51 protein-coding genes and 1 pseudogene are annotated in these 49,365 nt (G+C 65.1%); 33 read left to right on the top strand and 19 right to left on the bottom strand.

The window, feature by feature from the left end:
• Positions 1 to 572 (top strand): SDR family NAD(P)-dependent oxidoreductase (locus VFW69_RS24340; RefSeq protein ID WP_526505471.1); only part of this gene is annotated, 572 nt, incomplete at its 5' end.
• On the opposite strand, the gene VFW69_RS24335 is transcribed toward VFW69_RS24340, so the two are convergent.
• On the bottom strand, positions 562 to 1,236 hold the full coding sequence (locus tag VFW69_RS24335; RefSeq protein ID WP_526505469.1) for a hypothetical protein: 675 nt from the start codon (positions 1,234 to 1,236) through the stop codon (positions 562 to 564). The two genes, VFW69_RS24340 and VFW69_RS24335, sit on opposite strands and share 11 nt — an antisense overlap.
• Before the next feature lie 79 nt (positions 1,237 to 1,315).
• Here VFW69_RS24335 and VFW69_RS24330 point away from each other — a divergent pair, with 79 nt between their 5' ends.
• The 5 genes from VFW69_RS24330 to VFW69_RS24310 all read left to right on the top strand — a co-directional run bounded on the left by VFW69_RS24330 (position 1,316) and on the right by VFW69_RS24310 (position 6,424).
• A complete protein-coding gene (locus tag VFW69_RS24330) occupies positions 1,316 to 2,833 on the top strand; it encodes a carboxylesterase/lipase family protein (RefSeq protein WP_526505467.1) in 1,518 nt (505 codons plus the stop codon).
• 18 nt (positions 2,834 to 2,851) lie between these two features.
• On the top strand, positions 2,852 to 4,864 hold the full coding sequence (locus tag VFW69_RS24325; RefSeq protein WP_526505465.1) for a DUF7064 domain-containing protein: 2,013 nt from the start codon (positions 2,852 to 2,854) through the stop codon (positions 4,862 to 4,864).
• On the top strand, positions 4,865 to 5,359 hold the full coding sequence (locus VFW69_RS24320; RefSeq protein ID WP_526505463.1) for a gluconokinase: 495 nt from the start codon (positions 4,865 to 4,867) through the stop codon (positions 5,357 to 5,359).
• A 67-nt stretch (positions 5,360 to 5,426) separates the two neighbouring features.
• Positions 5,427 to 5,816 carry a TA system antitoxin ParD family protein gene (locus VFW69_RS24315; RefSeq protein WP_526505461.1) on the top strand — a complete coding sequence of 130 codons (390 nt, stop codon included), beginning with the start codon at positions 5,427 to 5,429 and terminating at the stop codon, positions 5,814 to 5,816.
• A 29-nt stretch (positions 5,817 to 5,845) separates the two neighbouring features.
• A complete protein-coding gene (locus VFW69_RS24310; RefSeq protein ID WP_526505459.1) occupies positions 5,846 to 6,424 on the top strand; it encodes an ATPase in 579 nt (192 codons plus the stop codon).
• 10 nt (positions 6,425 to 6,434) lie between these two features.
• On the opposite strand, the gene VFW69_RS24305 is transcribed toward VFW69_RS24310, so the two are convergent.
• Positions 6,435 to 7,502, bottom strand: coding sequence for a DoxX family protein (locus VFW69_RS24305; protein WP_526505457.1), 1,068 nt, complete (start codon positions 7,500 to 7,502; stop codon positions 6,435 to 6,437).
• Between the two features lie 101 nt (positions 7,503 to 7,603).
• Between VFW69_RS24305 and pncA the strand changes: the two genes are divergently transcribed.
• Complete coding sequence (gene pncA, locus VFW69_RS24300; protein ID WP_526505455.1) at positions 7,604 to 8,164, top strand: pyrazinamidase PncA; 561 nt, start codon at positions 7,604 to 7,606, stop codon at positions 8,162 to 8,164.
• The gene (locus tag VFW69_RS24295; protein ID WP_526505453.1) at positions 8,164 to 8,964 is read left to right on the top strand and encodes a ketosteroid isomerase family protein; all 801 of its coding nucleotides are present in this window, start codon (positions 8,164 to 8,166) and stop codon (positions 8,962 to 8,964) included. Before pncA ends, VFW69_RS24295 begins: the two co-directional genes overlap by 1 nt.
• Before the next feature lie 21 nt (positions 8,965 to 8,985).
• Here VFW69_RS24295 and VFW69_RS24290 read toward each other — a convergent pair whose 3' ends face one another.
• Complete coding sequence (locus tag VFW69_RS24290) at positions 8,986 to 9,336, bottom strand: DoxX family protein (protein WP_526505451.1); 351 nt, start codon at positions 9,334 to 9,336, stop codon at positions 8,986 to 8,988.
• A gap of 168 nt (positions 9,337 to 9,504) precedes the next feature.
• On the opposite strand from VFW69_RS24290, the gene VFW69_RS24285 reads away from it, so the two are divergent.
• The 6 genes and pseudogenes from VFW69_RS24285 (at position 9,505) to VFW69_RS24260 (ending at position 15,728) form a co-directional block, all read left to right on the top strand.
• Complete coding sequence (locus VFW69_RS24285) at positions 9,505 to 10,500, top strand: sigma-70 family RNA polymerase sigma factor (protein WP_526505449.1); 996 nt, start codon at positions 9,505 to 9,507, stop codon at positions 10,498 to 10,500.
• Complete coding sequence (locus tag VFW69_RS24280; protein ID WP_526505446.1) at positions 10,490 to 11,815, top strand: ABC transporter substrate-binding protein; 1,326 nt, start codon at positions 10,490 to 10,492, stop codon at positions 11,813 to 11,815. The genes VFW69_RS24285 and VFW69_RS24280 overlap by 11 nt, the downstream gene beginning before the upstream one ends.
• Before the next feature lie 15 nt (positions 11,816 to 11,830).
• A pseudogene (locus VFW69_RS24275) lies at positions 11,831 to 12,777 on the top strand (carbohydrate ABC transporter permease).
• A gap of 7 nt (positions 12,778 to 12,784) precedes the next feature.
• Positions 12,785 to 13,606, top strand: a complete 822-nt coding sequence (locus VFW69_RS24270; protein ID WP_526505479.1) for a carbohydrate ABC transporter permease — start codon at positions 12,785 to 12,787, stop codon at positions 13,604 to 13,606.
• A gap of 2 nt (positions 13,607 to 13,608) precedes the next feature.
• On the top strand, positions 13,609 to 14,679 hold the full coding sequence (locus tag VFW69_RS24265) for an ABC transporter ATP-binding protein (RefSeq protein WP_526505444.1): 1,071 nt from the start codon (positions 13,609 to 13,611) through the stop codon (positions 14,677 to 14,679).
• Between the two features lie 83 nt (positions 14,680 to 14,762).
• Positions 14,763 to 15,728, top strand: coding sequence for a patatin-like phospholipase family protein (locus VFW69_RS24260; RefSeq protein ID WP_526505442.1), 966 nt, complete (start codon positions 14,763 to 14,765; stop codon positions 15,726 to 15,728).
• Positions 15,729 to 15,751: 23 nt separating this feature from the next.
• Here VFW69_RS24260 and VFW69_RS24255 read toward each other — a convergent pair whose 3' ends face one another.
• The gene (locus VFW69_RS24255; protein ID WP_526505440.1) at positions 15,752 to 16,039 is read right to left on the bottom strand and encodes a DUF3349 domain-containing protein; all 288 of its coding nucleotides are present in this window, start codon (positions 16,037 to 16,039) and stop codon (positions 15,752 to 15,754) included.
• Between the two features lie 220 nt (positions 16,040 to 16,259).
• Here VFW69_RS24255 and VFW69_RS24250 point away from each other — a divergent pair, with 220 nt between their 5' ends.
• From VFW69_RS24250 to efeB, 4 genes are all read left to right on the top strand, one after another.
• Positions 16,260 to 17,093 (top strand): DUF3097 family protein, encoded by an 834-nt coding sequence (locus tag VFW69_RS24250; protein WP_526505438.1) that lies wholly within the window; start codon positions 16,260 to 16,262, stop codon positions 17,091 to 17,093.
• A gap of 90 nt (positions 17,094 to 17,183) precedes the next feature.
• A complete protein-coding gene (gene efeU, locus VFW69_RS24245; RefSeq protein ID WP_526505436.1) occupies positions 17,184 to 18,794 on the top strand; it encodes an iron uptake transporter permease EfeU in 1,611 nt (536 codons plus the stop codon).
• 37 nt (positions 18,795 to 18,831) lie between these two features.
• Positions 18,832 to 20,007, top strand: coding sequence for an iron uptake system protein EfeO (gene efeO, locus VFW69_RS24240; protein ID WP_526505477.1), 1,176 nt, complete (start codon positions 18,832 to 18,834; stop codon positions 20,005 to 20,007).
• Between the two features lie 2 nt (positions 20,008 to 20,009).
• Positions 20,010 to 21,326, top strand: coding sequence for an iron uptake transporter deferrochelatase/peroxidase subunit (gene efeB / locus VFW69_RS24235; RefSeq protein ID WP_526505434.1), 1,317 nt, complete (start codon positions 20,010 to 20,012; stop codon positions 21,324 to 21,326).
• A 201-nt stretch (positions 21,327 to 21,527) separates the two neighbouring features.
• Here efeB and VFW69_RS24230 read toward each other — a convergent pair whose 3' ends face one another.
• The gene (locus VFW69_RS24230; protein ID WP_526505432.1) at positions 21,528 to 22,835 is read right to left on the bottom strand and encodes an acyltransferase family protein; all 1,308 of its coding nucleotides are present in this window, start codon (positions 22,833 to 22,835) and stop codon (positions 21,528 to 21,530) included.
• Positions 22,836 to 22,931: 96 nt separating this feature from the next.
• On the opposite strand from VFW69_RS24230, the gene VFW69_RS24225 reads away from it, so the two are divergent.
• On the top strand, positions 22,932 to 23,903 hold the full coding sequence (locus tag VFW69_RS24225; RefSeq protein ID WP_526505430.1) for an aldo/keto reductase: 972 nt from the start codon (positions 22,932 to 22,934) through the stop codon (positions 23,901 to 23,903).
• A 9-nt stretch (positions 23,904 to 23,912) separates the two neighbouring features.
• Here the strand turns inward: VFW69_RS24225 and VFW69_RS24220 are convergent, their stop codons facing one another.
• The 3 genes from VFW69_RS24220 to VFW69_RS24210 all read right to left on the bottom strand — a co-directional run bounded on the left by VFW69_RS24220 (position 23,913) and on the right by VFW69_RS24210 (position 26,408).
• Entirely contained in the window at positions 23,913 to 25,013 is a 1,101-nt protein-coding gene (locus VFW69_RS24220) for an NAD-dependent epimerase/dehydratase family protein (protein WP_526505428.1), read from the bottom strand.
• Positions 25,014 to 25,020: 7 nt separating this feature from the next.
• Complete coding sequence (locus tag VFW69_RS24215; protein ID WP_526505426.1) at positions 25,021 to 25,539, bottom strand: nuclear transport factor 2 family protein; 519 nt, start codon at positions 25,537 to 25,539, stop codon at positions 25,021 to 25,023.
• Positions 25,540 to 25,601: 62 nt separating this feature from the next.
• Positions 25,602 to 26,408: an acyl-CoA thioesterase gene (locus VFW69_RS24210; RefSeq protein ID WP_526505424.1), complete on the bottom strand. Its 807-nt coding sequence runs from the start codon at positions 26,406 to 26,408 to the stop codon at positions 25,602 to 25,604.
• A gap of 195 nt (positions 26,409 to 26,603) precedes the next feature.
• Between VFW69_RS24210 and VFW69_RS24205 the strand changes: the two genes are divergently transcribed.
• From VFW69_RS24205 to VFW69_RS24185, 5 genes are all read left to right on the top strand, one after another.
• The gene (locus tag VFW69_RS24205; RefSeq protein WP_526505422.1) at positions 26,604 to 26,993 is read left to right on the top strand and encodes a DUF1801 domain-containing protein; all 390 of its coding nucleotides are present in this window, start codon (positions 26,604 to 26,606) and stop codon (positions 26,991 to 26,993) included.
• 78 nt (positions 26,994 to 27,071) lie between these two features.
• Positions 27,072 to 28,301 carry an acyl-CoA dehydrogenase family protein gene (locus VFW69_RS24200; RefSeq protein ID WP_526505420.1) on the top strand — a complete coding sequence of 410 codons (1,230 nt, stop codon included), beginning with the start codon at positions 27,072 to 27,074 and terminating at the stop codon, positions 28,299 to 28,301.
• 14 nt (positions 28,302 to 28,315) lie between these two features.
• Positions 28,316 to 29,182, top strand: a complete 867-nt coding sequence (locus VFW69_RS24195) for a hypothetical protein (protein WP_526505418.1) — start codon at positions 28,316 to 28,318, stop codon at positions 29,180 to 29,182.
• 100 nt (positions 29,183 to 29,282) lie between these two features.
• Positions 29,283 to 30,206: a TIGR03564 family F420-dependent LLM class oxidoreductase gene (locus tag VFW69_RS24190; protein WP_526505416.1), complete on the top strand. Its 924-nt coding sequence runs from the start codon at positions 29,283 to 29,285 to the stop codon at positions 30,204 to 30,206.
• A 112-nt stretch (positions 30,207 to 30,318) separates the two neighbouring features.
• Positions 30,319 to 31,101, top strand: coding sequence for an SDR family oxidoreductase (locus VFW69_RS24185; RefSeq protein ID WP_526505414.1), 783 nt, complete (start codon positions 30,319 to 30,321; stop codon positions 31,099 to 31,101).
• Here VFW69_RS24185 and VFW69_RS24180 read toward each other — a convergent pair.
• The 6 genes from VFW69_RS24180 to VFW69_RS24155 form a co-directional block, all read right to left on the bottom strand.
• A complete protein-coding gene (locus VFW69_RS24180) occupies positions 31,094 to 33,994 on the bottom strand; it encodes an MMPL/RND family transporter (protein ID WP_526505412.1) in 2,901 nt (966 codons plus the stop codon). The genes VFW69_RS24185 and VFW69_RS24180 overlap by 8 nt on opposite strands.
• Positions 33,991 to 34,425 carry an MmpS family transport accessory protein gene (locus VFW69_RS24175; RefSeq protein ID WP_526505410.1) on the bottom strand — a complete coding sequence of 145 codons (435 nt, stop codon included), beginning with the start codon at positions 34,423 to 34,425 and terminating at the stop codon, positions 33,991 to 33,993. The genes VFW69_RS24180 and VFW69_RS24175 overlap by 4 nt, the downstream gene beginning before the upstream one ends.
• Before the next feature lie 301 nt (positions 34,426 to 34,726).
• Positions 34,727 to 35,335 carry a TetR family transcriptional regulator gene (locus VFW69_RS24170; RefSeq protein WP_526505408.1) on the bottom strand — a complete coding sequence of 203 codons (609 nt, stop codon included), beginning with the start codon at positions 35,333 to 35,335 and terminating at the stop codon, positions 34,727 to 34,729.
• A 211-nt stretch (positions 35,336 to 35,546) separates the two neighbouring features.
• The gene (locus VFW69_RS24165) at positions 35,547 to 36,473 is read right to left on the bottom strand and encodes an alpha/beta hydrolase (protein ID WP_526505406.1); all 927 of its coding nucleotides are present in this window, start codon (positions 36,471 to 36,473) and stop codon (positions 35,547 to 35,549) included.
• 73 nt (positions 36,474 to 36,546) lie between these two features.
• A complete protein-coding gene (locus VFW69_RS24160; RefSeq protein ID WP_526505404.1) occupies positions 36,547 to 37,218 on the bottom strand; it encodes an enoyl-CoA hydratase-related protein in 672 nt (223 codons plus the stop codon).
• A gap of 40 nt (positions 37,219 to 37,258) precedes the next feature.
• Positions 37,259 to 37,888, bottom strand: coding sequence for a TetR/AcrR family transcriptional regulator (locus VFW69_RS24155; RefSeq protein WP_526505402.1), 630 nt, complete (start codon positions 37,886 to 37,888; stop codon positions 37,259 to 37,261).
• Between the two features lie 153 nt (positions 37,889 to 38,041).
• Between VFW69_RS24155 and VFW69_RS24150 the strand changes: the two genes are divergently transcribed.
• From VFW69_RS24150 to VFW69_RS24130, 5 genes are all read left to right on the top strand, one after another.
• Positions 38,042 to 39,049 (top strand): CobW family GTP-binding protein, encoded by a 1,008-nt coding sequence (locus VFW69_RS24150; RefSeq protein WP_526505475.1) that lies wholly within the window; start codon positions 38,042 to 38,044, stop codon positions 39,047 to 39,049.
• Positions 39,050 to 39,076: 27 nt separating this feature from the next.
• Positions 39,077 to 39,904: an acyl-CoA thioesterase gene (locus VFW69_RS24145; RefSeq protein WP_526505473.1), complete on the top strand. Its 828-nt coding sequence runs from the start codon at positions 39,077 to 39,079 to the stop codon at positions 39,902 to 39,904.
• 306 nt (positions 39,905 to 40,210) lie between these two features.
• Positions 40,211 to 40,441 carry a DUF6400 family protein gene (locus VFW69_RS24140; RefSeq protein ID WP_526505400.1) on the top strand — a complete coding sequence of 77 codons (231 nt, stop codon included), beginning with the start codon at positions 40,211 to 40,213 and terminating at the stop codon, positions 40,439 to 40,441.
• A 756-nt stretch (positions 40,442 to 41,197) separates the two neighbouring features.
• The gene (locus tag VFW69_RS24135) at positions 41,198 to 41,419 is read left to right on the top strand and encodes an antitoxin (protein WP_526505398.1); all 222 of its coding nucleotides are present in this window, start codon (positions 41,198 to 41,200) and stop codon (positions 41,417 to 41,419) included.
• A 9-nt stretch (positions 41,420 to 41,428) separates the two neighbouring features.
• The gene (locus tag VFW69_RS24130; RefSeq protein WP_526505396.1) at positions 41,429 to 41,845 is read left to right on the top strand and encodes a type II toxin-antitoxin system VapC family toxin; all 417 of its coding nucleotides are present in this window, start codon (positions 41,429 to 41,431) and stop codon (positions 41,843 to 41,845) included.
• A 462-nt stretch (positions 41,846 to 42,307) separates the two neighbouring features.
• On the opposite strand, the gene VFW69_RS24125 is transcribed toward VFW69_RS24130, so the two are convergent.
• Complete coding sequence (locus tag VFW69_RS24125) at positions 42,308 to 42,619, bottom strand: type II toxin-antitoxin system PemK/MazF family toxin (RefSeq protein WP_526505394.1); 312 nt, start codon at positions 42,617 to 42,619, stop codon at positions 42,308 to 42,310.
• A gap of 489 nt (positions 42,620 to 43,108) precedes the next feature.
• Positions 43,109 to 43,657 (bottom strand): MarR family winged helix-turn-helix transcriptional regulator, encoded by a 549-nt coding sequence (locus tag VFW69_RS24120; protein ID WP_526505392.1) that lies wholly within the window; start codon positions 43,655 to 43,657, stop codon positions 43,109 to 43,111.
• 160 nt (positions 43,658 to 43,817) lie between these two features.
• Between VFW69_RS24120 and VFW69_RS24115 the strand changes: the two genes are divergently transcribed.
• From VFW69_RS24115 to VFW69_RS24100, 4 genes are all read left to right on the top strand, one after another.
• Entirely contained in the window at positions 43,818 to 44,510 is a 693-nt protein-coding gene (locus VFW69_RS24115) for a dienelactone hydrolase family protein (protein WP_526505390.1), read from the top strand.
• 134 nt (positions 44,511 to 44,644) lie between these two features.
• Complete coding sequence (locus tag VFW69_RS24110; RefSeq protein WP_526505388.1) at positions 44,645 to 45,442, top strand: aldo/keto reductase; 798 nt, start codon at positions 44,645 to 44,647, stop codon at positions 45,440 to 45,442.
• On the top strand, positions 45,439 to 45,585 hold the full coding sequence (locus VFW69_RS24105; protein WP_526505386.1) for a hypothetical protein: 147 nt from the start codon (positions 45,439 to 45,441) through the stop codon (positions 45,583 to 45,585). Before VFW69_RS24110 ends, VFW69_RS24105 begins: the two co-directional genes overlap by 4 nt.
• Positions 45,582 to 46,781, top strand: coding sequence for a PucR family transcriptional regulator (locus VFW69_RS24100; RefSeq protein WP_526505384.1), 1,200 nt, complete (start codon positions 45,582 to 45,584; stop codon positions 46,779 to 46,781). Before VFW69_RS24105 ends, VFW69_RS24100 begins: the two co-directional genes overlap by 4 nt.
• Positions 46,782 to 46,795: 14 nt before the next feature.
• Here the strand turns inward: VFW69_RS24100 and VFW69_RS24095 are convergent, their stop codons facing one another.
• The 3 genes from VFW69_RS24095 to VFW69_RS24085 form a co-directional block, all read right to left on the bottom strand.
• A complete protein-coding gene (locus VFW69_RS24095; protein ID WP_526505382.1) occupies positions 46,796 to 47,200 on the bottom strand; it encodes a tautomerase family protein in 405 nt (134 codons plus the stop codon).
• A gap of 28 nt (positions 47,201 to 47,228) precedes the next feature.
• Complete coding sequence (mdlC, locus tag VFW69_RS24090; protein ID WP_526505380.1) at positions 47,229 to 48,851, bottom strand: benzoylformate decarboxylase; 1,623 nt, start codon at positions 48,849 to 48,851, stop codon at positions 47,229 to 47,231.
• Positions 48,852 to 48,978: 127 nt separating this feature from the next.
• The coding region (locus VFW69_RS24085) for a zinc-binding dehydrogenase (protein ID WP_526505378.1) at positions 48,979 to 49,365 on the bottom strand (387 nt) is incomplete at its 5' end.

The raw sequence follows: 49,365 nt of genomic DNA, 5'->3' as shown, positions 1-49,365 counted from the left end.
TGACGAGGCCGGCATGGAAAGCGATGTGCGAGCAAGGGTATGGCCGCATTCTCAACACCTGTTCGGCAGCCGGAATATTGGGCGCTGCCGGTATGAGTAACTACGGCTCGGCCAAGACCGGATTGATCGGCCTGACTCGCGTTCTCGCCGCCGAAGCCGCCGGTCGCGACATCAAGGTCAACGCCATCGCCCCGATCGCTTATACGCGGATGCTGGCGCACTCCGTAGACGGCGCCGCGCAGCCCGATGATCCCGCTGCGCAAGCGGTGCTGGATGACCTGGTCAGTCAGTACCTGCAGCGACTGGATCCCGCGTTGGTGGCTCCCGTGGCGGCTTACCTGACCCACCGGGATTGCCCGGTGTCGGGGGAGATCTATACCGTTGGGGCAGGCCATGTTTCGCGGTTCTTCATCGGCAGGACAAGGGGCTTCTACCGTCCCGGATTGTCCATCGAGGACGTGCGTGACCATCTGGACGAGATCCGCGATGAAGCCGGCTACACCGTGCCGGGCGGAACTGCCGACGAGATGAGCGAGCTTTTCACGACCATCATGGCCGGCTTCAGCAGCTGAACGCCGTGCCGACACCATCCGGTGGTGGCGTCGACTTCAGGCAGCCGAACGGCTCGATGCCGGCGGGGCTGAATTTGGCCGCCGACTGGTGCGCGTAGTCAACGCAATACAGGCCGGTTTGGTCGGCGCGGCACCGGTAGTCACCGAACGACAGCGAATCCCCGTCCGCGAGTTCCGGTCCGTTGCCGTTGATGAACGGACCGGGATCGGCCCGGGCGGATCCGACCTGCAGGTTCATCCCGTCGAAGCTGATCCAACCGCCTTGCCATTGGCCGTAGGCCGTCGCGGGCGCCGGCGGCGGGCTGGTCAGACTCACCAGGCAGGCCAGCGCACCACCCGTGTGTTTCGCATCGGTCATGCAGGAGACCTTGCCCGCCGTCGCCGTCAGTGCGATGTCGTCGCCGAGTGGCGTGGCCGCCCCGTCGCGGGTGGCCGTGTGAAAGCGGCTTGGATCGGCGCGGTGACCGGCCTCGATCCACGCGATGACGTCGGAGATTGCCGCACCCGCGGCCGGCGCGCCGGATGGTCCCGGTGATTTGTTTCCCGGCGCCCCGGCGGCGCTGGACGTCTGGGTGGTGCTTCCGGTGGGCTCCGAATGGCCGCCAGTGGCGTGTGAGCATCCGGCGACCAGTAATGACGCGGCGATCATCGCAGCTATCCGCATTCAGTCAGGCTAACCGCCGCGCCGGGCAATTAAGGCGCTGTGCGCGCGTTACGACCGTCATGTCGGTTACCGTCGGGTTATGCATGACCGCACTGTCCGCGCACGCACGGCCATCGGCACCGTCGAAGGCTTCACCCGCGACGGGGTCACTCGATGGCGGTCGATCCCGTATGCCCGTCCACCGGTGGGAAGCCTGCGCTTCCGGGCGCCGCAGCCGGCGCGCCCGTGGTCGGGTGTCCGGCACTGCCATGGCTTCGGCAACTGCGCACCTCAACAGCGCCGCTACACCCTGCTCGGCATGTCGGGTTCGGGAGGCCGCTACCAGCCGATGGGCGAGGACTGCCTCACCCTCAACGTTGTGGCGCCCGAGGGCGCGGCCGAGGGACCGCTACCCGTCATGGTGTTCATCCACGGCGGCGGCTATTTCCTGGGCAGCTCGGCGACACCGTTGTACGACGGTGCGGCCTTGGCGCGCCGGGGATGTGTGTACGTATCCGTGAACTATCGGCTGGGCGCGCTGGGGTGCGTGGACTTTTCGTCACTGTCGACACCGGAGATCACGATCGACAGCAACCTGTATCTGCGCGACCTGGTACTGGCGCTGCAGTGGATTCACGACAACATCGCGGGATTCGGCGGTGACCCGGACAACGTCACCATCTTCGGCGAGAGCGCAGGCGCGTGTATCACCGCCTCACTGCTGGCGGTGCCCGCCGCCGAAGGCTTGTTCGCGCGGGCGATCTCGGAAAGCCCAGCGTCGGGTCTCGTGCGGTCGCAAGAGGTTGCGGCAGAATTCGCGAGCCGGTTCGCCAACCTGCTCGGGGTGCGCAGGCAGGACACCGCCAACGCACTGATGCAGGCGTCCGCGGCCCAACTGGTGGAAACCCAACACCGATTGATTGACGAGGGCATGCAGAACAGGCTGGGCGCCTTCCCGATCGGCCCGGTCTTCGGTGACGACATCCTGCCGATGGATCCGGTAGAGGCGATGCGGCGCGGCGAGGCCCACCAGGTCCCTTTGATCGTGGGCACGAATGCCGAAGAGGGCCGGTTGTTCACCCGGTTTCTGACGATGCTGCCGACCAACGAATCGATGGTCGAAGAGCTGCTGGCCGAGGCGGAACCCGCTATCCGCGAACGCATTACCGCCGCATATCCCGACTATCCCGACCGGGAGGCCTGCATCCAACTCGGCGGTGATTTCGCCTTCGCGTCGGCGGCCTGGCAGATCGCGGAGGCCCACAGCGCGCATGCCCCGACCTACCTCTACCGGTATGACTACGCCCCGCGCACGTTGCGCTGGTCCGGTTTCGGTGCCACCCATGCCACCGAGTTGCTCGCGGTGTTCGACGTCTACCGCACCAGATTCGGCGCGTTGTTGACCGCGGCGGCGGACCGGCGGGCCGCGTTGCGGGTCAGCAACCAGGTGCAGCGGCGCTGGCGCGCGTTCAGTCGCACCGGGGTGCCGGGGGAGGACTGGCCCCTCTACACCGCCGAAGACCGCGCCGTGATGATCTTCGACGGCAGGTCCCGCGTCGAGTTCGATCCACACCCACATCGCCGAATGGCATGGGACGGCTTCTCACTGGCGCGTTGACCTGGCACGCTGACCCTCATGCATGCCGAGACCGAGCAAGTCATCGAACGACCCAGCGACCTCACCGCCTCCTGGCTGGCCGTGGTCATCGGCACCGGACCCATCGCCGATTTCTCGGTGGAGCGCATCGGTACCGGCCAGATGAGCGAGTGTTACCGCATCCGGCTCAGTTATGCAGAGGGACCCGCGGAGGGGCCCGAGTCGGTGGTGCTGAAGGTCGCGGCCACCGATCAGGTCAGCCGGCAGACCGGCCTGGCGCTGGGGCTCTACGAGCGGGAGGTGCGCTTCTACGGCGACATCGCGCCGCGTCTGGGTGGGCCCATCGCGCCCTGCTACCACGCGGCGGTCGACACCTCGACGGGCGTGTTCGATTTGTTGCTGGGTGATGCCGGGCCGGCCGTCGTCGGCGACGAAATCGCCGGTGCCACAGTAGAACAGGCCCACCTCGGGGCCGTCGAACTGGGACGGCTGCACGGGCCGCTGCTCGGTGACGTCTCGCTGGCCGAGGCACCGTGGCTCAACCGTGAGGCGCCGCTGAACCAGGCCATGATCACCCCGTTGTATGCGGGTTTCGTCGACCGCTATGGCGACCAGATCGCGCCGGAGCACCGCGTGGTGTGCGAGCGTCTGGTGGCCGCGTTCGACGGCTACCTGACCCAGGAGGCGGAGGCGTCCGGGCGGGGGCGCATCCAGGGCCTGGTGCATGGCGACTACCGCCTGGACAACATGCTGTTCGGTACCGACGGCGCGGATCGCGCACTGACGGTGGTTGATTGGCAGACCGTGTCCTGGGGCCCTGCCCTGACCGACCTGGCCTACTTCCTGGGTTGCGCGCTGCCCACCGAGGACCGCCGCCAGCACTACGACGCGCTGCTGCGGGCCTACCACGAGGCGCTCGGTCCGCAGGCGCCGCTCACCCTGGCCGACGTCGCCGACGGCGTACGCCGGCAGAGCTTTTTCGGGGTGATGATGGCGATCGTCTCGTCAATGCTGGTCGAGCGCACCGACCGCGGCGACCAGATGTTCATGACGATGCTGCGACGGCACTGCGACCACGTCCTGGACACGGACGCGCTGTCGACGCTGCCCGAAGCGGTAGCACCCGAGCCGTTGCGACCGTCGGCCGAAGACGAACTCGCCCACGACCCCACCGCCGAACCGCTGTGGAGTGAGAGCTGGTACGCCGACTTCGTCGATGCGGCACAGGGATTGGGCGGCTGGTTCCGCCTCGGCCGAGTGGCCAACGAGCAGATCGCGTGGGTGCATATGCTGTTGTGCGGACCCGACATGCCAACCGTCGCCATCGACGCGCAAGTGCCGCTGCCGTCGGACCCGTGGACCCTGCGCACCGATGACGTCGAGCTCGGCCATTCCGCCGAGCTGCCCCTGCAGAGCTATCGCGTCGACGTGCGGGCGCGGGGCCAGGCTTACGCCGATCCGTCGGCGTTGTTGCGCGGGGAGCCCGGAACCCCGGTCGAGATGACCATGCGCCTGGTGTGGGCCACCGACGGCACGCCGTACAAGTACGGGCTGACGACGCGTTATGAAATCCCGTGCACCGTCTCGGGCAGCGTCACGATCGACGACCGCAGCTATCGTTTGGAATCCGTTGCCGGCCAACGCGACCACTCGTGGGGTGTGCGCGATTGGTGGGGCATGGATTGGATGTGGAGCGCGCTGCACCTGGACGACGGCACCCACCTGCACGGTGTGAACATCCGGATTCCCGGGGCACCCGCGTTCAGCATCGGCTACGAACAGGGCGCCGACGGCAAGGTCACCGAGCTGCAGACCGTTGATTCACGAGAGTCCTTCGCCGGCAATGGGTTACCGCTCGAAGCGACGCTGGCGCTCCAGCCCGCGGGGATCACCGCGGACGTCGACGTGCGCGGCCAGGCACCGGTCCGGCTCGTCGCGACGGATGGGCGGGTCAGCCAGTTTCCCCGCGTCTGGGCCACAATCAGCACCGCCGACGGGCGTAGCGGTGTCGGCTGGCTGGAATGGAACCGCAACCTCGGCGAACAGACCTAGGTGAGCGGACCGGCCCCCGTCGTGGTGATGGGCGTCTCGGGATCGGGCAAGTCGACGGTCGGGGCGGCGCTCGCGCAGCGCTTGCAGGTCCCGTTCGTCGACGCCGACACCCTGCATCCGGCAGCCAACATCGCCAAGATGGCGGCCGGCGAACCGCTCGACGACGACGACCGCTATCCCTGGCTGGAGCGGGTCGGCGACTGGTTGGCCGCTCACCGCGACGGCGCCGTGGTGAGTTGTTCGGCGTTGAAAAGGGCGTATCGCGACCAGCTGCGCGCGCACTGCCCGGGCGTGGAGTTTCTGCATCTCTCGGGTTCGGCGGAACTGATCGGCGGCCGGCTGGCGGTGCGCGCCGACCACTTCATGCCGGCCGCGCTGCTGCGCTCGCAACTGGACACCCTGGAACCCCTGGATCCCGACGAGGCCGGCATGACCGTCGACATCGGTCCTGACGTCGACGCGATCGTGGACACCGTCGCGCAAGCTCGCGAGTAGCCGGGGCGGACCCGGCCGTGTAGCATTATGCTACAGCTTGTAACGGAGTGTTGCATTGGAGGACATCATGGCCGAGGCTCTCGATCGTGTCACGCGGGTTGCGTCCGACCTGATGGACAGCGCGGCGGCTGAGGGCGCGCGCCAGAGCCGCTCGGCCAAGCAGCAACTCGACCACTGGGCGCGGGTCGGACGCGCGGTGTCCAGCCAGCACACCGCCTCGCGGCGACGGGTCGAAGCCGCACTCGCCGGCCAGCTGGCGACCAGCGAACTCACGGTCGAGGAGGGCGTGGTGTTCAACGCCGAGATCTCCGCGGCCATCGAAGAAAGCCTGGCGCGCACCAATTACGGGGCGACGCTGGCCGGCCAAGGGGTCAGCACCGTAGCCCTCAACGACGACGGCGAGATCGTCGAGCACCGCCCCGACGGCGCCGCGGTGGTGCTCGCGGGCGGGCGCTGACCCGGCGTTCGTAGCGGTTCGGCGGTCCGATGGATCGACTTGATCTGGTGGTCGGGCCGAACGGCGCCGGTAAGTCCACGTTCATCGCGTTCACCCTGGCACCGCTGTTGCCGGGAAGCCTCGTGGTCAATGCCGACGAGATCGCGAGACAACGCTGGCCGGAGAATCCAACGTCGCACTCCTACGACGCCGCGCGCATCGCCGCCGACACCCGCGCAAAACTGATCAAACTGGGTCGATCCTTCATCGCCGAGACGGTGTTTTCCCATCCCTCGAAACTGGACCTCATCCACGCAGCCCGCGGTGCGGACTTCACCGTCGTGCTGCACGTGCTACTCATCCCGGAAGACCTTGCGGTCGAACGTGTCCGGCACCGCGTGACAGCCGGCGGTCACGACGTGCCAGAAGCCAAGATTCGGCAGCGCCATCGGCGGCTGTGGACGCCGGTCGCCGAGGCCATCGCCCTGTCCGACCTCGCAACGGTCTACGACAACAGCCGGCTTCGCGGTCCGCGCATCGTCGCGCGGCTCAGCGGCGGCCTGACGGTCGGCGCGCCTAAGTGGCCCACATGGGCGCCGGAGAACCTGCGGGCACGCTGGCCCGACTAGCTCCGAACCCCTACCAGGGCAGCTTGCGGCGGCCGGTGTCGACCTGAGTGCCGACTCGCTCGCGCGCGGTGTCGGCTAGGTCCCCGCCGCGCTGGCGGGCGGTTTCGGCGAATTCCTCGCCGCGCGCCCGCGCCGTGCCGGCCAGCTTCTCACTGCGCTTGCGCGCCTTCTTGGCCAGCTTCTCGCTCCGCTTGCGGGCCTTCTTGGCCAGCGGTGCGGCGCGGTCGGCGGCCTCGTCGGCGAGCTCTTCGCTGTGCTTACGTGCCTTCTCGGCCAGATAGGCGGCGCGGTCGGCGGCCTCGTCGGCCCATTGCTCCCCGCGCTTGCGGGCCTTCTTCGCCAGCGGCCTGCTACGGTCGGCCGCGGTGCTGGCGAGTTCGCGGCCCCGTTCGAGGGCGGCTTCGGCGTAGGGCGCGCCGCGCTCCGCTGCGGTGCTGGCGAGTTCGCGGCCCCGTTCGAGGGCGGCTTCGGCGTAAGGCGCGCCGCGCTCTGCCGCCGTGCTGGCCAATTCGCGGCCCCGCTCGGCGCCGATCTGCAAGCCGTGTGAGATCCGATCACCCAGCTCGGAGAAATCGGCATCGAAGCCCGAGTCGTCCGAACCGGGCCACGCCGACGAGACGCGCTCGGACAGCCGTTCGGCCGCTCGCCGGCCGCGCCACCCGAGTGAGGGCTTACCGGCGGTATCCGCCGACGCGATCAGCAGTCCGCCCAGCAGGCTGAGGTCGGTGAGAAATTGCTGACGTTTCTGGGCTTTGGCCACCGGGTCGCTTTCGTTCCAGAACGAATGCGTCCCGAGGTTGGCCGGCAACACCGTCACCGCGAGCGCCGCCGACGCGATGCGGGGGAGTTTGCCGGTGGCAAGCAGCAGACCGCCACCGATTTGAACGGCAGCGGTGATCTGCGCGACCGTCTCGGGGTCGCTGGGAATGCTGCCGCTCACCGAGTCCGGCAACGCCTGAAGGCCGTCGACTGCCGGAGCGGCGGCCTCCGCCGCCGATTTGGGATTGAGTAGCGAATTGACTCCTTGCCCGATGAATGCCACTGATAACAGGGGTCGCGCGATTCTCCTGAGCACCATGGCCGGTGTATTACCCGGCTGCCTGTCGAGCAAACCGTTGGGTCAATATCCCCAGCTAGACCGGCATAGACATCAAGGTGCACATCGATAGGGTGGAGCGCGTGCGAGCGTTGATCATCGTCGACGTGCAAAACGATTTCTGCGAGGGCGGCTCCGTGCCGACGGCCGGCGGCGCTGCGGTGGCGCCCGCGATCAACGCCTATCTGTCCGAAGACCCGGGTTACCACTACATCGTGGCGACCCAGGACTTTCACATCGACCCGGGTGATCATTTCTCCGACCGCCCGGACTATTCATCCTCCTGGCCCGTGCACTGCGTGGCCGGAAGCGCGGGCGCGAATCTACGCCCGGACCTCGACATCGGGCACATCGATGCGGTCTTTCGCAAGGGCGCTCACGCCGCGGCGTACAGCGGTTTCGAGGGGGTCGACGGGAACGGGACGACGCTGCTGCAGTGGTTGCGGCGGCGGGGGGTCGACGAGGTCGACGTGGTCGGTATCGCCACCGACTTCTGCGTGCGCCGGACCGCCGAGGACGCCGCAGCGGCAGGCCTGACCACCAGAGTACTGGTGGACCTGACCGCGGCCGCCGCCGTGGACTCGGCCGCCGACGCGCTGGCGGACATGCGCTCCGCAGGCATCGAATTGGTTGGGGGACCGTAGTGGTGGTGCCGCTGGATCGGGAACGTCTGCTCGCCGCCGTGGAGCGCTCGCCGCGGGCGGCCGCCGCGCACGATCGCGCCGGGTGGGTGGGACTGTTCGCCGGTGACGGCCGGATCGAGGACCCGGTGGGCTCGCGACCGCACGTGGGGCATGAGCAGATCGGGCGCTTCTACGACACGTTCATCGGTCCGCGTGACATCAAGTTCCATCGCGATCTCGACATCGTCGTCGGCACCACGGTGCTGCGTGACCTCGAGCTCGAGGTGGCGATGGGTTCGGCCGTGACCATGTACATTCCCGCCTTCCTGCGTTATGACCTCCGGGAAGCCAACGGCGAGTGGAAGATTGGCGAACTGCGGGCCTACTGGGAGCTTCCCGCCATGATGTTGCAGTTCCTGCGCAGCGGCTCGGGTGCCCTGCGGCCCGCGTTGAACCTGTCCAAGGGGCTGCTGAGCAATCAAGGCTGGCATGGCACCGCAGGTTTCATGACCGGATTCCGACGGGTGGGAGCGCGCCACCAGCGGCTGCTGACGACGTTCCTCGACGCCGTCGCACGGAAAGACGAGCTCTCCGCGGCGCGGCTGCTGTGCTCAGATGCCGCAATAACTTTGGGTGATCGCGACCCGCTCGAACTGGCCGAGCTGGTGGAGCAACTGGACGGGGCCGGCGCAACCAAAATGAACAGCGCGGGCCCAACCGTCGCCGTCTCACTCAACTCGGGTCACGGACGCGCCATCGTGTTCGCCGATGTGGCTCGGCGCGGCAACACCATCAACCGGATCAAGTACTTTCCCGCCTGATCCACCCCCTTCAGGTATGTCTCACCGGACCACCATCAGCGCCAGCGTTGCCGCGGACAGGCACAAGTACGCGCCGGGGAACGCGATGTTGTACAGGACGTGCGCCCTCAGGTGCGTCACCACCGCACCGACGAAAAACGCAACCAGGCCGGCGGCGGCCGCGATGCCCAATAGCCGCGGGCCCACCAGGCCGACAACGATCCCGGCGGCTCCGGCCAACTTCACCGCGCCAAGGGCCGGTAACCAGGACCGCGGGACCCCGACCTGGGCAGAGTTGGCCAGAACGAAGCGCGCCGGAACGAGGTCGGCTATGGCGATCGCGGCGGTGATAGCGGCGGTAATCAACGTGATCACGACAAGAGCGGTGTTCATCTGGATCAATCCCTTGTCGCGCAGCAAATTCCGCAGCGGCGGGTCGAGTGCGTGCACTGTGCGCCGCGGCGCACAATCGGTAAGGTCATGGTGCTTGTCTCCTTTGCCACAGGAAATCCGTTGGACGCGGTCATCTTCTTGACGACTTTCGTGCGGAAAAGGTGACTTATGAGCGCAACAAGGGATTTGGCGAATCTGGCGGCGCGTTTTGACGCCGACCGACGACATCTGAGGTCGGTCGCGTTCCAGCTGCTGGGCTCGGTGGCCGACGCCGAGGACGCCGTGCAGTCGGCGTGGCTCAAGGCCAGTCGTGCGGACTTCGACGCTGTCGAGAACCTCTCCGGCTGGTTCACGACGATCACCGCGCGCGAGGCGCTCGACCAGCTTCGGGTGCGCAAGCGTCGCGCCGAACAACCGCTCGCAGGGACCGACGAACTGGACCGGCTGGCCCAGACGGCGTCGCCGCCGGCCGACGAGGACGCACTGCTGGCGGAGTCGGTGAGCGGCGCGCTGCTCGTCGTGCTCGACCGGCTGTCCCCGGCGCAGCGCGTCGCGTTCGTGCTGCACGACGTCTTCGCGATGACGTTCGAACAGATCGCCGCAGTGATGCATCGGTCACCGGACGCGACCAAGAAGCTGGCAAGCCGGGCACGTGGGCGTCTGCACCCGGACCCGGCCGTCGCTGGGCGCCGCACGGCCCACCACCTGAAGGTGGTGGAGGCGTTCCTGGCGGCCTCGCGCGGTGGTGATATCGCCGGCCTGCTCGAACTGCTGGCTCCCGAGGTGGTGCGCACGGTCGATCCGGCCCTCGTCCCGGCCGACGTGCCAAGCACGTTGCGCGGCGCCCGCGAGGTCGCCGCGGAGACTCGTCGGTTCGCTCTGCGGGCGCGCGCCGGTGCTGTCATGCTCATCGACGGGGCACCGGGCATCGTGCTGGCGGTCCGCGGGCGCGCTCAAGTCCTGCTGGTGATCGGCATCGGCGCCGACAGTCGCATCCACACGATCGACATCACCGGCAATGCCGAGCGGATCCGTCGGACCGCGCTGACGCTGCCTCAGTGGCCGATCCAGGAAGATCACAAACTCATCGGGTACCAAGGACGTCAGACACCGTCGGCCGGGGAGCCGGCCACGGGGCAAGACCGGGAGAGTCATGCTCGATAAGCCGTTCGGACGACGCAACCTGCTGCGGGGCGCCGGCGCGCTTTCTGCGGCCGCGCTGGCACCGTGGGCCGCCGGGTGCGCCCCCGAAGACGACGCCCTCACCTTCTTCTTCGCGGCCAACCCGGACGAGCGCGACGCCAGGATGCGTATCGTCGACGAATTCGCGCGCCGTAATCCCGATATCAAGGTTCGGCCGGTGCAATCCGGTCCGGGCGTCATGCAACAGCTTTCGACGTTTTGTGTCGGCGGCAAATGCCCCGACGTGCTGATGACGTGGGAATTGTCCTACGCCGGGCTCGCCGAGCGCGGTGTGCTGCTGGACATGAACACCTTGTTGGCCCGCGACAAGGCGTTTGCCGACCAGCTCAGGGCTGACAGCGTCCCGGCACTGTACGAAACCTTCACATTCAACGAAAAGCAGTACGCGCTGCCCGAGCAGTGGTCGGGCAACTACATGTTCTACAACAAACGGCTCTTCGCTGAAGCCGGGGTGCCGGTGCCACCCAAGACGTGGGAACAGCCTTGGGATTTCACCGAATTCCTGGACGCGGCGCGCGCTCTGACCAAGCGTGACGCATCCGGACGGGCCGCGCAGTACGGCTTCGTCAACACCTGGGGTACCTACTATTCGGCCGGCCTGTTCGCGATGAACAATGGCGTCGCCTGGTCAAACCCGCGGCTGAATCCGACCCACTTCAACTTCGACAAGGCGGCGTTCCAGGAAGCGGCTCAGTTCTACGCCGACCTGGCCAACACCTACCGGGTTGCGCCCAACGCATCGGAGACGCAGTCGATGTCGACACCCAATCTTTTCGCGGTGGGACGGGCAGCGATCGCGCTCGGCGGGCATTGGCGCTACCAGACCTACATCCGGGCCGAGGACCTGGATTTCGATGTCGCTCCGTTGCCGGTCGGTCCGGCGCTGGGCAAGGGTCACGCCGCGTGTTCCGATATCGGCGCCACCGGGCTGGCCATCTCTGCGAGTAGCCCCCGCAAAGAGCAGGCGTGGGAGTTCGTCAAGTTCGCGACCGGTCCCGTCGGGCAAGCGTTGATCGGTGAATCTTGTCTGTTCGTTCCGGTGCTGCACTCAGCGCTGCGATCGGACGGATTCGCCAAGGCTCATCGACGGCTCGACAATCTCAGTGTGCTCACCCAAGGGCCGGCCTTTTCACAGGGCTTGCCGATCACGCCGGCGTGGGAGAAGGTCAATGCCTTGATGGACCGCAGCTTTGGCCCCATCCTGCGGGGCAACCAGCCGGCCACCTCGTTGAGCGGATTGTCCCGCTCCGTGGACGAAGTGCTGCGCAGCCCATGATCTCGACGGACGCACCTGGCGCGACGTCCCTGGCCGGCAGGGCGAGGAGGGCCCCGAAGGACCCGAGCCCGTGGCGCCGACACGGCTGGGCGGGTCGGTTGTTCGTGGCGCCCAACATGGTGGCGGTCGCCGTGTTCATGCTCTTTCCACTGGGCTTCTCGCTGTACATGAGTTTCCAGCAATGGGATGTGTTCACGCCACCAAAGTTCGTGGGCCTGCGGAACTTCGGAGACCTGTTCACCTCCGACCCGCTCTTCCTGATCGCGATCGGCAACACGGTGATCTTCACCCTCGGAACGGTCGTGCCGACGGTCCTCATCAGCCTGGCCGTCGCCGGGGTGCTGAATCAGAAGGTCAGCGGCATCGGCATCTTCCGAACGATTGTCTTTCTGCCGCTGGCTATCTCATCGGTCGTGATGGCGGTGGTGTGGCAGTTCGTTTTCAACACCGACAACGGCTTGCTCAACATCATGCTCGGCTGGGTCGGGCTTGGTCCGGTCCCGTGGTTGGTCGATCCCCACTGGGCCATGGCCTCACTGTGCATCGTCAGCGTCTGGCGCAGCGTGCCCTTCGCCACCGTCGTCTTGTTGGCCGCGATGCAAGGCGTTCCGGCAACGGTCTACGAGGCGGCCAGGATCGACGGTGCCAGCGAGATAAGGCAATTCGTCTCCATCACCGTTCCGTTGATTCGAGGGTCGATCTCGTTCGTAATCATCATCTCGGTCATCCACGCCTTCCAGGCGTTTGACATGGTCTACGTCCTCAACGGCCCCAGTGGCGGGCCGGAATCGGCGACCTACGTCCTGGGCATCATGCTGTTTCAGCACGCGTTCTCGTTCCTCGAATTCGGATATGCCTCCGCGCTGGCGTGGGTGATGTTCGCCGTCTTGCTGGTGCTGACCGTGGTGCAGTTGCGTGTCAGCCATCGACGATCTTTGGAGACTTCGCGTGGGCTCAAGTGAGGGTGTCATCAAGCACACCGTGGTGCGCGGCGGAATCGTGTATGGGGCGCTGCTCGCCGTCGCCTGGTGCGCGCTGTTCCCGATTGCGTGGGCGGTGTCGGGTTCGCTGAAAACGGAAGGCGAGGTCAGCGAGCCCACGCTGCTGCCGGTCCACCCGCGGTGGTCCAACTACGCTGAGGTGTTCGCGCTGATGCCGTTCGGGCGGATGTTTTTCAACACCGTGCTCTACGCGGGGTGCGTCACCGCGGGGCATGTCTTTTTTTGCTCACTGGCCGGATATGCCTTTGCGCGACTGGATTTCCGGGGCCGCGACGCGCTGTTCGTGGTGTATCTCGGCACGTTGATGGTGCCCCTGACGGTCACCGTGATCCCGCAGTTCCTGGTGATGCGGACCCTGGGCTGGGTCGACACGCCGTGGGCGATGATCGTGCCGGGTTTCTTCGGGAGCGCATTCGGCACGTACTTGATGCGGCAGTTCTTTCGTACCCTGCCCACCGATCTGGAGGAGGCGGCGATACTCGACGGTTGTTCGCCGTGGCAGGTCTATTGGCGAATCCTGCTGCCCCATGCACGACCGGCTGTGATGGTGCTCGCCGTGCTCACCTGGGTCAACGTCTGGAACGATTTCCTGTGGCCGCTGCTGATGATTCAGCGCGACAGCCTGGCCACCCTGACCCTGGGCCTGGTCCGGATGAAGGGCGAATATGTTGCCCGGTGGCCGGTTCTGATGGCAACCTCGATGCTCATCATGCTGCCCCTGGTCATCATCTATGCGATCGCGCAACGGTCCTTCGTCCGCGGAATCGCCGTCACCGGGATGGGCGGCTAGCCATGGCAACGGTGACATTCGAGCAAGCAACCCGGCGCTACCCGGGAGCGGACCGGCCGGCTTTGGACAACCTGGACCTCGTCGTCGGCGACGGCGAATTCGTCGTCCTGGTCGGACCGTCCGGGTGCGGCAAGACCACGTCGCTGCGGATGGTGGCCGGGCTGGAAGTCGTGGATTCCGGGCATATCCGGATCGGCGAGCGAGACGTCACCAACGTCGATCCCAAGGATCGCGACGTCGCGATGGTATTTCAGAACTATGCGCTCTACCCGCACATGACGGTGGCCCAGAACATGGGCTTTGCCATGAAGATCGCCAAGACGCCGAGGGACCAAATTCGTGAGCGGGTGTTGGACGCGGCGAAACTGCTTGACCTGCAGCCCTATCTCGATCGCAAGCCGAAGGACCTGTCCGGCGGACAACGCCAGCGAGTGGCGATGGGCCGCGCGATCGTGCGCCGGCCGCACGTGTTCCTGATGGACGAACCGCTGTCCAACCTCGACGCCAAACTCCGGGTGCAGACGCGTAACCAGATTGCCGCATTGCAACGGCGGCTGGGCACCACCACCGTCTACGTCACCCACGACCAGGTCGAGGCCATGACCATGGGTGACCGCGTCGCCGTCCTGCGCGACGGCGTGCTGCAGCAGTTCGCGCCACCTCGCGAGCTGTACCGAAACCCGGACAACGTCTTCGTGGCGGGTTTCATCGGATCGCCGGCGATGAACCTGTTCACCCTTCCCATCGTGGATTTCGCTGTGTCGCTGGGCGATTGGCCAATAACCCTACCCCGGGAGATCGCCAGCGCCGCGGGTGAAGTCGTGGTCGGGGTTCGTCCCGAACATTTCGCGCTGGGTGGCCTCGGTGTCGAGATGGAGGTCGACGTGGTGGAGGAGCTGGGGGCCGACGCGTACCTGTATGGCCGAATCACCGGCTCCGGCAAGGTAATGGATGCGCCCATCGTGGCGCGGACCGACGGACGCAACCCACCGCAGAAGGGCAGCAGGGTGCGTCTGCACCCGGAACCCGGGCACCTGCACTTCTTCGGTGTGGATGGCCGCAGGATCTGTTGATCATGCTCCGCCATTGAAGTGAGTGCGGTTTTCGGTGCGGCGGGCACGCGCGCCCGGCTCGATCCGATTAGGAGGAACTTGCGGTGAGTACAAACCGTGCCGACTTGGTGTGCGAAGGCGGTGGCGTCCGGGGTATCGGGCTGGTAGGCGCAATAGATGCGCTCGGCCAGGCCGATTACCGATTTCCGCGCGTCGCTGGAAGCAGCGCGGGCGCGATCGTCGCCTCGCTGGTGGCAGCCCTGCAGGTGGCCGGCGAGCCGCTGAGCCGGTTGGTCGAAGTGATGCGCACGATCGACTACGGGAAGTTTCAGGACCGCAGCCTGATCGGGCGCGTGCCGCTGATCGGCGGAGGCCTGGCGCTGTTGACGTCAGACGGGGTCTACCGCGGGGATTATCTTCAACAGTTGCTTGCCGGTCTGCTCGGCGATCTGGGCGTGCGGACTTTCGGTGACCTGCGCACGGGCGAAGAGCCCGAACAGTTCGCTTGGTCGCTGGTGGTGACGGCCAGTGACCTGTCCCGGCGCCGCCTGGTCCGAATCCCGTGGGATCTGCACTCCTATGGCATCGACCCCGACGACTTTCCGGTGGCCCGTGCGGTGCACGCGTCGTCGGCCATTCCGTATGTGTTCGAGCCAGTTCGGGTCGGCGGAGCGACGTGGGTGGACGGCGGATTGTTGTCAGACTTCCCGGTCGAGTTGTTCGACCGGCCCGACGCGCAACCGCAATGGCCCACGTTCGGGATTCGTCTGTCCGCGCGTCCCGGCATCCCGCCCACCCATCCTGTGCACGGGCCGGTGTCGTTGGGGATTGCGGCGATAGAGACATTGGTGAGCAATCAGGACAACGCCTACATCGACGACCCGTGCACTGTACGGCGCACCATCTTCGTGCCCGCCGACGAAATCAGCCCGATCGACTTCGACATCACCACGCAGCAACGCGAAGCTCTCTACGCGCGAGGACTGCAAGCGGGCCAACAGTTTTTGCAGACCTGGAACTACGCCGACTATCTGGCGGCCTGCGGCGCCCCGGTGCGCAAATCACCGTGACACAGTGAATCGTTCGGCGATGCCTATCCGCGGGAGCAGCGTAGCGCATGGACGCGACGCTGGACACGCGCGACGTCGTCGGGGGAGGGCAGCTGGTTGGTGATGCGGGTGATCTCCACGCCGATATCGACGGAACTGATCGGCCAGAGCCTACGCGTGATGAGATCCCTTGCGATGGCGGTGATGTCGTCGCCGCAGAGCCGTCGGCGCGTCAACGCCACCAGTGGCATATACCTGGTAGCCGGTATGCCGGAGGGGTAGCCGGCCCGCACAAAAGCCACAATGCTCGTCACCCAATGCGACAGGTCCATACGTCCACCTCGCTAACCGCCGCAAGTTGCGCGTAAGCGGCAGTGCTTGCCTTGGCTAGCAACGTACCATCGGCAATGCCATCAGCTGAGTAACGCCACACAGTTAAACGCAATTATTATGGCCGGTGATGACGTCGCACCGGGAGTGACTTCGATGACGTTTCGCCGAACGTGGCGCGCCGTAACAGTGTTTGGCCGCAAGGCTTTCTAGTATTGCCGCGTGGTGGATCGCTATGGAACCGATGTCCTCGCCGCGGGACGACGCAAGCCCCGCTCGACCGAGCATCCGGCCGAACTGGGCCTGGTGGTCGAGGACGTGGAGACCGGATACGTGGGCGCGGTGGTGCGCGTCGAATACGGGCGGGTGGACTTAGAAGATCGACGCGGTCACGTGCGTGGCTTCCCTTTGGGCCCTGGGTATTTGCTCGAGGGGCGTCCGGTCATCCTCACCGCGCCCCGGCGGCCAGCGCCGACCGCCGGGGGCAGGACCGCGTCCGGTTCGGTCGCCGTGTCGGGCGTGCGTGCCCGCGTCGCCCGGGCCAGCCGCATCTATGTCGAAGGTCGCCACGATGCTGAGCTCATCGCGCAGGTGTGGGGTGAGGACCTGCGAATCGAAGGCGTCGTAGTCGAGCAACTCGGTGGCGTCGACGACCTGGTGGACATTGTCGCCGAGTTCGCCCCGGGTCCCGGGCGCCGGCTGGGGGTGCTTGTCGATCACCTTGTCGCGGGTTCCAAGGAGGCGCGGATCGCCGATGCGGTGCGGCAGGGCCCCGGCGGCACCGACACCCTGGTCGTCGGTCATCCCTACGTCGACATCTGGCAGGCCGTGAAACCGCGGCGGTTGGGCCTGGACGCCTGGCCCAAGGTGCCGCGGCAGGTGGAGTGGAAGCTCGGCGTGTGCCAGGCGCTCGGTTTGCCCCACAACGACCAGGCGGACATCGCCAGGGCCTGGCGGCATATCCGTTCGCGGGTGCGCGACTGGAACGATCTGGAGCCGGACCTGATCAGTCGGGTCGAAGAACTCATCGATTTCGTGACGGCGCCTGTCGGCTGACATGGCAGCCAGCGGACCAGGGCTAATGCGCGTGGCTTAGTTAGGCTACGCTAGCCGAAAGTCCCGACCGGCGGGACAGAAACAAGGCGTATGCAGGGCGTATTCGGCGTATTCATCGGCACGTTTCTCATCGGCCTCCGTGAAGGCCTAGAGGCGTCGCTCATCGTGAGCATCGTCGGTGCCTTCCTCAAACGAAACGGCTCGACGGTTCGCCCGATGTTTGTCGGCGTCGCCCTGGCCGTGCTGCTCAGCGTCGGCGTCGGCGTCGGCCTCGACCTGTTCGCCGCGAGCCTGCCGCAGACCCAGCAAGAGATGATGGAAACCGTCATCAACGCAATCGCGGTGGTGTTCGTGACGTCGATGATCATCTGGATGAACGGCAACGCCGCGCAGCTCAAGGGGGAACTCGAGCGCGAGGCCCGTCAGGCGGTCAACCGGGGTGGCGCGGTCGCCCTGGCTGCGATGGCGTTCCTCGCCGTTCTCAAGGAGGGCTTCGAGACGTCGGTGTTCTTGCTCGCCGCCGCCGAGACGTCGCACGGCAACCGGTGGTTCGCCGTGCTGGGCGGCGCCGTGGGCATCCTGACGTCGGTCGGGCTCGGTGTGGGCCTGTACTACGGCGGCCTGCGGATCAACCTCGGCCGGTTCTTCCGGGTGACCGGGGTGTTCCTGGTGCTGATCGCCGCCGGGCTGGTGCTGGGCGCGCTGCGCGCCGCGCACGAGGCCGGTTGGGTGAGCATCGGCCAGCAACAGGTGCTCGACCTGTCTAGCTGGATACCCAGCAATTCGGTGCTGGGCGCGGCGACGACCGGGGTGTTCGGCATCCCCGCTGATCCTCGCCTCATCGAGGTGCTGGGCTGGGTGCTGTATGCGGTGCCGGTACTGGTCGTTTTTCTCTGGCCCGCCCGGCTCGCCGCCGCGCCGCGAGCCCGCAGCCGGCTGCTGGCGGCGACCTCGGCGGTGCTGATCATCGTCGCGGCGGGACTAACGATCATGACGCCAGCCGCTGCCTCGTCGCCGACGTTGCGGCTGCGCACTGTCACCGACCGCTCCGGCCACACCGTCGCGGTGTCGATGCAGACCGGGCCGCACGGGCGCGAGCTGAGGGTCGTCCCCCAGGACACCTCGACCGTCCGCAACGTCGTGCTTGTCCCGGCAGACGACCAAACAGTGGACGGCGTGCCTGTACAGGTATGGCAGGCTTCCGAGGCCGCCGGGGCCGATGGTGCACCGGAAGTCACGCTGGATCAGTTGCTGAGCATGACGGGGGGCCGGCTGCCGGTCGGTCTCGCCGTGGGCCGCACCCCGGGGCCGTTCCAGGGTCAATGGTCAACGACCACCGTGTATACCGTGTTCGCGCGAGGTGATTCCGTGGTCAGTGCGCACGCGGCGAGCAACCGCACCGCGCTTTTGACCGGCGGTGGGTTGACGGGGGCCAAGACCGTCAGCCTGGGCGGGCTGGCGACGGACTGGTCCACGTCCGCCGCCGAAGACCACTCGACACTCGCTCAAATCGTCGCGAGCGAGCGCAATCGCGGGGAGCGGCAGCTCTGGAATGTCTGGCTTCCGCTGGTAATAGCGGGTTTTGCGTTGGTTTGCGCGATGTCAGCGATAGCCTCGGTGCGCGTAGACCGCCGGCAAGAGGATGAGAGGAAATCGATCAATGGTGAGTCGCATCGCCTCGGCAACGTGCCGGTCTCGTGAATTCTGTTTGACTGCAACGATTCTTGTTGGCGCGGCGGTGTTGCCGGTGACCGCATGCACCCACTCGGGTGACAACTCGAACCACGCTCAGCAGCCGAAACCGGGGGGTACCAACGCGGTCAAGGTCACCATGGCCAACGACGACGGCAAGGATGGCTGCGCACTGGATACCACCAGCGTGCCCGCCGGACCGGTGACCTTTACGGTCGCCAACACGAATGCACCCGGCATCAGTGAGGTCGAATTGCTCAGAGACCAGCGGATTGTGGGCGAGAAGGAGAACCTCGCGCCCGGCCTGGACCCGGTGTCGTTCACGGTCTCGCTGGACGGCGGCGCCTACCAGCTCTACTGCCCGGGGGCGAGCACCGAGTATCAGACCCTGAGGGTGACGGGTAAAGCGCCTGCGACGCCGACGGGTACCGTGGCCAGCATCCTCAGCCAGGGCACCAAGGACTACGCCGCGTACATCGTCAGCCAGATCGGTCAGCTCAACGACGGCGTGAAGGCGCTCGATGCCGCCGTGCAGTCGAGTAACCTCGACGCGGCGAAGGCGGCCTACGCCAAAGCCCGGTTGTTCTGGGAGCGCTCGGAATCCACCGTGGAGGGCTTCGTGCTGCCGGGCTTCGCGGTCGGCGACAATGCCGGCAGCCTGGATTATCTGATCGACATGCGTGAGTCGACACCGGTCGACGCCAAGGTCGGCTGGAAGGGCTTCCACGCCATCGAGCGCGATCTGTGGCAGGGTGGCGCGATCACACCGGCGACGAAGGCGTTCAGCACCGAATTAGTCGGCAACGTCGGCAAATTGAACGGCATCGTCGCGAGTCTGCAGTACAAACCCGAGGACCTGGCCAACGGCGCCAGCGACCTGATCGAAGAGATTCAGAACACCAAAATCACCGGTGAGGAGGAGGCCTTCAGTCACATTGACCTGGTGGACTTTTCGGGCAATGTCGAAGGCGCCCAGCAGGCGTACGCGTCGCTACGTCCGGGGCTGGAAAAGATCGATGGCAATCTGGTCCACCAGATCGATCAGCAGTTCCAAAGCGTGCTCGCCACGCTGGACGGGTATCGTGACCCGGCCGCACTCGGCGGCTACAGAACCTACACCCCGGCGTTGAAGGCCAGCGACGCACCGAAGCTGACGGCGGTCATCCAGCCGCTGCATGAGAGTCTGTCCACCGTCGCCCAAAAAGTCGTTACGGCGGGCTGATCGTGACCGACGACATCACCGAACCAGACGTCGGCGACCCCAACAATGCCGGCGCACCGACAGACTCCACCACGGTGTCGCGCCGGCGCGCGCTCGGTGGCGCCATGCTGGCCGGGCTCGGCGGGGCCGCCATCGGTGCCGTCGGTGGCGGCTTCGCCGGTCACGCCATGGCGGCAGGACAGCGCGGTGACGATAACGACACCGTCGATCTGCGCCGCAGTTACCGCTTCTACGGCCAGCCCCACCAAGGCGGAATCGACACGCCTCCACAGCGTTACGCCATGTTCATGTCGTTCTCGGTGGCCGGCGGCGCGGGCCGCACCGAGTTACAGACCCTGTTGGCGCGCTGGTCAGCCGCCGCCGCGATCCTGCAGCAGGGGAAGCCGGTTGGGACGGTACAGCCACAGGTCGACGTGCAGCCTCCCGCCGACACCGGGGAGGCCTACGGGCTGAGCCCCGCCAGTCTCACCGTCACCGTCGGGTTAGGCCCGTCGCTGTTCGGCGATCGGTTCGGGCTGGCCGCCCGGCGCCCTTCCGTGTTCACCGACCTGCCACCGCTGGATGGGGACAACCTTGATCCCCGCCTGCACGGCGGCGACCTGTCCGTGCAGGCGTGCGCCGACGACCCCCAGGTCTGCTACCACGCGGTGCGCAACATGGCGCGGCTCGGCCGCAACATCGTCTCGCCGTACTGGGCGGTGCTGGGTTTCGGTCGAGCCTCTGCAGGCCCGGGCCAGCACACGCCACGAAACCTCTTGGGGTTCAAAGACGGTACCCGCAATATAGCCACCGATGCCGAGTACGCGAAATTCGTCTGGATCGAAGACAGCGATCAGCCGTGGATGAACGGTGGTACGTATCAGGTCGTCCGCAAGATCCGGATGTTGATGGAGACGTGGGATGTGGACCGGATCGGCCATCAGCAGAGGATCTTCGGGCGCACCAAAGAGGAAGGCGCGCCGCTGAGCGGCAAGAACGAATTCGACACACCGAATTTCGCCGCTAAGGGCCCCGATGGCAATCCGCTCATCGATCCGATGTCTCACGTCGGCCTTGCCGCCCGGGAAAACAACGACGGCATCATGATCCGCCGACGGTCCTACAACTACACGGACGGTCTCGACGCCAACGGCCAACTCAACGCCGGTCTGCTGTTCATCTCGTATCAAAACGATCCCCGGGCTTTTATCCGCCTGCAGAACCGACTGGGCGCCCACGACCTGCTCAACGAGTACATCCGCCACATCGGATCAGCGATCTTCGCGGTGCCGCCGGCGCCCGCTGAAGGTCACTACATCGGGCAAAGCCTGTTCAGCTGAGCTCATCTCGCGGATAGGCAGCGGACGGTCGGCGGCACCGCGTTTCACACGTGTGAGTTCCGTGTCGGGCCGGCAAATCAATCACACCCGCCGCACGTATCATTCTGCGGCTGTTTAGGCTCAGCGCCGCTGAGGCACGCGCGTTATGTCGAAGTCCGTCGCCCGACAGCATATTTGACGAAAGTTAGGCGGGGATCAGCGTTACACCCTTCCCGCGTGCCGCCGAGCGGGGCGAAACGCCGCCAGCAGCGCTCCGGCGGCGAAGATCGCTGCGGTCAGCCACGGGAAGCGTCCGTTGGGAGCGAAGCCCTCGGCGGCAACCAGGGACAGGGCGTAGGCCGCCATCGCGGCACCGGCCAGCATCACCGGTTCCGTCCAGCGCTCCGTGAGCGGGACGCCGAGCAGGGGCAGGGGAGCCGCGAAAAGTCTTCGCGCCCAGAACAGCAGCACCAGCTCGACCGCGGTCACGACGCTGAGGACGACCACCCATTCCAGCCGGGCCAGCCACCAGTCCGCGGTACCTTCGGGCGGCTGCGGCAAGAGCCCCGCCGGATAGCCGACGATCGCCACGATCACTACGGGAATCATGTGCCACAGGTAAAGTGCCATGATGTTGTTGTTGGCGATGGACAGCGCACGCTCGACCCGCATGGCGCGCAGCGCACGGTTGAGCGCGGGAGTGGCCGCCATCGCAATTCCGGTTTGGGCGCACCCGAATGCCAATAGGGCCACGGTCGGTGGTGTCGTGTTGTCGATGGTCTGTCCGGGAACTCCGATCATGCTGACCGGATAGATTTTCAGCCAAATCAGCAGGGCCAGCGCCACTGCAGAAACGCCGGCCAGTAGCCATGGCCTGCGGCCGGCCAATGACCCGCCGTGCCAAGCGATTCCAAGTTGATACAGGGTGCCCCAGCCCAGCAGATAATTCACCCAGTTGAGGTAGGGCACGTGGCCCGCGAGCCGTGCGACATCCACCGCCGCGACGGCCAACGCGAGAACACCCGGCGCCAGCAGCCCCCAACGGCGTTGTGCGGCAATCGCAATCGGCGTCAGCGACACGACCACCAAATAAACGGCCAGGAACCATAGGTGCATCGCAACCGCCCAGCCTGCGTACTCGAGGATCGAGCCGGCCACACCGCAGGCACCCAGGACCACCACAACGACCGACACCAGTGCGATGTACATCGCCGTCGGACCGAGGACTCGCGCCAACCGGCGCTGCACCCAGGTTCGACGTGAAACTCCGTCGGTGTCATGGCGATGCGTCCAGGACACGGCGCCGGCGTAGCCGGCAACCAGGAAGAACGCCGGGACAGCCTGGAAGGGCCAGGTCAGCCACTGGGTCCAGGGCAGGTCGACGAGCGGGTTCTGCCGGCCGAACTGTCCATAGTGGTAGGTCACCGATCCGGCCAGCCAATGTCCCAGCACGATCAGCACCACGCCCGATACGCGGTAGTAGTCGACCGCCAGATTGCGCTCCGGCCGCGGGGTGTTTGCGCGGTCCATCAGATCGGGGGAGGCTCGACGCGGTACACAGCGCCACGGTACCGTCCAGCACTCAGCGGGGCCTCGCGCAACCGCGTCAAGAACAGGAGACATCCCATGAAACTGGCTCAACTCGCCGAGCTACAGGTCAGCCGCCTCGGGCTGGGTGCGATGGGGATGTCGGTGGCCTACGCCGGCGCGGGCAGTGATGATGAGGAATCGATCCGCACCGTTCATCGCGCCATCGAGCTGGGTGTCACGCTGATCGACACCGCCGAGGTCTACGGCCCATATGTCAACGAGGAACTTGTGGCCCGTGCGCTGCAGGGCCGACGCGATCAAGTAGTCCTGGCAACCAAATTCGGCCTGATCTCGCACACCGGCCGCGAGGGTCTCGACAGCAGCCCCGCCAACATCCGCGTCGCCGTGGACGGTTCGCTGCAACGGTTGGTGACCGATCGCATCGATCTGTACTACCAGCACCGACTCGACCGCCAGACCCCGATCGAAGACACGATCGGTGCGCTGGCTGAGCTGGTCACCGCCGGGAAAATCCGGCACATCGGTCTGTCCGAAGTCGGTGTGGACACCATCCGTCGCGCCCACGCCGTGCATCCCGTCACGGCAGTCCAGTCCGAGTACTCGCTGTGGACGCGCGATCAAGAAGACGAGATCCTGCCGGTGCTGCGCGAATTGGGGATCGGGTTTGTCGCGTACTCGCCGTTGGGCCGTGGCTTCCTCACCGGCGCCATCCGCTCTACACAGGAGCTGCCCGATACCGACTACCGCAAGACGAACCCGCGGTTTTTCGAGGACAACTTCCAGCACAACCTGCGGTGCGCGGACGAGGTCCGCGCGATCAGCGCGGAGGTCGGTGCCACGCCGGCTCAGGTCGCTTTGGCCTGGCTGCTGGCGAAAGGTCCTGACATCGTGCCTATTCCGGGAACCAAACGTGTCACGCGCCTGGAAGAAAACGTCGGTGCCGACGCGGTAAATCTGACTGCCGACCAACTGGCCAGGCTCGATCGCCTCACCCCTCCCGTGGGAGGACATCACGCCGAGGCACAAATGGCCTGGATCGACCGCTAGCTGGTCGCGCTAGTCAACGCTGGCCAAAGCCGCTGTGCCATATTTCTTTTCGATCAGCGACCACGGGTCGGCGTAGGGACCGCGACCCTCAAGCCGGCGCTGAACGAAAAAGACCGCACGCAGCGCCGGCCGTAGCAGTGGCGCAAGCAGCCGCAGCACGATGCGCACGCGGCCCTGCGATTCGGCGATCCATGCCAGCGTCTGGCTCCAGTCGTGCTCTTGGAAGTCCAGCAGCGCCTGCGCTTCGGTGGTGTCATACCACCCGGTGAAACTCCAGCCGCGGTCGTCGGCCGGGTCGCCGGGCAACCCCGCCGAGGGGCCAAGCGGACCCAGGCCGGCGGCGCTCATCAGGTCGTCCTGCAGGCCGTGCTGTAGCAGCACGTACGTTTCGTTGCCGCCGATGAGCACGACCTTGCCGGAAATCGATGCCTCACGATCGACGCCGTTGGCGAACGCCAGCGCCACATCACGCGCATCCACCGCGTGTATGCGATTGTCGCTGGGCATCGAACGCATCAGGATGAGGTAGTCACCGTTGATGGCGGCCTGAGTGTCCGGCGAGATGACACCCGCAAGCCGAAAAAGCGCGTGCGGCAGGCCGCTACCGCGGATCGCCGACTCGGCGAGCACTTTGTCCTGACCGTATTGATCGATCGGGTTCACCGGGGTATCCGGCGTGATCCGCTCGGGCTGACGGTAGGGGTTCCGCGATCCGTACACCGCGGCACTGGAGGCCATAAGGAACAGCGGCGGACGGGGGAGTGACGAGCAGACCGTCAAGAGATTCTCGGTGCCACCGACATTGACGCGCCGAGCCAGTCCGGGGTTGCGGTATGACGGCGGGGACACGATGGCGGCCAGGTGGACGACGGCCCCGGGCCGATGGGCGGCGACGAGCTCGGTTACCGCAGCGGCATCCAGGAGATCGGTGTACGCGGGGATCAGTGTCCCCGGATGCCCACCGCCGGCAAGTTCTTTTTCGGCGGCGGCGGTGTTGTCGTTGCGCAGATCCATCGCGATGACGGTTCGTCCCCGGTCCAGCAGAATCTGCGTGCAGCGCTTACCGACTTGTCCGAATGCGCCGGTGACCAACACGGTGTCGACGGTCATGGCCGCGTCACTGATCCATCAGCCGGCCGGCAAGCTTGCCGATCGCCGTGCGGACTCGGGGAGAGACGTAGATCGAGAAGAATGGAGTCACGATGTCCTCACGGAGTCGAGTTAGCTTGGAGCTCTTGATAAGCCACTGGCCGGCGATGCTCTCATAGGTCTCGTGGTAGTGGCCGTAGCCGACCAAAGTTACCCCGGGCCCAAATCGCACGACGTCTTGCAGCGCCCATATTCCACGCGCGGTCGTCGCCGAGGTGAGCTGAATTTCGGGTGTGTGTACCTGGTGGGCGGTGGGCTGCGTTGGGCGGCCAAGGGCCCGACGGGTGAACGCCACGAAGTCATCGGCGCCGGCGATCACCTTGCCGCCGGCTTCGGACGTGTCGCTGACGAAGTCGTCGGCAAAGATCGTCCGCCATGCCGCCCAGTCCTTAATGTCCAGGTAGCGGCAGTAGCGGGCCTTGAGCTGCTTGATGGATTCGATCGCCGGCAGCGTCTGGTCGATCGGGCCTTCGGCGCGCTCTGTCATTGCCGCTCGATTCTTTCCGTAGGCGTCCTCGCGTGACGTTTCACTGGCGAAGCGTAAACCCGTCACCCTTTGAAGTAGACGATCTGATGTGTGGTGGCCAGCAGCCCGCCGTCGGCCGTCCACACTTTTGCGCTCTGGTCGAAATAGCCGCGGGAGAAGCGGTTGGCGTGGGCGGTGGCCAGCACGAAGTCGCTCGCGACGGCGTCGAGTTGAGGCCGATCGGCGTGAAAATAGGTGGTCAATGAGATGGTCCCGGACGGGATGAAGCCACCGCGGCGCAGGAACACCCGCGGGTAGAAGATGTCACACAGCGCGGCTAGCGCCGGATAGTCGACCGGGCGTCCCGCGGCGTCGCGGACCCATAGCGTGGAGGTCGACGACGGGCTCGGATTCCCGCCTTTGCCGGGCATCGCACCTTCGACGTACCGCAGGTCGTAGAGACTGGTCCATCGAACGAGGCCGGGATCGACGGCAGGAATTTGCTCGGGCACCGACGCGCTCGGCGGATCGCTTTCCGTGTCGGCCCAACTTGCGCGCCGGACCGCGAAGATCGCGGTAGCCGTCGTCTTGACCACATCGGCCTGGCTGAGCTCAATAATCCAGTGCTGATTGGTGCGATTGGTGCGCGCCGCCCGCAGCGTGATGTCAAAGTCGCCGTCGGCGATGGGGGCGGCGTAGTTGACGGTCAGGGCCAGCGGTTCCCCGATGCGCTCGGGGTGTGCTTCGACGGCGTGCAGCATGACGGCGGCGGTGATCCCTCCGAACGGTCCAACCATGTTGGCCCACTCCGGGTGCGTGTGGCCACGGCCGACGTCCGCGTCGATCGTGTTGAGCTGGAGGGCTTCGTCGAAGGGATGTGGGTCGGCCATTTGGGTTCCTTGTTCGCCAGAGCGTGAATCGTGCGGCCGGGCGTAGCATTCGCCAAGGCCCGGCACGAGTCGACCGCAGATTACTTGCGGGCGGCCTCGCTGCCGAACACGGGGTCCTGGCGTGTGGGCCCCCGGCGCACACCACCCCTTGATGTACGGTCCTGCGAGCCACACCCTCACCGAAAGCGAGCCCCGATGGCGAACCCCAAGGACGACGCCGCAGCCCAATCTCCCGCCGAACTGATCGACGCCAGAATCAAGGAATTGGCGGACTGGCGCGGTGAGATGCTCGCTCACATCAGGAAACTGATCAAGAAAGCCGACCCCGAGGTGGTCGAAGAGTGGAAGTGGCGGGGCGTTCCAACCTGGTATCACGACGGGATGATCTGCACCGGTGAGACGTACAAGAACGTCGTGAAGATGACCTTCGCCAAGGGCGCGTCGCTGCAGGATCCCGCGGGTCTGTTCAACTCCAGCCTGGACGGAAAAACCAGACGCGCGATCGATTTCCACGAAGGCGACCAGATCGATGAGAAGGCGCTGACGGCGCTCATTCGCGCCGCGGTGGAGTTGAACGGCGCTTAAGGCGCGACCTGTACACCCGCAAGGCGGTGCTGTACAGTCGCCCAGCACAAGGTCGACGCTCGAATGAGAGGCCATCCGGTGACTTCGGAGTCGGTCGAGGAATTTCGGAGCCGGGCCAGGGCCTGGCTGGCCGCGACCATGCCGCGACTCGATCCGGCCAAGGCGGCGCTGCTGGAGCGCGATGAGCTGCCGTCGTGGCATCGGGCTCGAGACCTGCAAAAGTTGCTGTGGGAGGGCGGATTCGCCGGGATCTGTTTTCCCCGCGAGTATGGCGGGCTCGGGCTGGGCTACGAATACAAGAAGGCGTTCGACATCGAGTCCCAGGCGTATGAGACTCCGCTGCTGCTCAACGTCCCATCGTTCGCCATCTGCTGCGCCACCATTCTCGACATGGGCTACGAAGAGCAGAAGCGCACGCACATTGCGGCCGCGCTGCGCGGCGACGAGGTGCTGGTGCAGCTGCTTTCCGAGCCCAACGGGGGATCGGACCTGGCGGGCGTCATCACCCGCGCCGAGCGCCGCGACGGACGGTGGATCATCAACGGCGCCAAGACCTGGAGCACGTGGGCGTTCGCCGCCGACTACGGCCTGTGCCTGGCCCGGACCAACTGGGACGTCCCCAAACACGATGGGCTGACGATGTTCCTGGTGCCGCTGCAACATCCCGGTGTGACCATCAACCGGATCCAGCAGGTCAACGGCTCCATCGAATTCTGCGAAGAATTCTTCGATGACGTCGATGTGGGCGACGACGCTGTCGTCGGAGAACCGGGCAAGGGCTGGGACGTCGCATCGCGGCAGCTGTACCACGAGCGGCGCACGATGGGGGACGGCTCGGAATACACCAGCGGGCCGGGAATCGCTGAGGCCCATGATGTTTCGGTGGACCTGATGTCGCTGATCGACAAGACGAACCAGGCTGGCAACCAACGCCTCCAAGAAATGGTCGGTCGGGCGCTGGTGCACCGGGCGGTGCATGGCCAACTCAGTGAGCACGTCTTCCACGCCGTGGCCAGCGGATCCCTGCCACCCGCCGCAGGATCGATCATCCGCCTGTATATGGCCGAGGTGCACGATGTCGAGACCGATACCGCGCTGGCCGTGGCGGGTACGGCGGCCGTGGTTGACGACGAGGGCGGGTTGGTCGACATCGGGACGCGCTATCTGGGCCGTCAGACCGCCAGCATCGGCGGCGGTACCACCGAGATGGCGCGCAATGTGATCGGCGAGCGCGTGCTGAACTTCCCGCGCGAGCGCGCCGACGACCGGGGCGTGCCGTTCAACCAGGTGCGGCGCGGCAAAGGCTAAGGAGGCGAACGGAATTGAGCGATCAACTTCGTGACATCCGAGAGTTGATGGGTGATTCCGACGCCTATCGCGACGAACTGTACCGGCGTTGGACGGGTCTGCTGAGCTACCGCTACATCGGCCGCAAGCATTCGTCGATGAATCTGGGGGAGACCGACGACACCGTTACCATCCGCCGTGACATGCGCAACGAAGCGGGCGGAATCATGGTGGCCCCGTTGGCCATTTCTTCCCCGGAAGGCTGTCAGACCGACATGGTCGCCGTGCCCAATCCGGTTATCGCGTCGGTACAGATCGTCGATCCCGGCTACGACGTCAACAGAATCGAGATCGTCGGGTCGGGCATAGTGCACCAGGGCCGCACCATGGGCTACGGCCGCTGCACCATCGTCGACGCCGACAACCCCAGCCGGGTCATCGCCTTCAACGAGGGGCAGGGAGCGATTATCGGAATCCCGCCGGAAGGCCTGGACCGCATGGATGTTTCGGGCACCGAGCTGGTGGTCGAGGACTCTCCCGATCTACCCCCGCTGTGGCAGGCCTTCGGGGCCAGCCGGCGGGGCGACGGTCACTGGATACTGCCCGAGTTGAGCACCGAACTCGCGTCGCCGGATGCCGCGCTGCACATCGGCCCCCAGCACGTCGTCCTCGAGACCGCGGCGATCGACCTCGCCGCCGAGGTCGCCGGTACCAAACAGCTGCAGGTCATCAGCTGGCATGTCATGTTCATGTCGCGCGGCAAGGTCGGCCCCTTCCGGGTCGAGGGCTCCGCGCATCCGGGCGGATCCGGACGCGTCGGCGTGCGCATGCTGCTGCACGACGAGGGCAACGCCGACAAGGCGGTCACCTCCGCCGCGGCGGTCTTCGACATCGTCAGCTGAGCAGGGTTCGGTGGCCCCGCCTCAGGGCATAGTTAGGAACCGCCGTGCGGATGGCGATAACGTTTCCACCGCGGGGGCGATGCGAAGGAGCGTGGTGGTCATGCAGGTCAGTATGTTCGGGCAACTCAGCGGATCGGGCAGTGAATCGCCTATCGACGCGACGATCGCCAACCTCACGATGCTGCGCGACGAAGGCTTCAGACGGGTGTGGATGAGCCAATTACCTTACGAGCCAGACCTTCTCATGATCCTGGCCATCGCGTTGCACGAGGTCGACACAATCGAGGTGGCCAGCGGTGTGGTGCCCATCCAAAATCAGCATCCGATGCAGATGGCGCAGCGTGCCCTGACGCTCAGCCTCGCCTCGGGTGGCCGGTTCACCCTCGGGCTCGGCATGACCCATCAGGCGGTCACCGAGGGGATGTGGGGCATTCCGTGGGACAAGCCGGTGCGCAGGCTCAACGAGTACCTCGACGGGCTGCTGCCCCTGTTGGCCGGTGAACGCGCCGACGCGGTGGGGCAGACGGTGACCACTCGCGGCGCGCTGATGGTCTCGGGGGCGCCGCGGCCCGACGTCTACATCGCGGCGCTGGGTCCCCAGCTGCTCAAGCTCGCGGGGCGGCGGACGTCGGGCACCTGCACCTGGATGACCGGACCCAAAACGCTGGCCGAGCACGTCGCGCCGACGCTGCGGCAGGCAGCCGCCGACGCCGGACGCGAGGGCGGGGTGCGCGTCGCCGCGTCGTTGCCCGTCAGCGTCACCGACGACGTCGACGCCGCCCGCAAGCAGGCGGCCGAACAGTTCGCCATCTACGGCCAATTGCCGTCATACCGCGCGATGCTCGACCGCGAGGGCTATGCGGGGCCGCAGGACGCCGCGATCATCGGCGACGAGGACACTGTCCGCGGCCGGCTCGACGAACTGCGCGCCGCGGGCGTGGACGAGTACGTCGCCGCGGCGTTCGATCCGTCGCCGGAGGGCCGCGCACGCACGCGGGCGCTGCTGCGCGCGTACGACTCCTGACCCGAAGAAATCGCCTGGCCCGGTCCTGGGCTGGCGCATCCGTTGGCTATGGCCATACATAGCCAACGGTACGTATGGTGCATAGACGAACCCTCACGACAGGAGAAGCACAGTGGCAGAGCGGTTGGCGGGCAAGGTGGCCCTCATCAGTGGCGGTGCCCGGGGGATGGGCGCATCACACGTGCGGACGCTGGTCGCCGAGGGAGCCAAGGTGGTGTTCGGTGACATTCTCGACGATGAGGGCAAGGCGGTGGCGGCGGAGGTCGGTGACGCGGTCCGGTACTTGCACCTCGACGTGACCAAGCCCGAGGATTGGGACGCGGCAGTGGCGACCGCGCTGGGTGAGTTCGGCCGCATCGACGTGCTGGTCAACAACGCGGGCATCATCAACATCGGCACTTTAGAGGATTACGCGCTCTCGGAGTGGCAGCGAATCCTCGACATCAATTTGACTGGCGTGTTTCTCGGTATCCGCGCCGTGGTCAAACCCATGAAGGAAGCAGGCCGGGGATCGATAATCAACATTTCCTCGATCGAAGGCATGGCCGGCACCATCGCCTGCCACGGCTACACCGCGACCAAATTCGCCGTGCGGGGACTGACCAAGTCGGCCGCGCTCGAACTGGGCCCGAGCGGAATCCGGGTCAACTCAATCCATCCCGGGCTCATCAAGACCCCGATGACCGATTGGGTTCCCGACGACATCTTCCAGACGGCGCTGGGCCGGGCGGCCCAACCGGTGGAGGTCTCCAACCTCGTGGTCTATCTGGCCAGTGACGAGTCCAGCTACTCCACCGGCTCGGAGTTCGTGGTCGACGGCGGCACCACCGCCGGCCTGGGGCACAAGGACTTCTCCAACGTCGAGACCGACGCGCAGCCGGACTGGGTTACCTAGCGGCGCTTACCGATTCGGGTTCCTTGGCCGGCTGGGGCCAGGGCGACGGAACCGGGCGTTGACGGACCCGTTGCGGCCACCAGAACCACTTGCCCAGCAGCGCGGCAATGGACGGTGTCATCAGCGACCGCACGATCAGGGTGTCGAACAGCAGACCCAGTCCGATGGTGGTACCGACCTGCCCGATGACCGTCAGCTGGCTGACCGCCATCGTCATCATCGTGAAAGCGAACACCAACCCCGCCGATGTCACCACCGAGCCGGTGCCGCCCATCGACCGGATGATGCCGGTGTTCAGGCCGGCGTGGATCTCCTCCTTGAACCGCGCCACCAGGAGCAGGTTGTAGTCGGCGCCGACCGCCAGCAGGATGATGACCGACATCGCGAGCACCATCCAGTGCAGCTCGATGCCGATGAGGTGCTGCCAGATCAGTACCGACAGCCCGAAGGACGCGCCCAGCGAGAGCAGGACGGTTCCCACGATGACCGCTGATGCCACGACACCTCGCGTGATGATCAGCATGATGATGAAAATCAGGCACAGTGAGGCGATTCCGGCGATCAACAGGTCATAGGTGTTGCCGTCGCTGAGGTCTTTGTAAATCGAGGCGGTACCCGCGAGATAGATCTTCGAGCCTTCCAGCGGCGTTCCCTTCAATGCTTCGTACGCGGCCTTCTTGATCAAGGGAATGTGCGAAATGCCTTCGGCCGACATCGGATCGCCGTCATGGCTGATGATGAAGCGCACGGCATGCCCGTCGGGGGAGATGAAGTTCTTCATGCCCTTCTTGAACTCGGCGTTGTTGAACGTCTCCGGTGGCAGGTAGAACGAGTCGTCGTTCTTTGAGGCGTCGAACGCCTTGCCCATGGCGTTGGAGTTCTTCTGCGCCTCATTCTGCTGATCCTGCAGACCCTTCTGGGTCGAATACATGGTCAGCATCGTGGTTTTCATGGCCTTCATGTTTTCGATCATGGAAGGCATCAGCGCCACCATCTGGGGCATCAGCGTGTCGAGGTGATCCATGATCGGTAGCAGGCTCTCAATATCGTCCGTCATCGTGTCGATACCGTCGAGGCCGTCGAAGACCGAGCGAAGCGACCAGCACACCGGGATGTCGTAGCAGTGTTTTTCCCAGTAGAGGTAGCTGCGGATCGGACGGAAGAAGTCCTCGAAATCCGCCATGTGGTCGCGTAATTCGTTGATGTCGATGGTCATGTCATGCATCTTTTTGACCATCTGGTGCATGTCGTTCGACATCTGCACGGTGATGCTGGACATCTTTTCCATGCTCTCGATGGTCGTCTGCATCATGTCGGCCTGATGCAGCATGTCGGCCATCTGATCTTGTTGGTACTTCTGGTTCATCTGCTGGGTGACGCCCTGCATGCTGATCTGGAACGGGATCGAGGTGTGCTCGATCGGCGTGCCCTGCGGGCGAGTGATGGCTTGCACGCGACCGATCCCCGGCACCCGGAAGATCGTCTTGGCGATCTTGTCGATCACCAGGAAGTCCGCGGAGTTCCGCAGATCGTGATCGCTTTCGATCATCAGCACTTCGGGGTTCATCCGTGCCTGCGAGAAGTGCCGGTCCGCAGCCGCGTATCCCTCGTTGGCGGGCAGGTCCGCGGGTAGGTAGTTGCGGTCGTTGTAGTTGGTCCGATAGCCGGGCAGGGTCAGCAAGCCCACCAGCGCCACACCGATCGTCAACACCAGGATTGGGCCCGGCCAGCGGACGACGAGGGCGCCGATCTTGCGCCACCCGCGAATCCGTTGCGTCCGTTTCGGTTCGAGCGTCTTGCGGAAGCGTGTCGCCACCGAGATGACCGCCGGACCCAGTGTCAACGCCGCGGCGACTACGACCACCATGCCGATGGCCAACGGAATACCCAGCGTCTGGAAGTACGGCAGGTTCGTGAAGTGCAGGCAGAATGTCGCGCCTGCGATCGTCAGACCCGACCCGAGCACCACGTGGGCAGTGCCCTTGTACATCGTGTAGTACGCGTCTTCCCGGGACTCACCGATAGCCCGGGCTTCCTGATATCGGCCTATCAAGAAGATCGCGTAGTCGGTCGCGGCCGCGATTCCCAACGTGACCAACAGGTTCGTGGCGAACGTCGAAAGCCCAATGAGCTTGAAGTAGCCCAGGAAAGCGACCATTCCGCGCGCGGCCGACAACTCGAGCACCACCATCACCAGCGTCAGCAACACGGTGACGATGGACCGATACACCAACAGCAGCATGCCGATGATCACGGTGAATGTGGCCAATGTGATGAGCTGCAGGCTGCGGTCGCCGGCTTCGTGCTGGTCCGCCGACAACGCCGCGGGCCCGGTGACGTAGGCCTTCACCCCCTTGGGCGTCGGCACACTCTTGACGATGTTTTGTACGGATTCCACCGACTCGTTGGCCAAGGCCTCGCCCTGGTTACCGGCCAGGTAAACCTGGACGTAGGCGGCCTTGCCGTCATTGCTCTGCGCGCCCGCTCCGGTCAGTGGATCGCTCCACATATCCTGAACGTGTTCAACGTGTTTGGTGTCGGCGTCGAGCTTCTTGACGATCCGGTCGTAGTAGGTGTGGGTGTCGGTACCGAGGGGATTCTGACCCTCGAGGACGATCATCACCGAGCTGTTGGACTTGTACTCGTTGAATATCGCGCCCATGCGCTTGGTCGCGACCACCGACTGCGCATCGTCGGGTGCCATCGACACCGAACGCATCTTGCCGACCTCGTCGAGCTGGGGGACGAGGACGTTGAGCACCGCGATGATCGCGATCCAGCCCAGGATGATCGGCACGGCGAAGGTGCGGATGATCCGGGGGATCTTGTCATGCACCGGTTCTTTGACGACGGGGATGGCGTCGGTGCGGGTGTCGTCGACTGTTGTGCTCATGCGGATTTCACCAAGCAGAAGGTCAGGGCGTGCACGCCTTGGGTCATGTTCTCGGCCTTGACTTCGTCATCGATGGTGATGCGGCAGCCGAGGGAATTGCCGTCGCTCTGTGCCGAAAGATTCGGGAAGACCGAGGGGGCGGTGGTGGACAGGACCAGCGTCCACGGCAACGGTGCTCCGTCGACGCGTCTCGGGTCGGCGGACAAGTCCAAGTAGTTCACGTTGGCCTGGCTTGCCGAGCCAAAGACCTCGTATTTGACGACCTTGGGCTTGAACGGCTTTGAATCATCGAGCCGCGGGCTGCTCATGATCCCGGTGTCGTGGGCGCCGAAAAACGATTTGACCCTGACGACCGCAAAGCCGCCGACCACCACGACCGCCACGATCAACAACGGCAACCAGGCGTTGCGCACAAGTCTCGATATCTGCACCTAGGTGGTCCCTTCCCCATCACGCTGTCGTGACGTGGATCAGTGTTTGCGCGACCGGAGGCGGTGGACAGGTAAGGGCCCACAAGTCGCATTGCTCAACAACGAATTACGTCGATTGCTACGGTTCGCGCGCGCTGGGGCGTCAAACGCGGTGATGCTGCCCACCCACACCGGCTGACGTCCCTGGCATCGACACCCGGCTCACCTTGTTGCTGAAGCCTCCCCGGATACCGCCACCAGCGCACAGTACATGATGTGCATATCTTGCAGTGTATGCAACATTTGCTGCTGGTGTTTCAGATCACTTTGTGAAAATGCTGTTCACCAGCGCGGCGGCGCGCTCAACATAGGGCATCGGCGTGTCGGCGGTTTCATTTGCCTCGCCGCTGGCCCACTTCTCGATGCCGGACCGTACCGCCGTCAGCGCCAGCGCAGAGATCAGCGCCGCCATCTCGTCGTCGGGCTTCATCGCCTGGCGACGCACGATGATGTCGGTCAACTGCTTTTGAAACCGCTCCAAGTCGGCGAGGAACGCCGCCAACACGGCGGGAGAGGTCTTGGCGAGTTCGAGCATGTGGGCCGCGTGTTCGCGTTGCGGGGGCACGTCGCGGAGGTGGTGGGCGGCCAGGGTGATCAGCTCCGCCAGCACTACCGAGTACGGGGCGGGCCCGGCGGCCACGAAATCGGCCACCAGCTCGGGAGGAATGTCCGAGGGGCCGTAGGCGAGGGCGGACTCTTTGTTGGGGAAGTAGTTGAAGAACGTGCGCGTGGCGATCCCGGCTTCGGCGCAGATCTCGTCGACGGTGACCTTGTCGAATCCGCGTTTCAGCGTCAGGCGCACCGCGGCGTCGCGGATGTCGGCGCTCGTCTGGCGGCGACGGCGCTCTCGTAGCCCTACGGGATTGGCCATACCCATATAGTTGCACGTTGTGCACACTTTGCAGTCAAAAGGTACCGCGTTCGAGGTCGAGGGCCGCTGTGCGCCATGCGCCTCAGCAAATTTTGGCTGATCCCCCGCGGGACTATGGCGGTGTGCATGTTGAAACCATGCCCGGAGATAAACCACTCTTGCACAACGTGATTCGATTACACGCGGCGAACGATGCGCTGGTTGATGGCGGTCATCCGCTGGGCGCAAGCGCACGCCGCAAATAGTCGCATTGACTTTCGAAGAACCTGCTCGATATCGGCGCCTTGTCGGCGATTTGATCGAACGCATGGAACGCGCCCGGAACGATTTCCTCCTGCACCGGCACGCCCGCCTCACGCAGGCGTCGCGCGTACTCCAGGTTCTCCTGATAGAAGAGGTCCAGCGTGCCGACCCCGATCCAGGCGGGCGGCAAGCCCGACAAATCCGTTCGCCGACCCGGTGCCGCCTCTTCGGGATCGGCCCCGTTGAGGTACCACTGCCAGGCGAGTTGATTGTCGGATTCGCTCCACATGATGCGCCTCGGGCCGTCGCGCTTGGCGCCGGTGCGATCGTCGAGCATCGGATAGACCAGCATTTGGAAGGTGATTTGGACGTCGTTGCGGTCGTGCGCTCGCTGGGCGACCGCGGCCGCGAAATGCCCACCGGCACTGGCCCCGCCGATGGCGACCCGATCGGAATCAACCCACGGCTGGCGGGCCAGCCACAGCAGGGCTGCGTAACAATCTTCGACCGGTATCGGGTAGGGGTGTTCGGGAGCCAATCGGTGCTCTACCGCGGCAATCGCGAACCCGGTGCGGTCGGACAGCTTGCGCAGGTATTTATCGTCCTGGGCCGCGTGCCCCATGACGGTCGCGCCGCCGTGGATCCACAGCAGTGCGGGTGCGTGGTCGGGCATGCCGGCCGGGCGATGCAGACGGACGCTGACGTGCTCGTTAACGGCGGCGACCGGCACGGTGCGGAGCCGTCCCGCGTTGCCCATCATGTTCATGACTGCGCGCTGAAACTTCAGACCGCGGTGCAGGGCGTATCCGCGCGGTACGAATCGCGCCACCTTGCGAAGGCCGGGGTCTAAAACTTGTGGGGACGTGAAGGCGTTGTCGGGGAGCCTGTTTGCCATCGAGTGCCCTCTGTTCCCTTGCGCCGGCAGACATCGCTGACCATACAGGAACGGCATCAATGTCCATGAGCAGTCATTGCGACCCGCTGTGGTCATCGACTAGTGCGCGCACCGCGCGCTCGAACATGGTCTGCTTTATCGCCCCCAGGGTGCCTGAATCTTTGCCCTGCAGTGGGCGCACTACGTCGAGGGCCGTATCGGTGCCCGCGCCCTCGGAACAGGTGGCGTCGACGATGCCGAATTGTTCTGCCTCGGGGCCGCTGAAGCGTCGGCCCGTGGTCATCGAGGCGATGGCGGCGCGCGGCGTGAGTTTGGATTGGATGAGCGCGGCCATGCCGGGGTTGAACGGGATGCGGATGTCTACCTCCGGAAAGCAGAAGTACCCGCGGTCGGCGCGCATCACGCGATAGTCATGTGCGATGGCCAGCATCGCGCCGGCGCCGAACGCGTGACCCACCACGGCGGCCGCGGTGGGTAGGGGCAGGGTCAGCATGCGTGCGAGAAGCTGGTGCACGCGGCCGATGTACCACTGTCCCTGGTCCGTGTGAGCGCTCAGCCATTCCAGGTCCAGGCCGTTGGAGTAGAACTTTCCGCCGGCGGTTGTGATCAAACCCTGGGCGCCGTCTGAGATCGCTTGGCTGAGTGCATCATCGATGTCATGCAGAAACGTAGGGGAGAAACGGTTCTCGTCCTCGCCCAGGCGGACGATGGCGATTTTGTCGGCGTAGTCCAATGTCACTGCCATGTGATTCCTCTTCAGTTGCGCTTGTAGTTACGAAGGTTCGTCAATCGCGTCGCTGTCGCGGTGGAGGGGGCCCTACCGCCAGCACGGCGCGTACGGCCGCGTGCAGCTGCGCGCGTGCGGTGGCACTTCCAAGCCGGTCGCGGCGCAGCAGCAGCGCGGTGGGCAGATCGACGACGCAGCTGGTTATCGCGTCGACCGCCGCCGCGTCCTTGCGGCCCCAGACTGCGAAGGCAAGCCGCACCATCAACGCGACGAGAAGTTTGTCGAGACGTCGCAGCTCATCGCCAACATCGTCGGGAACGTCGTCGGCGAGCACTTCCTCGCGGCGCACGCGCAGCACGAGTGTTGATGAGCCGGGATACTGCTCGGTGAATACCACCGCTGCGTCGGCGGCGGCCACCACTGCCTCGATGGGGCCATCCGGGTTGTTACTGGCTAGTGCTTCCTCGACCAGCGAAGTCTGCAGTGCCAAAAATCGCTGGCCCGCCCGCAGCCAAGCCCGGCCCATCAGCCCACCCCGCGATGTAAAGGTGTGGTACACAGCGCCGTTGGACACACCCACCGCCGCGCTGATCGCTCGGATGGTCATCGCGGTTGGGCCCGATCGCACCACCAGGTCCTCAACGGCGTCGAGTACGGCGTCGGGATCATGCATGCGGGGGCGTGGCACGGGACCACTATACAGAGCGAGTGCTCTATTATTGGAGGCAATTCTATTTGTGGAATGCGCGAGCCTGACCTCTCGCCAAGTCGGTCTCCGGAAATAGCCGTTCGGGCCGTGGCTAGCATCGGATGTCCGGATGTCGATGTGGAGGGCAAAGCTTTGGCTGCGATACCCGTCATCGCGCTCACTGGCCATCTCGGAGCCGGGAAGACCACGCTGCTCAACCATCTGCTACGTCATCCCGGCACACGAATCGGCGTGATAATCAACGACTTCGGCGACATCAACATCGACGCCGCCCTGGTGGCCGGCCAGGTCGACGAGCCGGCCTCGATCGCTGGAGGCTGCATCTGCTGCCTGCCCGATGACGGCGGCTTTGATGACGCACTCATCAAGCTCGCCGACCCGGCTCGCCGCCTCGATGCCATTGTCGTCGAGGCCAGCGGCTTGGCCGACCCGGTGGCGATCGCACGGATCATCGGCTTCAGTGAAATCCGCGGGGTCCGGGCGGGCGGGCTTGTCGACGTCGTCGATGCCGTGAATCACTTCGACACCGTCGACTGCGGCACACTGCCGCCGGTGCGCTATGGCGCGGCGTCGCTGATTGTGGTCAACAAGCTGGACCAGGTACCTGAGAAGGAGCGGTCGGCTGTGGTCCAACGCGTCACACAGCGCGCGGCGCAACGTAACCCGCGGATACATGTGGTGGGAACAACGGCTGGCAGGATAGACCCAGAGCTGCTCTTCGACGCGGCAGCCACCTCCGGACAGCTTGGCCAACTCTCGTTTTTGGACCTGGCACCTGACCACGACCACGACCACGTCCATGCCGACGCCGTCACCGTCAGCAGCTCTGGTTGCGTCGACCCCGATGCCCTGCTCGACCTTCTCGAAGACCCCCCGCCACAGGTGTTCCGGCTGAAAGGCATTGTGGCCGTGCGGCACCGCACGACCGTGCACGACTATGTCGTCAACCTTGTCGGTGGCGCAATCCACATCCGGAAGGCGCCGCCGGGTGCCACGACCAACTGCCTAGTGGCGATCGGGATGCATCTCGACTCCCACACCGTTCGTGCACGACTCGACAACGCCCTGCAGCCGGCATCCGGGCCGGCGTCGGCGTCGGCATCACGGCGGTTACAGGTGTACCAGCGGATCAGCGCGTGAGGCGCGATCGGGCAAGATACGTCGGTGATGTCATCTTCGCTGGGCGACGTGCTCGCCACCTTGGAGCTCGAGAGGGTCGACCAGTGGCTCTTCGTCGGGCAGCAACTGCCTGCGCCCGCCAACCATATTCTCGGCGGGCATATCTCGGCTCAGGCTTTGTTGGCGGCCAGCCACACCGCGCCGGGTCGCGCACCGCACAGTGTCCATACTTACTTTCTTCGGCCTGGCGATTCGCGTCGGCCGGTTGACTTCGAGGTTGTTGACCTCCAAGAAGGCCGGACGTTTTCGGCGCGACGAGTCACGGCGCGCCAAGGCGGCAAGATCCTGATGGAAACGATGTCTTCGTTCAAAGTCGCCGATTCCGCACCCGCTCAGGTCGTCTACCAACCATCCATGCCCGGGGCTGCCAATCCAGAGTCCCTGCCGTGGGTTGCGCCGCACCTGGCGGAGTCCGACGAGAGCGCCCAAGGGCGATGGTCGAGCCTGCGCTGGTTCGAGCGCCGAATTATCGACACCCAGGACGCTCCACCCGCACGGGCGCTGATGTGGTGGCGGCCCGCAGGCGAGGTTCCCGATGATCCAGCGCTGACCGCCAGCCTGGTGGCCTACCTGTCGGCGGTGACGTTGACCGAGCCGGCATATGCCGCGCGCGGTGGTGTCGGGGCGTCAGCTCAGCGTGATCATTCGGTGTGGTTTCACGCGCCGGCGGCCTTATCGGATTGGCTTCTCTATGACCGGTCGTCACCGAGTAGCGCCGGTTCGCTGGCGCTGGCGGGCGGGTCGATGTTCAACCGCAACGGCGAACTGGTGTGCACGGTGAAACAGGAGATGTACTTCCCGCCGTGCATCACGTGAGACCGCATCCGCCATCACCGTCGTCGATAGCGTTTCGCTGCAACAACAGTCGTGACAGTGACGTATTACGGGCGATAGGCGGGAAGGGGGAGGGCAGTCCGCGGACCGGTTTGGTGGATGTAGCACCCGGAGGCTGGCTTCGTCGCTGAAGGGCTCAATCCGCAGTTGAAGGATTGTCGGGTGCCGCAGGCGCCTACGCGGAGTGTGACGAACCTCAACCAGCAGCAGTGACGTACGTCATAGCGCGATTGGCGTCGGTTAGGCAATCCTAACGTTTCGTTTGCGTAGCTAATGGCTGGGAGTGAGATGGCCGACCTCGACTTTGCTTATGATCTGACCCTCGACGAGGCGCGCAGGCGCAGCGCTGTGCTCGAAGCAATTGGTGACGACTGGGATCCCGTCGCCGTGCTCGCCGAGGAGCAGCAGGCCTACGACATGCTGTACTCGAACCTGGACGACGAGCAGCAGCGGGTCTACAACGAGTTGGTCCGCGCGGGCATACTGCCAGAGCGGACGACTGCTCATGTTTCCGATTGATCCGACTGCCGACCGCGGTCGCCGCGCGTGGCTGCCGTGCCCGTGCTGCGATCACGGCACCAAATGTGGTGATTGCCGGAGCAGCCGAAACTGCGACACGCACTGGCAGTATCTCTTGAGCAACCGGGGCACGCTGGTGCACCTGCAGTGCTCGGATTGCGGCTATCTCTGGTCGACCGACACGCATCGCCGCGCGCGCCCCATGCGGCGGGGACGCAAACCGAACTAACACCGGCCAACCTCATATCCCAATATGCCTGCGCTGCAGAGCTATTCATCACAGTGACGTATTGGCGGCGATGGGCCGCGGGGAGGGAATGGGGGGCCGGGGGGCCGATGCATACATTTGTCACCCCGGCCGCCTGCGTCATTGTCGTATGTCGTCTCGTCGTTATGGATCGTGACACTCGGCATGCTTGCTGAACGCCGGTCGGCGTGGGCGATGGCCTCGGCCGGCCGACGCGGAGCGCCGGAAGTGTGTGCGGCCCAAAGCTATTCGTCACTGTGACGTATTAGTGCCGGTGTCGCCGGGAAGGCAGAAGGGGTAAACGACGACTCGTTTGCACGCGCGCGGCGGTCCAATGGCGCGACGCTCGAATTTGTCACCCGATCGGCCTGGGTCGATAACGCGGTAATCCAGAACCATCGCTCTGTCGGGGCCTGTCGGCAGGCGAGGTCCCCCTGCAGGTGAGAACCAGGGACAGAGTGGCAAAGGCGCGCTGCGCGTCTGATGCGTTGATGCGATAGCATCAGGATATGCGAACGACACTGGACATCGATGACGACGTGGTCGTCGCGGCACGGGAACTCGCCGCCGGCGAGCGGCGGTCCTTGGGCGCGGTGATCTCCGAGTTGGCGCGCCGCGGCCTCACGCCGGCGCGCGTCGAGGCCACCGATGGGTTGCCGGTCATCCGTGTGCCGTCGGGCACGCCACCGATCACGCTGGAAACCGTCCGGCGTGCGCTCGACGAGGACTGACCACCGCCGATGGCGCTGCTCGACGTCAACGCGCTGGTCGCTTTGGCGTGGGACTCTCACATCCACCACGTGCGCATGCGCGAGTGGTTTGCCGCCAATGCGCCGCAGGGCTGGGCGACCTGCCCTATTACAGAAAGCGGGTTCGTTCGCGTGTCGACGAACCCAAAGGTGCTTCCGAGCCCTATCGGGATGGCCGACGCGCGGTATGTCCTTGCTTCCCTGCGCGGGGCCGATGGCCACCGGTTCCTATCCGACGACGTGTCACTCATTGACGACGACGTTCCAACCATCGTCGGTCACCGCCAAGTGACAGACGCACATCTGCTCACGCTCGCGCGCCGTAGGGGAGTTCGCCTCGTTACGTTCGACGCTGCCATTGTTTCCCTCGCCCAAGGGCGCGATGTGGAACTACTGACCACGCTTTGAGTATGGCCGGAGGTGTTCGTCACACCGGAGCGGCTCCGCAATCCGCTAGTGCACGAAAGACATTGCATAGCAGGAGAATCCCTTCGGTCCCCGCGTCCGCCCAAAGCGTCACTGTGACGTAATGGGGCAACCGGGGGCTCGCGAGGGAGAACTGTTCCGTGCACGTCAGAGATCCATTTCAATTGCCACAGATCGATGGGCTTGGGTTCACCCGGTCGAAAATGATGTTGCGCTCGGCGGCCAGCCAATTGCGGAACTTCGATCGAGGCGTTCAAGACTGCCATCGGCCCGCAACGTTTCACCTAGCCAATCGTCAACGGGTGCGAGCACTATCATCTGATGCGACTCGCAATAGGTTTCTACCGATAAGCGACATTATGTCAACTTTTAAGTACTGCATATTGCATCTCATGAATCATTACGGTCGCTCAACCCCTAAACTGCGACTACCCGCGGTCACTATCAGAGCTTCATCACTATTCGCAGCGCCGCATCGACGCGGCGCGCCTCGTCGATGCTGAGGTAACCGACACTTTCGCCCAGCCGGCTGGGGTCGACAGCTGCAGTTTGCTCGGCCAGCACTCGGGTGGCACGACCAGCGATCTCAATTTCGGGTCGGAAGCTCGCCGCGCGGGCCGCTGTCGATGTCGGTGCGACCAGCAGGGTTGATAACCGGAGTTCGTCGGACTGGACGACGACGGCATAGCGTGTGCCGGACTGTTCGTGGCCTCGGATATCGCGTGGGGCGCGAAGTCGGAAGATCTCACCACGCACGCAGTGTCTCCATATCGCGGAGTACCTGTGCCGCTTCTGCCCTATCGGCCCCATCCGCCGCAAGTGCCTCGGCTTCGGCGCGAATTGAGTCGGCGGCCTTTCGCCGTGCGGCGTCGATCAGTGCCGCTCGAACGGCAGCTGATACCGGAGTGCCATCACGCGTCAACACAGCTAACGCATTCGATGTGTCATCGTCGGACCTGAAAGTGATGGTGTCAGCCATACACTCCAGCGTACTACAAATTGTAAGACGCCGGTCTGGGCGCCTGCCCCGCCCGTGGAATACGGCGGAATCGAATATTCGGCTTTACCGGTACCGCATTTCGCAACAGATGAATCAATCGCTCCTCTCCGGCGGCCCCCGAGGCTTGCGATGTGCCGACTACCCGAGGGGTCGGACACTAGCCGGCGGGACCGATGCCCACCGAAACGGCCTCCCGCGCATAGGCTGCGGGCATTTGCGGGGGGTTTTCATCGGTGGATCGAGGCTTAGTCCGACGTGGGTCGCGCGGCGCGCACTGGACGGTTATTGCGAATCAGAACCGTTTCCGGGTTGACACGCTCCTCGACCGGCGGGGCGGCGTGTTCGGCTAGTTGGCGCCGGAATGCGTCAGTCAGTGTGTGGCTGATGGCGAGCAGTCGCACCTGGTCGTCGTCGGAGAGGTCGGCGAATGCTGCCGAGATGGTGCGCTGGTGCTGTTGCCATGCCTGGCTTTGACTGGCCCGGCCGGTTCCGGTGATCGCGATGATGGTGCTGCGTCTGTCGGTGGGATGGGCGTACCGCGCCACTAGTCCGTCCTCGACCAGGGCGTCCACCAGCACGGTGACCCGCCGCCCGGTCACCCCCAGCGCCGCGGCTATGCCCGACATGGTCAATCCGTCGGGGCTGCCTTCTAACGCCGTGAGCACTCGCAGCCGCGCGTAGCTCACCGCGTCATCGGGAACGCTGGCATGCACCCAGCGGATCCACGCCTGCCCCATCGCAGTAAAGCCTTCGGCCAGCGCAATCTGCCGGGCGTTTCGATCGGCTCTTGACATGCATTACTCCGCCGCTACATGATGTACGTGTACAGTATTCACTGTACCTGTACAAGGGTACCACGAGCGGGGTGCATGAAGATAGCCCTTCCGAACGACGACGAAGTCGCTTGTCTCACTGCAGCATTCGATACTCGGTGAGTGATCGAAAGTAGGAGCAATGACCGATATCAGCATCGAGACTCCCCACGGAAGCATCGACGCGGTACTGGAGATTCCAGACGGAGACGGCCCATGGCCCGGAGTCGTGGTCCTTCATGATGCGTTCGGCTTGCGTAAGCCTCACCGCGAGATTACCCGCCAGATCGCCGACCATGGGTTCCTGGCCGTCGCCCCCAACCTTTTCGCCCGCGGTGGGATGGTCCGTTGTATGCGAAGACTCTTCAAGGACCTGATGGCCTACGAGGGTGAGACTTTCGATGACATCGCGGCGGCTCACGAGCTGCTGTCGAGGCGACCCGATTGCACCCGTGCGGTCGGTATCGCGGGCTTTTGTATCAGCGGCGGCTTCGCGCTGGTGGCCTCGACAAAGGGCTTCGGAGCATCGGCGCCGTTCTATCCGCCACCGCTGCGCAGCAAGTACGCCGAAATCGTCGACGGCGGCTGTCCCGTCGTCGCCAGCTTCGGCCAGCGTGATCTAGCCAACCGGGGCAGCGGGAAAGTTCTTGAAGAAGTGTTGACCGAGAAGAACATTCCGCACGATGTGAAGACCTACGCCCATGCGGGGCACAGCTTCGCCGACCGCGCTCCCCTACAGCCGCTGGCACGTATCACCGGATTCGGTGAGAACAAGCAGGCCGCCGCCGACGCTTGGCAGCGGGTGTTCGCCTTCTTTGGGCAACACCTCCGATAACACAACATGCGTGGGATCGGCTCATAACCCTGAAAATGTCGACGCCGCACACCAGTTCCTCGACAAGTACCTGACGTCCGGCATCGGAAGACATCTAGCAATTCGAGCGGGAATACCGAGGATTGGAGTACGGCATGGCAACTGACGCAACGGCTGCGGGGATGATCTCCATCGCGGGGCGAACCGTTCCACGCATGGGCTTTGGTGCCATGCAGTTGCGGTCGGGTGAATCCTCGGCAGCTTTGGCTGTTTTACGTCGGTCGATTGAGCTTGGTGTCCGATTGATCGACACTGCGTGGTACTACGGCAAGGGAGTGGTCAACCAGTACATCGCCGACGCGTTGCGGCCCTATCCGGCGGACCTCGTGCTGGTGACCAAGGCAGGCGCCAGTACGACCCATGACGGCTTTCCGCCTAGGCCGGACTACCGCCCAGAGGAGCTGCGCATGGGCAACGACCGCGACCGGACCGTGCTCGGCCTGGACACCGTCCCGCTTACCCACCTGCGGTGGATGAGCGAGGAGGACACCTACGACGGCGTGACGTTCGACAGCGCGGTCGACACGATGCTGGCCATGCAGTCGGAGGGGCGGATCGAGCACGTCGGGCTTTCGAACGTCACGCTCGACCAACTGCGCCGAGCACACGCGCGTGGCCCCATCGCCAGCGTGTCGAACATGTACAGCTACGGCAACCAAACAGACTCGCCGACCCTGGACTTCTGTACAGACAACGGTATTCCTTACCTTGCGTGGGGCCCGCGCGGCTACGGTGCGACGGCTGCCCCTCCCGCCGATAGAGGGCTGACAGCCGAGCAGGCGCGGCTCGCGTGGCTTCTCGCTCGCTCTCCCGTCATGGTCGTGATCGCCGGCACCAGCAGTGTCAAGCACCTGGAAGAAAACATCGCCGGCGGGGCTTCGTCATGGGGATGAGGCTGCCGTCCATCTCCGCCTTCACGCACCCGTTGTCGACGATCCCCGCCGACCGCAACCAGAGCGAACTCGGCGCCGCGACGGGACTGTTCGACATCCATCGGCTCAGCTCGCATGTCGATGCAAAAGGCTGCCCCAGATGACTTCGTCACTCGGCTCCGGCGACCGGCGGGTCGCGATGGTGGCGGCCAATTTGGCCGCGCGGGCAGATGATGTGGCTCTCGTTCTGGGCGATGCGGTACTGCAAGCGGCCCGGGAGTCCCGCGACACGGTCGGCGAATTCCACCACCGGGTCGCTGACGTGTGCGCCGCGAACGTCCGGTCCATACTTCTGTCGCTGACAGCGAGCAATGAGTTCGATCCCACGCAGGCCGCCGCCGTCGGGGTCGCGCGGGCCCAGGCTGGGCAATCGCTGGCGGCGGCGATCGGCTCCGATCGTTTGGGCTTCCGCCGCTTGTGGGGTCTGCTCGCGAGCGAAGGTCGGTTCACCTCCGAGATCGGCCGGGAGGCACTGAGCAGCCTGACGGTGCAACTACACGGCGTGGAAGACCTCTACACCCGCGCGATGGTTGCCGGCTACCGCCGAGAGCAGACCCGTAAGCTGCTCGGTGAACCGTCGCATCGGTCGGTACTCCTGGATGAACTGCTGCAGGGACAGATACACGATCGATGGGCGATGTGGACTACCGCCAATCAACTGCGACTACCGGTGACGGGGCCGTACGTCATCGTCACCGCGGAGAATCCCGCGGTCGGCGTCGTGGGCCTGCCCGAAATTGAATCGAAGTTGCGCAGCCTCGACGTGTACTCGGCGTGGCAGGAGCTGCCCGACTTGCAGATCGGCATCGTGCACGTGTTCTCCGACCTCCTGCTCCGTCGGGCCCTTGCCTTGATATCGCGGCTGGCGGCCACCGGTATGCGGGTGGGAGTCAGCGACCGCTTCGACGACCTGCGCCACAGTGCGCGCGCCCTTCACGTCGCCAAGGTCACCATGCAGGGCCGCTCGGAACCGTCAGCGTCGGTGGCGGTGTTCGACGGCTCGTTGCTGGCGATCGCTGCCGTGAGTGAACCGGAAGTGATGGCCAGATCGGTCCGCTCCATCATTGAGCGATTCAGTGATCTTCCCGACGACGAGCGGGCCACCTTGTTTCGCACTTTTCGGGTATGGCAACACACCGAGGCGTCAGTGCGGGAGACCGCTGGGCTGCTCTCCTGCCATCCGAATACCGTGCGGCAGAGGCTGCGCCGTATCGAACACCGGACTGCGCGGTCACTGTCGCGCCCCCGCGATGTTGCCGAATTGTGCTTGGTCTTCGAGGTGTATGACCGCCTGATGTGACCAGCGGGGCCGGCCTAGGGCGATCCGCTGGCGTCGATCCAGGCCTGCTCATGGCCGGGCTCGGGAAGCACCCGCCCGCCTTCCACCGTGCCGCTGGCCGGGCTGCTCTGCATGACCACGAGCACACGCGGTGCCGGGATACCCGCGATCCGGCTGACTGCAGCGGCGATCTCAATTGCGAGCCGGGTGGTTTCCTCGGCGGAGTGGCCCTCGCGCACCCAGCCATTCACCAGCACCGGGTCCGCTGGGCGTCCGTCGGTGAACACCGAATCAGCCGCCAGTTCATGGAAGACGACGTTAACGTATGTGCTGGGCACCTGGTTGATGTCGGAATGGATACGCGCGATCTCGGTGGCCAGCGTCATCTTCGTGTCCTTCGACAGTGTGGATTGCGTTGTAGTGCAGGTGTAGACCGGCATCTCACTCCTACCGTCGGTGGAATTTCTGTCAGCCCAGATGAGCGGTCTCGGGCCGGGTCCGCACCACGATGACCGTCGGCCCGTCGACATCCAATGCCGCGGTGAATTCCGTGGCGAGCTTCTCCGTGGTGCCGACATCTACTGTGCGGCAACCGAAACCTGTGGCCAATGAACCAATATCCAGCCCAGGTAGGTCCAGGCCCGGTACGCCTGGTGTCTTTTCCAGCAGGGCAAAGGATTTCAGGATCGAGTACTCGCCGTTGCGCATCACCACGAAGACGATCGGCAGGCGATGCTGCGCTGCCGTCCACAGTGCCTGAACCGAATACTGGAACGAACCGTCGCCGATCGTGGCGACCACCGTACGCTTCACACCGCGGACGCGATCACCCAACGCGACGCCCACTGCCGCCGGGAGTCCCCAACCGATCCCACCGCTAGCCGTTGCGAAGAACGACCCAGGGCGGGTGGTCGGCAGCCATCGAAGTTGCTGCGCCATCGTCGATGTCGACTCGGTGACCAATACCGCGTCGGCGGGCTTGACGGCACTGAGTGCGGCGTACACCGTATCGGGCGCCAACGGACCGGATTCCCGGGTCGTCTCGGTGGCCCGCTGCTGCCGGGCGGGCAACGGCGCCACGGTCCGGGGGCTGTGGTCTGCGACCAACGAAAGCAGTTGCTGCAGAACCAGCTTCGCGTCCCCCATGATGCTGTCCCCCGTCGGTGCCGCGCCCGCCAGCCACGGGTCAGATGTGATCTGCACGAGATCGGTGCCTTCTGGGAGGTACTCCCCAGCCACGTACGGGTAGTAGCGGAAGGCCTGGCCGCCGATCACCACAGCCAGATCATGTCCACGCAGAACTTCGGTGACGCCGGCAATGGTCATCGCGAGTTGTCCGCGGAACAGTCGGTGGTCCTCAGGGAACGACGCGCGGTCCGGCAACGGGCTACCGTAAACCGGAGCCCCGAGTTTCTCGGCGAAGGCGACGCCGTCGTCCCACGCCCCCGCCCGATCGACCTCCGGGCCGAACACCAACACCGGGTTGCTCGCGGCATCAATCCGCGTCGCAAACTCGCGCAGCCGATCCAAATCCGGTGCCGTGCGCTGACTTACCGTTCGCACGACCGCAGGTCCCAGTGCCGGTTTCTCCCAGTCGTCAAGCGGGATCGATAGGAAGACCGGACCGGCCGGCGGTTGCAGCGCTGTCGCGTAGGCGCGCATGAACGCCGCGGGCACATCCTCGGCGCGCGTGGGCTGATATGCCCACTTCACCCATGGCAACGGCAGGAGTGTCTCATCGCGATTGGCGAGGTACGGGTCGCACAGCACCATTTCACGCGTCTGCTGGCCTGCGGTGACGATCAGTGGGGTGTTGGCCTTGTAGGCGGCAACCAGGCTGCCCATACCGTTGCCGGTGCCGGCGCCGGTGTGCAGATTCACCAGCGCGGGCCGTCCCGTCGACTGGGCGAATCCGTCGGCGATGGCCACCACTGAGGCTTCCTGCAGCGCCAGCACATAGGTGAAATCATCGGGAAAATTCGCCAAGAATGTCTGCTCGGTGGATCCGGGGTTACCGAATACCGTGGTCAGCCCCAGAGCACGGAACAGGTCGTAGGTGACGTCGTGTACCGTTCGCGTTCCGCTTGCCATGCCAGAGTCCTCCCGTCAAGTCGCTGCGCGTCACAGCGGCGTCCTGTCACCCTCTCGCCGTCTCGCGCCGGCGTCGATGTCCCCTGCGACACCGTCGGTGATGAGTTGATGTGCGCAGGTACAACCGTCATGGCGTCAGGACTACCGACCCGACCGTCTTACGGCCCTCCAGATCGCGATGGGCCTGCGCCGCGTCGGCCAGTGGATACTGGGCGCTCACCATCACCGTGATGACCCCTGACGCCACCAACTCGAACAATTGTCCGACCCGCCAAACGAATTCGTCGTGTGTGCGGATGAAATCGGGCCGCGACGGCCGGGCCAGGTACACCGAGCCGGCGGCGTTGAGCCGCTGGGGATCCACGGGCGGCACCGGTCCACTCGCCGCACCGAACAGCGCCAGCGTCCCGCGCACAGCCAGACTGGCCAAGCTGCCGTCAAAGGTGGTCCGACCGACGCCGTCATAGACCGCCGCTACTCCCACGCCTTCGGTGATTTCACGCACCTTCGCCCC

The sequence above is a fragment of the Mycobacterium sp. genome, assembly GCF_036273375.1.
Classification (GTDB): domain Bacteria; phylum Actinomycetota; class Actinomycetes; order Mycobacteriales; family Mycobacteriaceae; genus Mycobacterium.
This window is presented reverse-complemented; position numbering and strand designations above follow the sequence as displayed.

Coding starts and splice junctions, on each gene's coding strand:
- VFW69_RS24335 (WP_526505469.1), bottom strand. CDS start 1,236: ATGCGGATAGCTGCGATGATCGCCGCGTCATTACTGGTCGCCGGATGC.
- VFW69_RS24330 (WP_526505467.1), top strand. CDS start 1,316: ATGCATGACCGCACTGTCCGCGCACGCACGGCCATCGGCACCGTCGAA.
- VFW69_RS24325 (WP_526505465.1), top strand. CDS start 2,852: ATGCATGCCGAGACCGAGCAAGTCATCGAACGACCCAGCGACCTCACC.
- VFW69_RS24315 (WP_526505461.1), top strand. CDS start 5,427: ATGGCCGAGGCTCTCGATCGTGTCACGCGGGTTGCGTCCGACCTGATG.
- VFW69_RS24310 (WP_526505459.1), top strand. CDS start 5,846: ATGGATCGACTTGATCTGGTGGTCGGGCCGAACGGCGCCGGTAAGTCC.
- VFW69_RS24305 (WP_526505457.1), bottom strand. CDS start 7,502: ATGGTGCTCAGGAGAATCGCGCGACCCCTGTTATCAGTGGCATTCATC.
- VFW69_RS24290 (WP_526505451.1), bottom strand. CDS start 9,336: ATGAACACCGCTCTTGTCGTGATCACGTTGATTACCGCCGCTATCACC.
- VFW69_RS24285 (WP_526505449.1), top strand. CDS start 9,505: ATGAGCGCAACAAGGGATTTGGCGAATCTGGCGGCGCGTTTTGACGCC.
- VFW69_RS24280 (WP_526505446.1), top strand. CDS start 10,490: ATGCTCGATAAGCCGTTCGGACGACGCAACCTGCTGCGGGGCGCCGGC.
- VFW69_RS24265 (WP_526505444.1), top strand. CDS start 13,609: ATGGCAACGGTGACATTCGAGCAAGCAACCCGGCGCTACCCGGGAGCG.
- VFW69_RS24255 (WP_526505440.1), bottom strand. CDS start 16,039: ATGGACCTGTCGCATTGGGTGACGAGCATTGTGGCTTTTGTGCGGGCC.
- efeU (WP_526505436.1), top strand. CDS start 17,184: ATGCAGGGCGTATTCGGCGTATTCATCGGCACGTTTCTCATCGGCCTC.
- VFW69_RS24230 (WP_526505432.1), bottom strand. CDS start 22,835: ATGGACCGCGCAAACACCCCGCGGCCGGAGCGCAATCTGGCGGTCGAC.
- VFW69_RS24225 (WP_526505430.1), top strand. CDS start 22,932: ATGAAACTGGCTCAACTCGCCGAGCTACAGGTCAGCCGCCTCGGGCTG.
- VFW69_RS24220 (WP_526505428.1), bottom strand. CDS start 25,013: ATGACCGTCGACACCGTGTTGGTCACCGGCGCATTCGGACAAGTCGGT.
- VFW69_RS24215 (WP_526505426.1), bottom strand. CDS start 25,539: ATGACAGAGCGCGCCGAAGGCCCGATCGACCAGACGCTGCCGGCGATC.
- VFW69_RS24210 (WP_526505424.1), bottom strand. CDS start 26,408: ATGGCCGACCCACATCCCTTCGACGAAGCCCTCCAGCTCAACACGATC.
- VFW69_RS24205 (WP_526505422.1), top strand. CDS start 26,604: ATGGCGAACCCCAAGGACGACGCCGCAGCCCAATCTCCCGCCGAACTG.
- VFW69_RS24190 (WP_526505416.1), top strand. CDS start 29,283: ATGCAGGTCAGTATGTTCGGGCAACTCAGCGGATCGGGCAGTGAATCG.
- VFW69_RS24180 (WP_526505412.1), bottom strand. CDS start 33,994: ATGAGCACAACAGTCGACGACACCCGCACCGACGCCATCCCCGTCGTC.
- VFW69_RS24170 (WP_526505408.1), bottom strand. CDS start 35,335: ATGGCCAATCCCGTAGGGCTACGAGAGCGCCGTCGCCGCCAGACGAGC.
- VFW69_RS24165 (WP_526505406.1), bottom strand. CDS start 36,473: ATGGCAAACAGGCTCCCCGACAACGCCTTCACGTCCCCACAAGTTTTA.
- VFW69_RS24160 (WP_526505404.1), bottom strand. CDS start 37,218: ATGGCAGTGACATTGGACTACGCCGACAAAATCGCCATCGTCCGCCTG.
- VFW69_RS24145 (WP_526505473.1), top strand. CDS start 39,077: ATGTCATCTTCGCTGGGCGACGTGCTCGCCACCTTGGAGCTCGAGAGG.
- VFW69_RS24140 (WP_526505400.1), top strand. CDS start 40,211: ATGGCCGACCTCGACTTTGCTTATGATCTGACCCTCGACGAGGCGCGC.
- VFW69_RS24135 (WP_526505398.1), top strand. CDS start 41,198: ATGCGAACGACACTGGACATCGATGACGACGTGGTCGTCGCGGCACGG.
- VFW69_RS24130 (WP_526505396.1), top strand. CDS start 41,429: ATGGCGCTGCTCGACGTCAACGCGCTGGTCGCTTTGGCGTGGGACTCT.
- VFW69_RS24120 (WP_526505392.1), bottom strand. CDS start 43,657: ATGTCAAGAGCCGATCGAAACGCCCGGCAGATTGCGCTGGCCGAAGGC.
- VFW69_RS24115 (WP_526505390.1), top strand. CDS start 43,818: ATGACCGATATCAGCATCGAGACTCCCCACGGAAGCATCGACGCGGTA.
- VFW69_RS24110 (WP_526505388.1), top strand. CDS start 44,645: ATGGCAACTGACGCAACGGCTGCGGGGATGATCTCCATCGCGGGGCGA.
- VFW69_RS24105 (WP_526505386.1), top strand. CDS start 45,439: ATGAGGCTGCCGTCCATCTCCGCCTTCACGCACCCGTTGTCGACGATC.
- VFW69_RS24100 (WP_526505384.1), top strand. CDS start 45,582: ATGACTTCGTCACTCGGCTCCGGCGACCGGCGGGTCGCGATGGTGGCG.
- VFW69_RS24095 (WP_526505382.1), bottom strand. CDS start 47,200: ATGCCGGTCTACACCTGCACTACAACGCAATCCACACTGTCGAAGGAC.
- mdlC (WP_526505380.1), bottom strand. CDS start 48,851: ATGGCAAGCGGAACGCGAACGGTACACGACGTCACCTACGACCTGTTC.